Raw genomic sequence first — 57,671 nt, 5'->3', positions numbered from 1 at the left:
GCTCGGCGACGAAGCGGTAGGGGTCGCGTTGACGTGCCTGAACTCGTGGGGCCGGGCGATGACGCAGGTCGCCGAGCCCGGCGACATGCGCATCATCATCCGCGACGAGTGCTGGAAGCAGATGCGCCTGGGCACCGACGCGGTGAAGTCCCTCGACGCGGACCTGCGGCTCTCACGTCGCGACGGCTGCATCCAGGCCGTCATCGCCCACAAACCCAGCGACATGCTCACCGTCGGCGACGCCGGCAGCCAGGCCGTGGCGATCGCCAAGGACCTCATGCACCTGTGCGCGACGAAGGTGCTGCTCGGCCAGGACGACCAGATCGGCGACGAGCTGTCCGACCTGCTCGGACTCACGCCAATGGCCGAACGGATCGTCACCGACTGGGCCACCGCCGCGAAGGGCCGTGCGTTGTGGCTGATCGGCTCCCACGTGGCAAAAGTTCAGACGGTGCGGACGTCGATCGACATTGCGCTGACCAATACCAACGACGCGATCACCGCGGTCGCCGAATCGGCGCTTCTTGACGCCGATAAGCCCGGCTGCGCGGGCAACCCGGACGCGGGCGAGGCTTCGGCGGCGACATCGCAGCAGGGTGAGCCGGCGCTGTCGGGGACGGTCTGAGATGAGTGACCAGGGCGGCGGGGCGAAGCTCGCTATCGGGGTGGCGGTTCTGCCGATCATCGCGATGTCGGCGGTGCTGATGGTGATGGCCGGTGGCGGCGCGAACGCCTCGCCCAACTCGAGCGCGTGCGCGGGCGGGGGGACCGCGCAGACCATCGGAACCGTCAACCTCGACGCCGAGCAGATGGCCAACGCCCAGACCATCGTGTCCGTGACCGCTGGCCGTCACCTGCCCGCGTTCGCGGCCGTCGTGGCCGAAGCAACCGCCTACACCGAGTCGACGCTGCACAACTCCCCGACCCAGTCCGACCACGACTCCGAGGGGCTGTTCCAGCAGCGGGTGTCGGTCTACACCGAGGCCGTGGCCATGGACCCGGTCAAGGCGACGGGCGCGTTCCTGGACCGGCTGGTGAAGGTCTCGAACTGGCAGACCAACACCGTCGGCGTCGACGCGCAGACAGTCCAGATCTCCAAGCACCCCGAGCGGTACCAGCCAAATGCGGTTCTGGCCCAGCAGCTCGTCGGTCAGTTCTGGTCCGCCGGGGTCGCGGCGGCCGGGCCTGCGCCGGCCGGTTCACCGAGCCGCGGCAGCGCATCGACCGCGTCGACGCCGGCGACCGGGTCCGGTCCGGCGATCTGTGCGGGCGGCGGGGGAGCGATCCCCGGCGGTGACCTAGCGGGCAAGATCGTCGGCCCACACAGCAATAACGTCGCTGGTACGACCACGATCCCCGCCGGTTTAGTGATCAGCGGATCGGCCAAGGGCTACCTGGCCGTGAAGTTCGCACTGCAGCAGCTCGGCAAGCCCTACGTATTCGGCGCCGCAGGACCGAACGCCTTTGACTGCAGCGGGTTGACGATGGCCGCCTGGGCGGCGGCCGGTGTCGCCTTGCCGCACTTGGCGGCCGGGCAGACCGCCAACGGCGCCGCCGAGCCCACCGACCTGAGCCAGGCCGTCGGAGGCGACCTGGTGATGATCCCCGGCTCGGACGGCACCGCTGCGAACCCCGGACATGTGGGCATGGTCGCCGGCTACGTCGACGAGAAGGACGGCCGGCACCTGTTCATCATCCAAGCCCCGATGACCGGCGTTCCGGTCGAGCTCACCGAAGCCACCGAGTGGTCCGGCGAGATCACCAACGTCCGCCACATCGCCTGAGCACCTCGCACGCACACGACTGGAGAGACCATGCGCACCAGAACCACCCCCGAGGAAGACACCCGGCCGCTAGTTATCCCGCGGGAATTGTGGGCGCGGCCGGTCGAGATACCCCACGAGTGGATCGCCACCCCACCGACGGTGTCACTCCTGGACAAGCTGCTGCCGCTGCTGGCTCTGATCTGCGGATACTCCGTGGCGCTGGCGGCCAGCCGACACAGCGACGCCATGGCCTCGCTGCTGCTGTTCGCGGCGTTCGTGTGCGTCCTGCGGCTGGGTTGGGCGGCTGCTCGCCACATCCAGCAGGCGGTCCGCTATCGCCGATCGGGGCCGCCGCGATGACCGCGCCCTACCAACGACGCCGAGACCCGCAGCCGGTCAGCCAAGGCTGGGAGATCGCCGCCGCGGCGATCGGAGGCGCGCTGCTGGGACTGGGTCTGGCCGCCCTCGCCGGGCTCGGCTTAGCGTCGGCCCTGTTTGGCGGCGGCTGGGTCTGGCCGCACGGCTCCGACACGATCGGACACGTAATCGGCGGGGTGTTGGCCGGGCATCCGGGCCAGGGCTTGCCGCTGACACAGCTCGAGCTGGTCGCCTCACCCGGTGCGGTCTATGGCTGCATCGCTGGCTGCGAGCTGATCGTGATCATGCTCGCCGTCGCTATCGGAGTGTTGGTCAGCCGCTACCGGCGCCCGAACGACGCTCGCAGCGGGATGGCAACCCGCAGTGAGGCCGACCTGGTGCTGGGCGTCAGCCAACTGCGCGCCGCCCAAGAGATCATCCGACCCGACCGCTACCCCAGAGCGGGTTTGCAGCCGAGCCCATCACGTGTCTGGCGCCGTCCACATCTTGGTCCGAAACGAGACGCATGACCAGCGAGCAGGCGCACGATTCCACGCACATCCCAATCCAGAATCGAGGAGCACCTCATGAGCCACGGACCGTTCGACCCGCCCGCGGACCCGGTGACGTCAGCCTGCGCCCGCGCCGCTGGTCTGCTTCTGCTCGCCGTGCACACCCTGGACGACACCGACATCCTTATAGCATCCAGCACGGCTGGAGCCCAGCTGGCGTGTCTCGCTGCGGTCGAAGTTCTCGCCGAACCACCGGTCACCGCGCAGCCCGCGGCGGGCCACGACGCCGAGACGCTGATCCGCGCCGCGCTCACCGTCCTCGCGGACTTGCCCCAGCACGCGTTCGCTGATCATCGTGTCCTGACCGGGTGCGCGCACGCCCGCCGCGCTCTTCTTCAGGCCACGTGATGGCAACGTCGATTGGCGACCTGCTCGACATGGTCAATGCCCGGGCCGCCGACGCCAGCCGAGCTGAGCGCGGCGCCGCCCTCGCGCGGCTCGGACGCACCCTGTCCGCACTACGAGTGGACGGGCTCACCGAGGCCGTCGGCTCGCTGCACGAGGATCACGTGAGCATGCTCGCCGTCGCGTGTCAGGCGCTGCGCCCAGCCGCCCGCGCTGCGGACAGCCGACTGGCCGAGCTGTCCGGTGCGGCCGGCGACGCCGTGACCACGCTGCGGGAATCGCTGACCCGCCAATCACGATGGGCCCTGGCCGTGGCCTACGCCGACACCGCATTGACGCTGGCGAAGGTCGATCAATTCAACCCACCGACCCATCCGGCCGACCAGGAAAGCCTGCGGCTTATCCACTCCGCGGCGCAGCAAATCGCACGCGACGCAGCCCTGGATCCACCGACCGGGAGTGGCAGCGTCATCTTGGACGCCCCCATTCCAGGCCAAGCAGTAGCCGAACCGATATGGGCAGAAGGTGTGCTGAACGCCGTCGCCGACCTGGTGCGGGCCACGCGACCCGAGAGCGAGCCACTCACGATTGGGCAGACGCTCGCGGTCACTCTCGCAGCGGAACAGCTGGCGGTTCGAGCAGCCGAATTGGTGGGGTCGACAACCCCGGTGGCCGGCGCGCGCGCGCTCGACGCCGCAAAGGCGTGGCGTGCCGTCCGAGTCGAACTCCGACCCTTCAACGACGGCACCCGCCGACCCCAGGACTACATGCCCCCCGTCGTCCAAGTAGCCGAACGCGTGCACGCAATGACCACGATCGGATTCCACGCCAGCGGCCTGCCCGGGCGTCAACAGGCCGAGATCGCAGCGGCCGCGCAACACCTGCCGACCTTGGCCATAAATCTGTCGCGCACGGTGCAGCAGTGGGCCGACGGCGGCATGTTGCTGGCCTCCGATCGCGACCTGCCCCCGCGAGAAGATCGCGCAGACATGCACCTGCATCGGTATCGGCAAGGTGGCATCGTCCGCATGACCCACCTTGTGCGAGCCGACGGTGCCGACCTCGCCGAGACGATAGCCGCACTGACCGACGTCCACACGCTCGCTGTCGTGGCCGCGGCCGACGTCTCACGTGCTACTGCGCGCGGACCGGTCACGCCGCCGAGGCGGCTGGTCGCCGTCCATCAAGCCAAACTCGCTGACCACGCACACGGAAATACTGTGCTCGCCGCTCAGCACGACACCTACCGGCGCTTGCGTGCCGTTGCCAGTGAACCTCCGTCTCCGTCACGTGGGCGGTGAACGGCCATGACTCGCAAACGTTTCAACCCCACCGATGTCGGCTGGCGCGTCGGCCGATCCCAGTCGCCGCGCGGGATCGAGCTGTGGTCGCGCTACGACCGCACCACCGGCGTCTACGGCGAGCAGGGCTCCGGTAAGACACTCGACGTGCTAGCGCCGGCGCTACTCGCGCACCGCGGCGCGGGCATGGCGACGTTGACGAAGGTGGACGACCTGCTGCTGACCGCTGGGCGGCGGCAACGGCCGCTGACGGAGGGTGGGTTACCGCGCCCGATCGCCGTGCTAGACCCGTTTGGCGCGGCCCCGGGGATGCCGGAGTTCGTGTGGGACCCGATCGCCGGGTGCGTCGACCCCAAGGTCGCCGAGAAGCGGGCGAAGGCCTTCGCCGCCGGGACAGTCACCGGCGCGGTCACCGGTGGACGTCAGGACGGCGCTGCCCGGTTCTACGCCGCCGAGACGGCAAAGGTGGTGCAGGGGTTTTTGCACGCGGCTGCGTTGACCGGCCGCAATCTCGACCACATCCTGGAGTGGATCGCCAACCCGGTCGCGGCCGAACAACCGGCCGAGATCCTGCGCCAGCACCCGCACGCGGCGAAGTTCTGGGACGGGTTGCTCGCCGGCGCGCTGCATGGCTCGGCCGACACCGTCGGCAACACCGTCACTACGGTTCAACAGGCAATGGCACTGTTCTTCCAGCCCGAAATCCGCGCCCGCTGCATCCCGTCGCGGGGTCGTCCGGCGACCGACATCGCCGACCTGATGGCCAAGCAAGGCACCATCTATTTGCTCGGCCGAGAAGATCCCTACGCCTCTGCGGCACCGTTGATGACGGCGATCGCCGAACACGTGCTCGACACGGCGCTGTGCATCGCAACTAACGCGCCGCACGGGCGAATGACGCCGTGCTTCCTCGCGTGCCTGGACGAGCTGCCCTCGACCACTCCGTTGCCGACGCTGCGGGTGCGAATGGCCAACGAACGCGCGCTAGGACTGAGCTTCATTTACGCCAGCCAGACGTGGAAACAGATGGTCGTGGCCTACGGTGAGGACGAGGCACTCAGCTTGTTTGGCTTGACAAACAACCTGGTGATCTTCGGCGGCGGCAAGGACGTCCAGTTCTACCGGGAGTTGTCCGAGCTGATCGACGACGTGCGCATCAGCCGCCAGACAGTCTCCGACGGCCCGGGCGGCATCGGCACGTCCCGCTCCGGTGAGGACGTGCGGGTATTGCGCCCGGGCGACATCCGCCGCATCCAGGAAAAGCATGCGTTGGTGATCGCGGGCAACGCCCCGCCGATCATCGCCAAGCTGCGCCGCTGCTTCGACGGTAAAGACGGCCAGCAGCTAAAAGCCGACCTCGAGACGGCTCGGGCCCGTGTCACCGGCGCCCGGACGAAGGTCTTCGACGTCGATCAACGCACTGCCGCCGCGCTTGCCTACGCCCGCGACAACCGGCTCGCTCCGTCAGCCACCTACGGCCAACTCGATGACGACACGGCCGACGACCCCACGTCGACGAGGGGGTGGTCCTGGTGACCATCATTTCGACCCGGTTCCCGGCACCGCCCGGCTCAGTGACCCGTGTCTTGGACATGCTAGCGATCTTGCGTCGCGGCGACCCCGGAGAGATCGAGGAAGCCGGGATCGCTTACGACGTGCCGCGCCCGTGGATTCCGGCCACGTGCCCGGCCGACCTGCGCGAAGATGTATGGGGCTGGTGCGACGACGTCGCCGCATGGATCAACCACGAGTACGCCTGGCGTCCGGCGCAGATGATCCCGCCGTGCTGGCCGCACCACGCCCACATCGCTCGCGAGCTCGCGGTGCTCGCCTTCCTGCGCTGGACCGCCGAGGCATCCACCGGCCCGGAGGCCGTCGAGGACTGGCACCGCTACACATTCCCAATGTTCTGCGATCGGATGACCGGTCGTCTCGGCGAGAGCAAGTGCCGCACCGGGGAGCACGTTCAGTGGCCGGCTGAGTCCCGCTACCACTCCTACATCGCAGCGATGGCCAATGACGATCGGCAACGCGCGTTCCACGCCGACACCCATCGACCTAACGCCCCTACCCCGATCCTCGCTGGCCGGCGCGGCTGATTCAAAGAACCATCATGATCGCACTGCAACGTGCTGTGCTCTTGTCGCGACGACGCGACGAGCGCCCACTGGCTACCGCATCGCCGAGTCCGGAGTGCTCGACGTGCCGTCGAGGTACTGGGTGCTGGTCGGCCACGGCCGGGACGAGCAGTTCATCGGCTACGTGTGTTACACCCGAGAGACTGGGAATGCGTTCGCGTCTGCCGCCTCGAAGCATCACGCTGACACGATGAGCGCCACGACCACCCTTTGGCGACCCGTCGGTCCGGCCGAACTGGCGTTGCTGCGCGCGGCCTATTGGACGCGGTGGCCGCCGCGGCTGCCCGAGCAGCCGATCTTCTACCCCGTGCTGAACCGGGACTATGCCGTGCGGATCGCCAGCGACTGGAACGTCAAGGCCGACGGTGCGGGCTACGTCACCGAGTTCGAGGTCCGCCGGGACTACTTGGATGGGTTCGACGTACACCAGGTTGGCGGCGCGACGATCCTCGAGTACTGGATTCCTGCCGAGGAACTGGAGACATTCAACGACAACATCGTCGGTCTGATCCGTGTAGTCGACGAGTACGTCGCGGCGCCTTGACTGCTCGAGTCACGTCCAGGGTGCTCCCGTGAATGGATCCGTGTCCGGACGCGCGCTCATCGCGGCTATGAGCGCGACAGGGCGGAGACGAGTGTTGGTGTGTCGAACGTCCCGTGCGCGGCGGCGTGACGAGCAAGTCGCGATTCGGATTGCGACTACGCCTCCCATGGCTTGAGCACCCGCGCGCTAATTTCCCAGCAGTTCTTTGCGTATATAGCGTTCGTTTCGCACACCGGACAGTCGAGCGTCTCGCGATCCTTCCATCCATCGATTGTTGTGACGGTGACGACGAGCCGCTTGCCACACGCGGGACATGAAAGACGTGCGATTCCTTCGCTGATCTTGTCCGCATTTTCGCGGCCGGCGAGCTTAGCCATTGAATCAGCCTCACTCCGGAATGGGTCGAGATTAAGAATGCTTCGTCCGTCGCTGAAGACCGACACCGCTCCGTCAGCACTGACGACGAAGGCCAAAGCTTCTGGGACGTCGAAGGATAGCCGGGCTGCTGAGTGGTGCCGAGCGCCTCGCTTGGGAAGGTTGATTGCTTTCTTCGCCTTGTCAGTCGGCATGAACATGGCCTCAATACCGGACACCGCGCCATCCGTCTCGATAAGACAAGCACCGTCGACTGCAGCGAGAGCGGTGGCCAGGAGTTGTGCGTGTTCTACGTTGGTAACGTTCAGGTCGACCGGCAGCGCGCGCGGTGCGCTACTCAGTCGCGGGCCGAGATCGGAAGTGGTGCCGCGGAGCATCAACACCAATGTGGCGCCGACTTGCTGGGCCGACAGGACGTGCATTGCGAGATCTACGACCGCCCCGGCTGTTCGGGAGTCGGCGGCGACAGACTCACCGAGCGAAAGCCAGCGGGTGTGCCCATACGGGGCGCGGCGCCAAGTGTCGAACTCGTGGATCAACAACCGTTCTCGCCCGAAAACCCGGACGGCTCCCGACGGGTGCCGCTGCACGACATCACAGTTGAGGTTGATCGCGAGATCCACAAGCGTCTGTTCGCGAGCAGGGGCTGGGACCAGACCAATGCCGAGGGTGGTGTCAAGCGTACGCACGACAAATGACGTCATGCCGTTGGCCAATGAACGCAAATCCTCGAGGGCAGCACCAGGGCCAAGGGGAACGAGGTGGAGCGTGTCGGCCATGTCTTCCGGCGGGCCGCTCTCGAACACTATTGCACCGTAGGTGGACCGGCGTCGCTCGTGAACCGGCGTATACCGCGCGTAGAGCACTTCCTCCAGCAAGACCTCTTCGAGGCGGTCGCGGATGGCTAGGTGAGCGGAAATGGCTGCATTGCTCCGATCGCCGCCGGTGCGAACGTGTTCCAGTTCGAGCAGCGCAGCGTTCGCCTCGCGAAGCTCATCGCGCAGGCGATCCCGTCTGTCCGAAACCTTGCCGGCTTTATATATCGTCACTACGCGAGCATGCCACCGGGGCCGAGTTCACGTTAACACCGCAGGTAGTGAGGCGGCAGCGCGCGGGTGGGGAAAGCCCGCGCTTATCGGCATAGTCGCGCGCGGTGCGCATACATCGGAGCCAGAAGAGCGCGCTTGAGCTTGACGTGAAGGGATGGTGCAGTCCGTCAATGTGCCCGCGAGGGGGCTGCGCACCGGGCACAGGCCAGCCAGGGTTGGCCCCGCGTCGATCTTGTGGTGCCGGCAGTTCACGGTCAGAGTGGACCCTCAACGCGACAGCAGTATTCCTTCCGAAGGCTGCCTCACCCCACCATCTGCACGAGTACATCGTTGCTTAGCCGGTCACCGATCTCGGTACGCCTGCCACCACTCGACGGGCGACTTCTCCCGCAGGGCAAACCGCATCTTCTCGATGGCCTTCTGCGAGTAGCACCAAGTGTGGATGATCCGCTTGCAGCAGTCCTCGTCGGTCTTGATGTCGAGCAGCGCGATGAGGGCCGTGACTTGGTTTGTCGTGATCCCAAGTTTGTCGCCAAGGTCGGCGTATCGCAAGTTGTAGAAGTCCAACTCGTTTACTCGCTTGACGCCCACGACGCTGGCGTCCGCGGTGCCCTCTTGAACCAGATTGACGGGAACGCCCTCCCGCTTGGTGATGCGGAGCGCAACGTCGGTTCCCACTCCCTGGCTGTCGAAGGCCACCCCGGCAATTCCGGGAAACAGCGAGTCGATATTCGTGTCTCCGTCAGAGATCTTCGTGCCGAGCTTCCGCAGGTCGGTTTCGCTTGGCTGAAGTCGCTGACCCTGCAGCGCGCCGTCGACGATGGACAGGGCCCGCAGGCGAGCCAGCGCTTCAGTGTGCCGCCGTTTGAGAGGGCTGAGCAGCCGTGCGACCTCGTCGATCTCCTCCGTGAACAGGCTGATGGGGTCCGCGGGCGCCACCGTGGCGATTGGCATGACCCGCGCAGGCAGCAACTCGTGCAGATCTTCACCGAAGACCGACTTGAGCAGGTCACGGTGCAGCGTGACGCCGGACTGCGCCTGCAGGTAAAGGTGGCCCTCGCTGATGTCGACCAGGTGGTGCTGCGCGGCGTCCCGGAGTCCGTTGATCGCTTGGAGCGTCAGCGCCTGCTCCTCCGTCAGGAACCTCACCCCTGATGTCGAGAGTGCCCGTCGGACGCAAGCGTCAAAGCCAATCGTGTTCTTCTCGCCGCGCTCGCGAATCTTGCCGTTGCGGTGGAGGATTGCTGCTTTGAGGAACATTTCGAACGAGTGGTCCATGAACATCAGGACTGCGTCTGTGCGGCCCTGGTCCCACGGCCGGTTAAAGTGCTCGATGCTGAGGGTGAGCGAGTTTAGCGACTTGTCTTTGAGTAGGCGAGTCTCCTTCTTCACCGCTGCAGTCTAAGAAGTCAGGCTTGCATTCGCCCGTCAGCGGACCCTCCTTCGGACCCGGCCAACACGCCGCCCTTCGTCTTCTCATGAGGGTGTCGGCCCCCCGTAGGACCCGCCCCGTGTAAAGCCCCGCGCGCGTGCGCCATACGGCGTCCGCCGGGGGTGCTTCACCAGTCCGGGTTCGCCTGCTTTCTTCGGCGCCTGTTAGAGGTTTGGGCTGCGTCGCGGATCGGGTGCCGGTTGAGGCCGCTGTGTGGTGCGGGAGGTGTCTGCGGCGGGCCTTGCCGGGTCCGGCGTCGCCTCAGATGTGCTCGGAGTCGAGGAAGAGGCGGGCCTCGTGTGAAGGTCGACTTCGGTCCGGCGGACGCGAGTCGCAGCGTCGGCGTCTCGTTGCGCGGCGCGTCGGGTCGCCGCGCTGAGCGGGGTGATCGAGTCCGGGTGGGCGTTGGCCAGGCGCAGCTCAAGGCTGCGGGCGGTGTGGTCTTTGGGCAGCGGCCGGTCGCCGATGAGCACGGGCAGTTGGACGGTGATGTCGTATCCGGTCTGCGCAGCCCGGTCGAGGCTGGCGGCAAGCGCGGGCCAGCCGGGGTCGCTGCTGAGGTCGGGAACGAGGCTGTCGGCCAGTGCCGCCCACCGCTGCGCTGCAGGCGGCGGCGCCGGCGGGGTCGAAGTCGCGGAGGTGCTGACGGTGTCGGTCGGGGTGGTCGTGGGGTCTAGGCGTTCGGCCAGGTGCCGCTTGGCTGCGGTGGGTGGGTCGGCCGACCAGGCGGTGTGGGCGTCGAACAGTTCCTCGATCGCGGTCTGGTGGGCGATGTCGGTGCGCGCGACAATGCAGGTCAGGTACGCGGGCCAGGTGGAGGCGGGCAGCGCGGCGACGACCTGGGCGGCGGCGCGGGCGGTGTAGACGCGGCCTTCGACGGTGTCCAGGCGGTCGGCCCACGGGGCGGTGCGGGCGTCGATGACGGTGTCGGCCAGCGGGCCGGCCGCCTCGAGGCCGGTCCTGAGCGCGTCGGGGCCGTGGGTCTGCAGCATCTCGGCGGGGTCCTTGCCGTCGTCGACGCGCAGGTGGCGTGGGGTGTCGCCGCGGGCGGTGAGCTGCCAGAACGCGCGGTGCGCGGCGTGCTGTCCGGCCCGGTCGGCGTCGGTGGCCACGATGACGCCGGGCCGGTCGGTGCCGATGTAGGGGCGCAGCGCGTCGGCTTGAATGTCGGTGAACGCGGTGCCCAAGGGAGCGACGCCGACGTACGCGCCGTTGCCGGCCAGGGTGACGGCGAGGGCGTCTATCGGTCCCTCGACCAGCACCGGGGTGGCGCCGGCGGCGAGGGCCTCGGTGTTCTCCGCGAGCCCGTAGAGCTCGTGGCCCTTGGTGAACAGGTCTGTCTCGGAGGTGTTGAGGTACTTCGGTCCGGCGTTGTCGTCGTCGGTCTTGGCGGGGTTGCGGCGACCGATGAAGCCGTGGATCTCGGTCTCGCCGTCGGGGCCGGCTGCTTGAATCGGGACGACGAGCCGGTCGCGGAAGCGGTCGATGACGCGGCCGGTGGAGGCGTAGCTGCCCAGTCCGGTGCCGACGATCTCCTCATCCGTCGCGCCGTGGCGGCGCAGGTGGGTGGTGAGCGCGGTCCAGCTGTCGGGGGCGTAGCCGACGCGGAACCGGTCGTCGTCGGCAAGGTCGGTGCCGAGCCGGTCTGTGAGGTAGTCCGATGCCCACGAGTCGGGGTAGCGGGCAGTGAAGAACTCGACGGCTTGGGTGTTGAGCTCGACGATGCGGGCGCGGGGGACGACCGCGGTGTCCCACGTGTAGGCCTCGTCGAGCGCGGCGTTGATGTGCTCGTCGGTGGGGTAGTCGTGTGCGGGTAGCCAGCCGAAGGGGTCGCTGCGATCGGTTGCAGCACCGCCTTCGGCGGTCTGTGGCGTCGCGACGGGGGTCGGCCGTTCGTCGTGCTCGTCGGCGAGCGGGTCGACGTCGGGTTCGACGAGGCTGGCCAGCCAGTCCTCGTCGAGGGCGACGTCGGGGGTACCGAGCAGCTCGAGGTCGGTGTCGGCGACGGGCGGCATCGGGGCGCCGGCCTCGGATTGCAGGTAGTCCTCGGGTGCGGCGGGTGCGGTGTCAGTGAGCATGCCGATCCTCCAAACCAGGGCGGTCGCCAGTTCGTCGGGGCGCAGTGGTTCGTCGTCGGGTTGGCCGCTGCGCAGTAGGTCGTGGGCGGTGGTGAGTAGCTGCTCGGGCTGCCAGCCGTCGCGTCCGGCGTGGGTGACGGCGGCGACCAGCGCGGGCCAGGCGGGGTCGGCCTGGATGCGGTCGGCGGCGGGCGCGCCGACCACGTCGGCGAGCAGCGGTGTCCACTCCGGGCGCAGCGTTTCGGACACGGAGTGGTCGGTGGCGGTCATCGCGGCGGGGGTGAGGTGGCGCGACAGTCGCCACCACAGGGCGGCGGCGGGCTGCTCGTCGGGCAGCGGGGATTCGGCGCCGACGGCGCGGACGAGCTTGGTGATGTCGATGCCGGCGCGGTCGGCGACGGTGAGGCGGTCGGCGAGGGTGGGCCAGTACGGGTCGGCGGTGATGCGTTCGTCGACGCTGTGCGCGAGGGTGGTCCAGCGTCCGGTGGCCGTTGTCGGGTCGCCGAGCAGGCGGGTGACGCATTCGTCGAGGCGGCGTTGTGCGCGGGCGTCGGCGGCCGCGGGTAGGGGTTGTCCGGTGGGTCGGCGGTCCGCGTCGTCGACGTTGTTGGCGGCGCGCCAGACGGCGAGCTCGGCGACCAGGTCGGGGTCCGAGATTCGGAGTCTGTCGATGATCGGCGCGGCCCACTGCGGGGCGCTGGTCGGTGTCCACTCGCTGGCCCGGGTGGCGACCGCCGCGGCGGTGGCGGTCACGGTGTCGGCGTTGTGGGTGAGGTAGCGGCCCCACTCGGGGCTGTCGTGCAGGGCGGCGGGCACGGCGGGCAGCCACGGCAGCGGGCCCGCGCCGGTGGAGCGGCACCCGGTCGGATCGAGTCGCCAGTCGAGCACCGCGGCGATATCGCGGGCGTCGTCCAGGCCTCGTCCGTTGCGTTGGCCGGTGGCGATCGCGTCACGCAGAACGGTGGCGGGGTTGTGCCCGTCGACGGCCATCAGCGCGAGGTGGGAGCGCAGCGCGGGGTAGGCCTCGAGCTGGGTCAGGCCGGGCAGCACGGTGTCGGCGGCGGTGTCGATCGCGGCCATCCGGGCCGGGCCGAGGTGGTCGGCGGCGGCGAAGCCGAGCGCGTCGTAGTACTGGTCGGCGGCGACTCCGAGTCGGGTTGCGGGGTCAGTCGCGGCGCGTTGCGCGCTGCTGGCCGACACCGGCGCGCCGTCGCGGATCAGGACGCGGGTGAGGATGTCGACGGCGGTCGGGGGCAGCAGGGCGTCGCGGGTGATGACCGAGTGCTCGTCGCCGTCGCCAGCGGTGGTGAGGAAGACGTGGTTGCTATGCCGGCCGCGGGTCATGGCCACGTAGAGCAGTTGGCGGGACTCATCGCCGGTGGCCACGGTGTAGCTGGCGTCTGCGGTGATGCCCTGGGCGCCGTGCACGGTGGAGGCGTAGCCGAGGCTGACGTTCTCGGCGACGTAGTCGGCGGGCAGGGTGATGTGTCGTCCGGTGCGCAGGTGGGTGACGTCTAACGCGCCGGTGCCGCAAACGCCGTCGACGCTCCACCGGTCGCCGTTCTTGACCCAGTCGGTGGCGGTGATGGCGAGCTTGCGGTTGTTCCGGCGGGTGATGATCGCGTCGCCGGCCGAGGCGTGTGAGCCGTCGACCAGGCGCACCTCGCGCCCGGGCGGGGCGTCGGCGACGTCGAGACGGTCGCGCCGAGCGCGGTCGTTGAGTTCGGCGACCAGGTCACGGGTGGGGGCCAGCATGATGGCGTCGTGGCCGGCGGCCCGGTCGGATGACCAGGCGGCATAGGCGTCGTCGGTGACGGTGGTGATGTCGCCGACGTGCACTCGGCCGTTGTCGATGTAGTAGGAGATCGCGGCGGTGTCGCCGTCGCGCAGCGCGAGCGAGGCGGCTCCTTCGGCGTGGTTCGGGGCGCCGGTGTCGGGGTGGGTGAACCGCATGACCTGCGAGAGCGTGACCGCTCCGTGCGTGGTCGCGACGTCACGCAGCACGCCGCCGGCGCCGATCGCGGCGAGCTGCTGATCGTCGCCGATCAGGCGTATTGAGCCGCCGCGGTCGATGACGTAGTCGATAGCCTTGGCCAGGTCGATGGTGCCGGCCATACCGGCCTCGTCGATGACCACGAGGGTTTGCAGTCCGATCGCATTGACCCACTCGGGGACGTTGATGCCGGTCTCCAACGCGTGGATCAGCTTGGCCAGGGTGTCGGTGTCGGTACCGATCTCCTCGCGCAGCACCGCGGCCGCGGCTGCGGAGGGGGCCAGGCCGACGACGTTGCCGGCGTTGGTGCCGCCCGGTGTGCCGTCGGATTGGGTGCTGGTCCAGGCCCGCGACAGGACCCGCATGGCGGTGGTCTTGCCGGTGCCGGCGGGAGCGAGCGCGAGCTGCACGCGGGCTCCGGAGGTCGCGAGCTCGCGGACCATCTGCACCTGGCCGGGGTTCAGTTCGACGCCGTTCGCCGCCGATTCCAGCAGCGCTATGTCCACGATCTCGGCGGTGACGGTCCGTCCGTCGCGGCGCGCAGCGGCGGCCACGATCGCTTCCTCGGCGGCGATGACCTGGGCTGAGGTGTACATCCGGGACCCGGCGACGGTGTAGACCGAACTGCCGTCGCTGCGCCGCAGTTTCGCCGGCACTGCCACCTCGTCGGCGCGCTGCTCGGTGTGCCCGAGCGGTAGTGAACGGCCTGGGTCGAGCGCCGCGGTGACGACCGCGTCGATGGCCCGGTCGAGGTCGGCGAGGCGGACACCGGCGCTGCGGGCCTGCCGTTCGGCTTCGGCGCGGACATGATTGGCCTGCCAGGTCGCCCGCCCGCTCTGCACGACGGTCAGGACCTTCTCCGCGGTCTGCTCGACCCAGGCGGGGCTGAGGCGTTGGGCGTCGCGGCGGGTGTTGCGGCGCTCCAGCGCGCTGCGGACGTAGTCCCGCAGACCGGTCTCACCGCCTAACACCGCCACCGCTTCGGTGCGCCAGGTGGCGCGCTGTTCGGCGTAGGAGCGGGGTTCGTGCTTGGCCGGGCGGGTCTCCTTGTTCGCCCGCCCGGCCAGCGCGATCGCCTCTTGCGGGGTCGGTGGTCGACCGTGGTCGGCCTGGAATGTCGCCGCCAGCACCGCGCGCCGCACGTCGATCGCGGCCCGCCGCGAGGACCAGTGCCGGGGCAGTGGGCCGTCGACGCCGACGATCTCCCGGACTGGCCGCTTCGTCGGGTTGTCGCCGGGCCGGTCGGCGAACTGCACCCCGAGCCGGTGGATCAGCAGTGCCTCGAGGCGTGTGTTGTACCGCTCGGAGGCGGCGACGCCGTTCTTGAAGATGGGCCGCCCGTCCAGGGCGAGCCACTTGCCGTCGAGGGCCTGGACCTTGTTGCTGATGGCGACGTGGGTGTGCAGGTCGGGGTCGCCGGCGCGGGAGTCGCGGTGGGTGAACGCCGCGGCGATGAGGCCGTGGACCTCGACTTGGGCGACGCCGTTCTTGCCTCGGCGGGTATAGGTGGCGTTGTCCTCGAGCCACGTCACGGTGTCTTTGACCGCGTCGTGATGAGCCTGCTCGATGACCTGCGCAACCTCACGCGGAGCGACGGCCCACAGCGTCGACACGCTCTTGACCGGCGAGAAGGACAGGTCGTACCCGGCGACCGCGGTCGTGGCCTGCCGGGAGATCCGGGCCAAGTGCCCCGACAGTTCACGGGCATCGACCGGGGGGCGGCCAAACGTCTCGACGAACATCTGAGCGGCCAGCTCGGTCCGCATCCGGGACCGTTCCTCGGCCGGGACCGGGGTGTCAGTGTGCAGCCCAAGGGCGGTGTTGTAGTCGCGATAGGCCCCCGCCGAGCGGCGGTTGAACATGTTCGCCTGCTCGTGGATCCGATAGGGCGATCCGAGCATGCTGGACTGCTTGACCTGCCACGGGTTCTTGCGGGCCGCGAGCGCCGCGCGCTCGATTTCGACGGCGTTGGGGTGCCGTCCCTCGCCGAACAGCGCGACCATCTGCGCCTCGGTCACCCCGTCTTGTGGGTGAAAGTTTGGCACGGTGACCAAGCCCGTTCCCATCCACACGCCCGGGCTTTCGCCCTTGGCCTCGTAGTAGGCGCCGAGGTTGTCGTAGCCGCGATTCGTAGCGTCGTTCGCAGCCACCTGGCGCGTCAGATACGTGTATCCGTCGCCGGCGGTGAGCTTGTGAACGGTCATCACGGATCGACTGTCGCGTCGCCCTCTGCCACCGCTCCCGCATGAAACAGACAACTCGGGCATTTCCGACCTAGGTGCAAGAGGTGTGTCATGTCTTGGGGTCGATGTGAGCTGTCAACGGTTCGTGAGTGGGCTGGCTGGCGGCGGCCTGGACGGTGGGAACGTGACTGCGGGCTCGGCGGTGACGTCGGCTGGTCGAGCGAGCGGGACGACGAGGCCCGGTCAGGGGTCGAGCGACGAGATCCGTCGAGTCGCGCGGTGACCGGAGGCGCGGTCGGACTGGGAACGACGTGTCATAAGGCGGTGTGACGATCGGGCCTCCAAGTCAGACCAACTAAGGAGTGAAGGCATGGCGGGCAGGAACGTGTTGACCAAGCAGAGCGCGCTGAAGCTGGCGAGTGACCGGCGCCGGGAGTTGGACCGGGCGCGCGGGGAGCAGGACAAGCGGATCGAGGAGGCGACGGCCTCGACGCTGGTCGCGCTGCAGGTGCGCGAGGACGCCGAGCGGGCGCTGGAGGCCGCGCAGGCCGAGGTCGGGGAGTCGCTGCGCAAGATGCTGGCCGAGGACGTGAGCGTCGAGCGTGCGGCCGCACTGCTCGATCTCGACGTCACCGAGGTGCGCCGGTTGATGAAGGCGGCGCCGACGGAGTCCGAGACCGCCGGCGGGTCGAAGCAGGTCGGGTCGGTGACCGCGCTCCCGGACGCGAGCGGGAGCGACAGTGCGGCGCGCCAGACTGGCTGAGTCGACCCTACGGCTCGTGCGTGCGGCGGTGACCGTCGAGGAACCGTCGCCCGCTACCGGTCCAAGATCCGGGCGGTCGCCAGGTCCTTCTGGGCGAGTTGGACTTCGGCGTGAGTGGGCGTGGCCATGGGCGTCACTTGGTTCGGATCATCGACAGCGCGATCTCGTGATGATCGCGCGTCGATTCGGCCAAGCCGTCTGCCATGGGGTGGATGCCTCGATCAGTTGCCGGTGCTCGGGTATCAATGTGACAACCCGCTGTAACAGCGGATCGGGTCCGGGCACGTGGACACGTCCAGTCCGTGGCGCTACCGGCAGCAGTAAGGTGATGCGACGCCACACGATCGACGCCCCGCTGCGCGGCGCTCGAGGCCCTTCGCGGGCGCCGCGCGACGAGGTGCGGCGCGAACAGAGCGCTGTGGGTCTCGACGAGGAAATCGACGCAAGTTGGTCGACCGCAGTGGCTCGGGACGTCAGCGAAGACGCGCTGCGTGTCGCTGCTGCGAACGGCGACGGTATCGACGTCTGCCGGTCGCGCGTGTCTGCAAGTGTGCATCGGCTCTCGCTTACGTGTTGCCGCCATCCAGATCAGGGCCGCTGTAGTGAATGCGGCTGATGGCCGCCTGTGCCAAGTCGAGCTCGGCGTACAACCTCGATAGTGCGGTCCGAGCGTGACTCAGCGCTCCGCAGGCTGCGGCGATGGCCGCCTCGGGTTGGCCGTCGTACTGCGAGCCTGAGTCGGCACCGACGTGACCGGTCTCGAGTTGAGCTTGCATGGCTTCGGTCATGTGCCAGATCGCCTGGCGCAAACCGCCCGTGAGGTACGTCAGTTCCCCCAGGCATCGATAAACATCTGGCACGTGGTTCCAGCCGTTGCGGGAGTCGGAGAACCTTGTGTTGGTTCGGTGATTGAAAGAACGAACGGCCTGCCCGGCGATATCGAGCGCCGAGGACGGTGTCATCGCAGTGGCGGTCAGGTCAATGCGGTCGAGACTGCTGCTCATAGGACGGTGCTTCCTTGGTTGGGGCGTCGCGTGTCGGCGCCAAATGGCTTAGGCCGCGCTGGCAGCGGATCTGCGCCGGCGCGAGACGGTGCGTTTGGTGGTGCTGAGCTGACCGGCGATGTGGCGGATCGACTTGCCTCGTTCGGTCAGTTGGCGCACGACTTCCTCCTGCTCGGCGGGGGTGAGCTGTTCGAGGCGGATGCCGTCGCCGATGACGGCGCGTTCGATCGCAATCTCGTCGAGGTCGTCGACGCCGGCGGGTAGCGGGTCGGGGTGCTGCGGGTCGGGGTCGGGGTCGTTGTCGATGTCGTCCCAAGCCAGCGGCGGAAGCCACCCGTTCTGCACGGCCAGGGCTCGGGCCGCGCCGGCCGCGGCGCGGGCAGCGCTGTTGTCCTGTGGGGGGCGAAGGTCCCACAGGCAGTCGTAGAGCGCGCGGACCTGCTCGGCGGTGCGGATGGTGACCCGAATCCCGCCCAATGTGCGGGCCAAATGGGCGGGTGTGCGGTCCAGGTGCGCGGCGAGCTGCGGCAGGCTCCAGCCGATTGCGATGAGGGCCTGCAGGCGGCGGCGGGTGCCGATCGGATCAACGGTGGCGTACCCGGCTCTGGAGGCCCGCTCGGTGCTGACTGCCAGGATCGCCTCGGCGGTCTCGGGGCGGATCTTGTCGCGGGGCATGCGGCCATCGGGGCTGGTGTCGATTATCGCGCGCAGCGTGGTGGTGGAGACGTTGGCGAGCTTGGCGATGCGCCGTAGACCGAACCCGGCCTCGCGCAGCGCAAGGATGCGTTCACGGGCGGGCCCAGCGTCGACATAGGGCTCCCACCGGCCGTAGGTCCTCTCCCGATGCGAGGTGCGGCTCTCGGCGGTGTTGGCGCGAGTGCAGCGCCTGCAGCGGCAGCGGTCCTTGACATAGGCGGCTCGGGTGCCATGGATGTGGTGGGTGCGCTTGTGGCGGCAGTTGCGCCGGGTCCCGCTGGCGGCTCGTTCGGCGCGACGCCGCGCGAGCTCGGCCAGGTGGAGGTGCCGCGTGCAGGAGTGCGTGCTGTGGTGGTAATCGGCGACGCCGTCGGTGGCGTAGGTGCCGGTGAATCCGCAGGTGGGGCAGGTCCGGGGGACGCTCACCGGACCTGCTCCGTCTCGGTGTCAGTGCGGCCGCACAGGTCGTAGCCGCCGAAGCCGGCGTAAGCGGGGACGTGGCGAGTGCCGTACCGGCCGCGGATGGTGAGGATCGGACCGCCGCTTTCCAGCCAGCCCTCCGGGTAGACGGCGTTGACCTTCTCGATCCAGCGCTGCATCGCCTCGGCGTGCTTCTTGCTGGGGCCGGACTGAGGTCGGTGCGGTACGCAGGGCAGGTCGCGCCAGCCGGGCCAGGCGTGGTCGTGAGCGTCTTCAACGGCGGCGTTATGGTCGTCGCGCACCTCGCCCTCCCATGCGCAGTGCAGGCATGCGCCCCGATAGACCAGGTCGCCAACGCAGCTGCATTCGTGGTCGTAGTGCTCGCAGCGCAGGTCGGCGATCAGCGATGCGGGTCGGCACACGGCGCTGCGGGCGATGCGGCCACGACCGAAGCCCGCGCCACCGTTTTCCTCGCGCCAGGCGTGGGAGTGGCGCAGACAGTCGAAGTGGCCGTGCTGCTCGTCCCAGGCGGCGGCCGCGCGGACGCGGGTGAAGAAGCCCCGGGCGAGGTCGCCGAAGATCGACGGAGCGGTGTTGAACGCTTCCCGGCGGGCGGTCTCGGCCTCACGCTCAGCGGCGGCGTCAAGGTCGGCGAACAGATCCAGTGGGTTGGCGGGCGTCGAGGTGGCCATGTCAACCCGCCTGCCTCAGGACGTCCTGCTCACGCTCTACACGCTGGCGCAGGTACCGGGTCGACAGCTGGCGGCCTGCGTCGCTCTGCTTGGGGTCCAGGACGTCGTCGAGGGCGCGCAGCACCTTCTCGGCCGAGCGGACGTGTTCGGCGGCGACATCGAGCGCGGCTCGGCACAGGCGACTGTGCGGGTAGCCGGCGAGGTTGGCGAGCTGTGACGATGCCTGGTGCAGCAGTGTCTGCCAAACCATCTGCTCGCCGCGCAGCTCGGCGATCTCCTCGGCGCTGGCCAGGTCATCGGTGACGCTCGCGACGCCCAGGTTGACGGCCGGGTGGTTGCTGGGATCGGTCATGAGAGCACCTGAACGGTAATCGGGCCGACCCACTGGCTGACGGCGCTGCTGACCGCGTTGACGGCCTGTATCTGGCGTTCGCCGTAATTGCCGGTGAGGGCGGGGACCACGAGCTGGCCCGGTTCGTCGCCGAGGGTGTCGATCAGGGCGCTCATTCCTTCGCCCCGTCGGCTGCCTCGGTTTCGTCGGCGGTGTAGCCGTAGCCGGGTACCCCGGCCTTGTCCAGGACGACCTCGACCCATGCGGTGCGCCAGGTGCCCTGCTCGCCGACGTAGTCGTCGAAGTCCAGCGCGGTGAACTGGCCGCTGACTGCTGCCCACTCGGTACTGGTCAGGGTGCGTTCGACGTGCGCCTCGACGGTGGCCCGGTCGACGTAGGCCAGGCTGAGGTTGAGATGGTCACCCAGGTCGCGCAGGAGCCGGTGGACGTTGCCGTCGTAGGCCTCGACCAACTCGATGAGGGTGCGCCCGCGGCGGGCGAGTTGGACCAGGCTGCGGGCGAACAGGACGGCTTCGTCGGCGGCTTGGGTAACGGCAGCGTCCTCGTCGACGCCCTGGGCGATCAAAGCCCGCGCGCGCTGCTCGCTGCGGTCGGTGGCGGCGGTACGGATCTCGTCGGTGATCTCGGCTGCGTCGGTGATAACGGGCGCGGCGCTCGTGTCGGTGGCGGTCATCAGCGGACCACCTCGCCGGTAGCCGCGAGCTGGAACACGACGTCGGCGATCAGCTCGTGAGACTCGGTCGCGCTGTAGTCGGCGTCGGCGGTGTCCAGGTCGACCACGCGGCGCAGTTCCTGCTGGCGGGCGGCGGCAAGGGAGGCTGCGACGTACGGCAGCGTGCGGCCGTCGCTGATGGCGCCGGGCGCGGCGACCAGGTCGGGGTGCTCGATCAGTTCGGTGACCGCGTCGGTGATGTCGGCGAGGTTGATGGTCCAGACCGAACGGTCCTGGATGTGGATGCCCTCGGCGCGGATCTCCTCGGGGAGGCCTTCGGCGATGTAGCCGTGCACGCGGGCCCAGCACAGGCTTGCGCCGCTCAGTGAGGTGACAAGCAGGTCTCGGGCCAGCGCCTGATCGGGGCTGTAGCCGGTGGGTTCGGTCATGTGTGGCTCCTTCGGGCGTGGTGGGTCGGCGTCGGTCGCGGTGGGGCGCGCTCAGGCGACGCGGGACTGGTGGGTGGTGGCAGGGGGGTGGGGAAGCTCGACGAGCACGTGGATCGCCTCGGCGTCGAGGTCCAGGACGTAGCTGCGTCCACCTCGGGTGTCCTGCAGGCCGATCAGCTGGCGGCCGCCGTTGAGCTGCGCGACGCCGACCAGTTCGATCAGGTCGCGGCGCCGGTGGAAGATCGCGGCGACGATCGCCTTCACGGCGGCCCCGTCGAGGTAGGTCGGGTGGGCCGGGGCGTAGGTCCAGGACATGTACTCGATCGCGGCGAGGAGCTCCTCGCGCTGCTGCCGCTCGCTGGTGAACCCCATCCGCACACCGAGCGGGGTCCAGATGAGGTGCTCTGGGTCGGTCGTGATCGTCATCGCTGCGTACCGCCCTGAACCGGCTCGGGCGCCAGGCGCAGGGCCATCGGGCTGTCCGACGTCGTCCAGAGGTTGACGACACCGCCCATCCCGCCGTCGCTGGCCTCGGTGCGAACGACGAACTCGGTGCCGTTGCTGCGGCGGTGGATGGAGCTGATGCGCCCGTGCTTGGTCTGGCCCTGGTGCTGCACGAGCACCCGGGAGCCGACCTCGTAGTGCGGGCTGTGGCTGATGGGTGCGGTCATCTCACTGGCCTCCGGAATCAGAGTGGCTAGGCATGTGCCTAGCCTAGTAGGCACATGCCTACTAGGCAAGTGCCTAATAGGCATCCGCCTACAATCCGCGGGGTGGAGACCGAATTGGTGGGAGCTGCGGAGATCGCGGAACTGCTGGGCGGCCTCAGTCGTCAGAGGGTGTCGCAGCTGACGGCGGCCGAGGACTTCCCGGCGCCGCTGCAGAAGCTGCGGATGGGCGCCGTGTGGCGCCGCAGCGACTTCCTTGCGTGGGCCGAGCGCACCGGCCGGACCGTGCACCCACTCCCTGATCGGTGAGCAGTTGACTCGGTACGGCTGCCGGACTGCAAGCGTCGCGGGTGTTAGGTGTGCTGGGTCCCTGATCGTCGGGTGAACCATGTCTGCTCCTGCTCGTGAAGTCGTCCCTTCACGGGGAGTAGGCGCAAAGATGGGCTCATTACTGACAGGCGAGCGCCAACGTTTCTGACGAATTTCGCCGGGGTGGTGCTTCGTGCCAGATTTTCTTGCTGGCGGGCGGGTTCATCGCCGTGGTCCCTGCCGGTATCCGGGGTCTCTCGGTGGTGCAGGCGGCGGTGGGGTGAGTCCGTGGAAGCGCTTGTCGACGTCGAAGTGCACCCGGTCGGCGGCGGTGCGATCGAGTGCCACGTTGGCCAGTCGGTAGTCCAGGCTGCGCGCCGGGTGATCGGAAGGCAGGCGCGCTCGGCGGTGACGACTCAAGCGGACCCGAGGTGTGTCACTACGTGGTGTCACTCTGACCAGACGGAGACAGCAGCTGAGGAGGTCGGTCAGAATGACGACGATGTGCGCCTACGCGGCACCACACGCCGGTCGACGCCGGGAGGGCCATTTCGGCGCCTGGCGATCGGTGGCTGCGCTGCCGGCGATGATCGGCAGCCTGCTGACCTTGCTGGTGCTGTTCAGCTGGCTCGGCGCATGGGAGAGGCTGGTGCTGCTGGGCTGGCTGGCCTCCGGGGCGGCCGGATTCACGGGCCGAGGAGAGCGGATCGCGGTCCGCATCGGGTGCGGTTTCCGCCGTCCCCCCGCTCAGCAGACCGCGGTGTTGGCGCCGCTGTGGGCCCAGGCTCTCGGCTACGCCCAGCTACGCCCGGACCAGGTCGATCTCTACGTGCAGCGCTCCCGCGACCCGAATGCCTACGCAGCGGGTGGGCGCAGCGTCGCCGTCACGACCGGGGTTGTAGGTGAATTTCAAGCACGGAGACTCGGGGTGGCACATATGGTCTCGATCCTGACCCACGAAATCGGGCACGTCGAGACGAGGGCGACCCAGTTCGCGCTGGTGACGATGTGGCTGTCGGCGCCGTGGCGGTTCCTGTCCCGACTGATCACCGCGCTCGCGTTGACCTTCGCCCACCGGCAGCCTCGCCGGCTGCTCGCGCTCGTGGTCGTCGCCGGCGTGGTGGTCGCCATCGTGCAGGCCATGCAGCAGCAGCACTGGGCGGTCGCGATGGTGCTCGGTGGTCTCGGGCTCGCCGCGGTGGTCTGCCCTTTGGCTGATGCTGCGGTGAGTCGACGCAGCGAGTATGCGGCCGACCGTTACGCGGCACGTATCGGTCTGGGTCCGCACCTTGCGCTCGCGCTCGAGGTCCTCGACGGTGGCCGCGGTCGGCGGCCGGGGTGGTCGACGCGGATCGTGTCGCGGCACCCGGACGTGGGCAGTCGCATCGACCGGCTCAACATGACACTGCCCGGCTGAGCGTCCTGCTGGTTCGCTAGATCCGGCGTCCGCTCGAAGGCGGACGGTAGCAGCCGGTGGCGGCCGCATCTCCCCGGGCGGGGGCGGCGTCGGTGTGTCTGTAGGGCCAGGCGTCGGGGTGCGCGGGCCAGCGGCATCTGGCTGGCTGGTCGGCATCTGGGGGTCGCGGACGGCCAGTCGAGGAAGCTTGTGGGCGACATCAATGCCGACCGCGGCGCCCTGGTCGAGTTGGCCGCGAACGTCGACCAGTTGTCGGCTTGGACAAGCGCCGTCAGGAACGGGCTTACCAGTCGTTGCCACCGGTCCTCGACGGGCCGCTCGGTGTTGGTGAGTCGGCCGGGTTGCATCGAGGTGGTGCGCAAGACACCGATGCGGGTCAGTCTGTGACGGCACGACCGTGAGCTCCTCCTGCTCGGTGCCGAACACCTCACCGGGGATCAGCACAGTGCCTGCGGGAAGGTTTGTCGCGGCTCAGGTCGAGGGGCGCGAGATCAGTCGGCAGCAAGGCCCTTCACCAGGCCGCCCGAGATCGCAGCAGGCCGTCCAGCACGAGACTGCGTCTCGACCCTGGCCGCGGCTGAACTACGCAGCCCCTACGCGCGGCTCTGCTTACGGACGCGGCGACGGAACGTCCGTGCGCGGTACTGGTTGAGCAGGTAGTTGGTCAGTAACTGGATGTCGCGTGGTGTGTTCTGCAGGTCGTTCCATTTACGGTGATGGTCAGTGTCGAACTGCCAGGTGCCCTCAGTCCACTGGCAGAGATCTGCGATCTCCCACAGGTCGTATTCGAAGTCCTCTACAGACGGGACTCGAAGGTGTGCGTAGCGGTCGACGATGGCATCCATGAGGAAGCCTGTACTTGTGATGCCGACTCCGTGCATGAGCCTCGAGCGTCGCGGCGTTTGTCCCCAGGCAGCGGGGAAGGTGTTGCGGACGGCGACCCAGAAGTCCTTGAGAAGTGAAAGCATGGCTTCGGCGTCGCCGCGTTCAGCTCCGGGGTGTCGGTACTGGTAGAGGGCGCCGTCGCTGAGGCTGTTCTCGAGCATCCGTAGGATCGAGTTGTCCTTGATGACGCCTTGAGGGTTGGTGGGCGTCTGGACCAGCAATTGCAGCGGTGAGTCTTCGTCATAGTTTAAGCGGTCAAGCAGCGCGGCCGGAAATCGACGTAACTGCAGGGTCGCGGGTAAGGCCCCGACCGTGGAGGGCAGCAGTTCGTAGATCAATCCTTTCGGCAGCGGCTTGGTGGAGTTGACCAATATGAACTGGGACCGTTGCTCCGCGTCTGACTCGGTAATGAACGCGGTCACGCAGATCGGAAATGCGTTCAGCCGGGATTCGCGGATGGCCGCGCAACGTTGTTGCCCGTCAACGATCCATCCTGGCTTGTCCTCGTCAAGCACCGCCGAGTCAACAGGGATCACAAGCGTGCCTCCCTGGGTGTATCCATCACTGACACCGCCGGGTTCGAAGACCACGCGCTTGTCGAAAGCGATCACGATCGCGTTCGGGATCATTGGGTCGTCGGACTCGAGATACTTGCGGATCGCGGCAATATGAGACAGGACTTCGGGCCGTTGGTAACCCTGAACGCCCGAGTGGCCGTCGCGGTGAATTCGGGAGATCGTTGTGAAGCGAGGCAGTTGCTTTCCATCGACGGCGAAGCTGTATAGCACGCGATTGGGGCCCTGTCTCACCTGCAAGGCGGGGACCCGAATCTCTGAGAGCGGTTCGGTGTCCTTTGCTCGAGTCGACGTAGATCGTGCGGTGTGGGTTCGTGTCATGCTGCAGTGCCCTCCAGTTCGCGATCAAGTCGTTGCCGGAACACGTGAAGGTTGTGGAATCCGCGACGCTTGTTGCGCTCGGCTCCGCGGAATACAGCGATCTCAATGCTCAGTTCTCGGCAAAGGCCGCAAGCGCACGTCTTCCAGGGTTGATTCTCGAGCGTGTCCCGATAGGCGGCGGTGCGGTCTTTTCTGCCGTCGCATAACTGGTCGTACTCACCGAGTGCTTGAAGGACGGTGTCAATCGATGTGGTGCCTTGCGCGTAGCCGCGTAACGAGGTCAAGCAGTGCTGTTCGAGGCGGATGGCTTCCGCTTGCGGTACTTGACCGGCGCGGATGCGGGCTTTTAGCTTGGGGTTGGCGTCGACCTGGGGAACACGTAACGCGGTGTAGGTGCGGTTCAGCGCGTAATAGTTGTCGGTGTCGTCTTTGAAGGATTGCCGGAACGGCGAGGTGGAGTCGAAACTCGTCACCCCGGCGGCAGCGAACGCCTCGACGTTCTCGCATCGCGTGATGCCCAGCAGGTGGAGTTGCGTCCGGGGTCGTCGGACTGCTCTGACTGCCTGCAGGCAGGTCAGGATGTCGCGGGTCTTGAGAGGGACCATTCCGCCAAGCGCGATGCGCGTGTAGCCAATGCGTTGAAGGGCCTGAACTGCGCTCGCATAGGAGCTGGGGCTCCACCCGTGGGCAACTCCGATTGGCTGGAAATGTACCTTGCGGGTGCGCGCTCGGCTGCGGAACTCAGCGGCGAGCTCGATCGTGAGATCTTGTCGGCGCTGCCATTCCCGGCGCAGTGGGTGGGCGGGGTCTTGGTCCGCGTTGATGTCATAGCCGAGGACGACGTGGTCGATGGAGATCCCGAGGTTGAAGCCGGCGCCGTCATAGAAGTCGATCACCTCGTCGACGGTGTAGGGCGGGACGTCGTCGCGGACGTACGTGAAGGCGCCGCAGTCGCCGAGGGTGTCTATGGGCGTCCCGTCGGTACGGTCGAGTCGGAAGAACTTCTGCACTCCCGCACGGTAGAAGCGTTGCCGTTGGGCAACGGTGTACTTGCCGGTCGCACCAGGCAACCCGTCGACGATCGCTTTGGAGACCAGAATACCGTCGAAAGGGGCAGAACAGAGTGCCTCGTGGGCATAGTGATCATCGCGTTGCCGAACACGGTAGATCGAGCGTTCTTCGGTGATGAAGTTGAAAGAGGGATCGATCTGGTCCTGACTGTCGGGGAAGTAGAACTTCATCGGCGTGCTGTCCGGGCGTGGGTGTATAGGCGGAGAAGGTGGTTCGACAACTCGCTGATGTGGCGGCTGTTGTTTTGAATCGCGTTCCACTTCAGGCCGAGCCCGTCCCAGATGCCGTCGGTCCAGCGGCAGTGGGGAGCAACAAGGGCCAATTCGTCCATAACCTGCTTCGGAGTGGACTCGTCCTCGAGGTCGAGCGAGCGCATGATCCAATCCATCAGCTTGCCCATCGCGCGAATGCCGGCGCCATGCATGAGACGGCTCTCTTCCGGCGGTCGCCCCCAGGCGTCGGGGAAGGTGTCGCGGACGCACGTCCAGTAGAGCGTGACTGCTTTGATCACGCTCAAGTAGTCGGTCTCACCGCTGCTCATGTCGCGATACACGAACAGGGAGCCTCCCGCGAGGCTTTCCTGGAGCATGGCAACAACACTGCTATCGGTGATCACAGCGCTCGTGCGTTCGTCGCCCGGAGTCGAGGGACGACGAATGAGGCCTTCGAAGGGCTCCTGCTTGTTCAGGAGATCGCACAGTTCAGAGGGTGCTTGTTTGATGGCGAGCCGGGGAGAGAGTGGGCTGCTGATAGTGGGCAGCAACTCAGTAACCAAGCCTCGCGGCAGAGGTTTGGTGTTGTTGATGCGTACAAACTGGTCGCGCTGCACTTCGACGTTGTCGGCGACAAAGGCGGTGACCAGTACGGACAGGTCCTGCCTCTGGGCCTTGTCCAGCGCGACCGTGCGCTGCTGACCATCAACGATCCAGCCGGGCTTCGCCTCGTTGCCGACCGGTAGCGGGATCTGGAGGATGCCGGTGCAGCCGGCGTCGTCGTCGCTGACCTTCCCGGACTGGGGGCCACGGCTCGCGGAGAAGTGCACCGTCGAGGGCAGCGCGATGATAATCGCATTAGGGAAGATCACCTCGTCGCTATCCAGGTAGTCCACGATCTCCTGGACGTGCTGGCGTACTTCAGGGCGTTGGTAGCCGATCAGGTCACCACGTTCGTCTCGGCTCACTCGAGAGATGTCGGTCAGTCGCGAGATCTCCGGAGCCGTAAGACTGAAGACATACAACTGCGATCCGGGTGCCTGGTTCAGGCGCAGCGCTCGCTTGGCCAGCATCGGTCTTAAAGCGGCGCGGGTCACGACAGGCTCCTTGTCGCGGTGGCGAACAGGCCCTTGAAGCGGGCTTGTTCGCAGGCCAGGCCGGCATCGCGCAGGACGCGCAGCAGGCGGCTGTGGGTCAGCGTCGTGTCCGCCGTCAGTCGTGTGCGGATGAACGCCAGGACGTCCTCGTCGCTGAGGCGCCGCCGACCGTAAGACACCAGCATGGGTGCTTCCGCGAGTTGTCGGCGTAGCTGCTCACTCATGGCCGCGTGATCGCTCAGGCCCGCCATGAGCACGTGTTTGGCGATGCGAACGTTGAGTGATCCGCGCGTTCCCCCGATGTGGTGCTGCAGGCGGGCGTCGGCCGGCAGCAGCACGTCGGCAAGAGCGGCGTGGCCGCCGGCGCCAGTGGCGCCGGCGGCGATAACGCTGACTTGCCCTGCCGCCGCCCGCTGGAGCGCGCCGTGCAAGTCGGTGCTGCAGGCGGCCAGGTAGGGCTGGGACAGGACCAGCAGCACACGGTCGCGAGGATGCTCGCTGATCAGGGCGGTCACCGAGCGGGCGGCACCCTTGGTGGGGCCTTCCCAGGTGGCCAGTGCCTCCCACCAGGCTTGGGTTCCAATTATGTCGGACGCGACCGAGTCCAGGTGTCGGGGACTGAAGGTGGCGGAGTAAGGCCGAATTGGCGCTTCGGCCGGGATGAGCCCCCAGCCGGCCGAAGCCACCCACAGCGTCGGATGCACGAAACCACTGGCTGCGGCCGGAAGGTTGCGGGCGATGTCCCAATGCTCGCCGGCATACAAGTCGCGCGCCGACACGGTGTCGACGGTATTCGCGCTAACGATGCGCTCGATCCACCTCAGAGCCCGCTGACCGGTGCGCGTCCCGTGGGTGCGCCGCAGGTGCAGGGCCGCGGGTACGGTGACGCGTTTGCGGTTGGCGCAGGTGACCACGATGTGGAGGCGCCGGCGTCGAGTCGTCACGACGGCGATGCCTGCTGACCGCTGGTCAACGTGGAGGTGTGCGCCAGTCGGGCGAAGGCGGCGTGGTTGTGAATGCTCTCGTCGTTGACCGCCTCCACGGTGAACCTGGCGACCCGTTCATCGGCACGCAGTTGAGAGGCGACTTCGCGGACCATGTCTTCGACGAAGACGGGGTGGTCGAAGCCGGCCATGGTGACGTGCCGCTCGTCGGCCCGCTTGAGCAGCGGATACACCGGGCTGGACGCGGCGGCCTCGGCCACGGCGATGAGTTCTTCGATCCAGACCAACTCCAACTTGCCGTCATGCTGCTGGGGTGTGACGGCGATAGTGATGGTGCCGCGCTGATTGTGAGCGCCGTAGTCGCTGATCGCTTTGGAGCACGGGCACACGCTGGTCACCGGCACTGCGACCTGCAGCGTGAACTGCAGTCCTGCAGTGGTGAGGCGGGCGTGGAACTGGCAGGCGTAGTCCATCAGGGCGGTCGCGCCGGTGACCGGCGCCGAGCGCGGCAGAAAGTACGGGAACGCGATCGTGATCTGCGCGTCGTCGGTGTCTAGCCGTTGGTGGATCTGGCGCAGTAGGTCGGGCAGAGTGCGTTGGGTCAGTTCGCCGGAGTGCTCGTCGAGGATCTCAAGGAACCGGCTCATGTGAGTCCCCTTGACCTCGGCCGGCAGCGCGACGGCCAGTGAGATCTCGGCGATGGTGTCCTGTTTGGCACGCGCCCGGTCCCACACGGCGATCGGGTAGCGCAGTCCGCAGATCCCGACCTCGTCGATCGCGATGCCCCGCGTGTCTGGGCGGCCCTGGACGTCCTCCAGCACCCCGATTGCACCTGTCGGCGGGGTGGTGTGGCGGGTGGTCAAGATTGGTCTCCGGCGTAGGAGGCGCCGGAGGTGCAGGTCTCGCGGACCACGATCCGCGCCAGCGGCAGCACGCCCTCGAGGTGCTTCCAGGCCCAGCGGGCCAGGTTCTCACTGGTCGGGTTTTCGAGGCCCTCGACCTCGTTGAGGTAATAGTGATCCAGCTTGTCTACGAGGGGCTTGAACGCTGCTTTGATGTCGGCGAAGTCCATGACCATGCCGCTGACCGGGTCTACATCCCCGCGTACGTGCACCTCCAGGCGGTAAGAGTGTCCATGTAGGCGGGCGCACTTGTGTCCTTCGGGGACGTGGGGCAGGCTGTGGGCTGCTTCGAAGGTGAACTCGCGGAAGATGTCCATTACGGGATCCCCAGATACTTGTGGGTCTGCAGGCTCAGACGCCATTGCGGGTGGGCGAGGCAATACTCGACGGCTAAGCGGGCGTTTTTGTCGCGATCCGGGCCGTCCATTGGCTGGAGCAGGAACCGCTCGAACGCCAGGTGTTCGAACGCCTCCGGTGGCGCGCCATCTTGCGGGAACACCAACTTCAGGTCGTGACCAGCGGTCAGGGCCAGGGGTGCGCCTGCCTTCGGGCTGACGCAGATCCAGTCCAACCCGGCCGGGGCGGGTTGAGTGCCGTTGGTTTCGACCGCCACGGTGAAGCCGCGCGCGTGCATTGCCTCGACCGCGGCCGTGTCCAGTTGCAGGAGCGGTTCGCCGCCTGTGCACACCACATATGGCTCCGCTGCCGGGTGCGCCTGCCCGCCCCAAGCTGCAGAGATCGCGTCTGCCAGCGAATCGGCCGTGTCGAACCGGCCGCCACCGGGTCCATCTGTGCCGACGAAGTCGGTGTCGCAGAATTGGCAGATTGCTCGGTGCCGATCCGATTCGCGGCCGGTCCACAGGTTGCAGCTGGTGAAACGGGCGAATACTGAGGGGCGGCCGACGTGGCTGCCCTCACCTTGAAGGGTGTAGAAGATTTCCTTCAGCCGGTAAGTCACGATCGGCTAGCCGACCGGTTCCAGTGCCGGGTCGGTCAGGCCGAGTTCGGCGAACCCGCGACCCCGCAGCAGGCACGAGTCGCAGGTGCCGCAGGCCTGCCCGTCCGGACTCGGGTCGTAACAGCTGTGCGTCAGCGCATAGTCGACCCCCAACTCGAGGCCGCGCGCGATCGTCTCCGACTTCGTCAGGTCAATCAGCGGCGTGTGGATCTTCAGCTTCTGGGTGCCCTCAACGCCGGCCTTCGTGGCGAGGTTGGCCATCGCCTCGTATGCGGCGATGTACTCCGGGCGGCAGTCCGGGTAGCCGGAGTAATCCAGCGCATTCACACCGATGAAAACATCGCTCGCACCCAGGGTCTCGGCCCAGGCCAGGGCGAAGGACAAGAACACCGTGTTACGAGCTGGCACGTAAGTGATCGGGATGCCGTCCGAGTCCAGGTCATCGACGCTGTCGTGGTGCGGCACATCCAGGTCGTCGGTCAGGGCGGAGCCGCCGAAGGTCCGCAGATCGATGTCGGCGATCACGTGCCGGGCGACGCCGGCAGTCTCGGCGACCCGCTTCGCGGCGTCCAACTCCACGGAGTGGCGCTGCCCGTATCGGAAGCTCAGCGCGTACGGCTCGTACCCCTCATGCTGGGCGATCGCCAGCACGGTGGATGAGTCCAGGCCCCCACTGAGCAGGACCACGGCTGGTCTGTGATCGTTCATCCTGTTGGCACCTGTCCTTCCGTCCGGGCATCGCCGGACAACTGCGGCTGTGCGAAGAGGGTCTTCCTGCAGTTATTGACCCCGGTCGACTCCATGGAAATCACATTACTGTAATTCCTACGCGGGCCCTCTGACAACGCGCCGGGAGCCGTCCCGGATGGTGCGCCGCCCATGGAGGTCCCGGCCCGGCTTAGCACCGGGTCAGGCACACTGCAGCCCTCACCGGACGCGCACGCCGAGCGGTGCCGCGACCCTGCAGCCGCCCCCGCGAGCCTTGCTTCGACCTCATCCGCGTCCCCCAGACTCGTCACAGGTGCGCGCACCGTTGATCTCCGACAGACTTCGCAGGTACGCGAGGGAGGGCACACGAAGTCATGGACAAGTCGACACGTCAGGCTGTCGGAAGACTTGTCGCGCAGTCGGGTGCTCCCGGATTCGCCCGTGTGGGCGAGGTCGTGGATGACCGGGTGCGGCTTGACTACTTCGAGTCCGCCGCCCGACCGATCGCCGAGTCGCGGTGGGTAAGGCTGCAAGAGGTCCAACGGGTTCGGCTCAGCCCGCAGACGCGCGTCTTTTTCCAGGACGGGTGGGGACGGTGGCGCGCGGGCCGAATCCTCGGCGGCGGTCCAGACAGTTACCACGTGAGAATTCCCAACATGAACGTGGACCTCCAGGTCACAGAGGACCGACTTCGAGTGCGCTGGGAGCGGCCCCCGGAGGACCCGTTGCAGGTCCTACTGACTGGAGCGAACGAGACGCCGCGCTATCGCGACGCCCGCGAACCAGTCCGGCAACTGCTGCTGGCCGAGCGCGCCGCCACCGCCTCCGCGACCGGGATTGTGTCAACCGGGGTCCGACTCCACGCGCATCAGATCAGTGCCGCCCTGCGGATCATCCGAGACCCGGTACAGCGGTACCTGCTAGCCGACGAGGTCGGGATGGGCAAGACGATCCAGGCCGGCTTCGTCATGCGACAGTTGCTGATCGACGTCCCCGGCCGGCGCATCGGCGTCATCGTTCCCGACGCGCTCAAAGCCCAATGGCGCGCCGAACTGCTCGAGAAGTTCTACCTAGATGATTTCCCTTCGCCCGCCGGCGGGCTGCCGTTCGAGGTTCTCGGTCACGACGAGGTCAATAACTGGGGGGAGTTGACCGGTGCAGACCTCCTGGTAGTCGACGAGGCACACCTGCTGGCGCGCACCCAAGGCCCGCAGGACTCGCCGTACCGTGAACTGACCGATTTGGCGCATGCCGTGCCACGACTGCTGATGCTCTCAGCGACGCCGTTTTCGCGTCACAGCACCACACACCTCGCGCTGCTTCACCTGCTCGACCCGCATCTGTTTCGGTGGGACCGCCGGACGGAATTCGATCACTTGCTGGAGGCGCGGCAAGAGCTGGCGCTGGCCATCTTCGGCCTCGATGATGATCCAGATCCAGACAACCCTGAATTACTTCAGTTCGAGTTCGACGAGATCCGCAGGATCGTGCCCGACGACAGCACTCTCGCTGAGACAATCGAACAGACGATGCTCCTGTTCGGGCCAACGGGCACCGATCCGGCGCAAGTCGACAGGGCTGGACTGCGCCGAGCCGTGGCCGCGGTACGCACCCACGTCTCGGAGACCTATCGCCTGCACCACCGCGTCATCCGCAACCGGCGACATGTCGTGGAGATTCAACGCCTAGACGATCAAGGACTGCTCACGCCATTTGAGTTCGCCGGGCGCAGTCGGCCGGGTGTCATCCGGATGGAGTCCGACGAAGTCAACGCGGCAGCTACCTTCCTGGCCGAGTGGGCAGCAAGGAGCGCTGCGGCCGTGCTGGATGACGGACTCGAGCCCGGCCCATTAGGTCAAGTCCTTGGCGTGCTCGCTTCGCGGGCCGGTGGTCCGCTAAACGACCTGCTGGCGGCAGTTAACTACCGCCTTAGCGGCGTAGATACCGAGGTGCTGTCTCCACCAGAGAAGGCGCTGCTGGACGCGCAGCCTGCACTAGCGTTTGAAGCCGACCTCGCGGAGACGCTGTGTTCCGCGCGGGGCTCGGACGGACTGCAGGCGCTGGCCACGGCGCTGCAGGCCCGCGATACGGCAGCACGAAGCGTCGTCTTCACCGGCCGAGGAACACTCGCCGGTCAGTTGGTACGCGAACTGTCACGAGGTAGTTCAGCGCAAGCCCGGGCCCACTTGAGCACGCAGACCGAGCAGCAGCGCGAAGAAGCAGAGCAGGCCTGGCGTACGGACGGCGGCATGCTCATCGTGGATGACAGCGGCGAGGTCGGACGCAACTTCCAAGGCGCTGACGCCGTGTACCACATACGCATCCCGTGGAACCCGAACGCGCTGGAGCAGAGGATCGGCCGCGTAGACCGTTACAGCACCCGCAGGGCAGGAAGGCAGTTCGTGGTGGTCGACCCAGACCCCCACGGCATCGTTACCACGTGGCTTAAAGTGCTCGCCGACGGCTTTGTGATCTTCACCGAGTCGCTGTCGGCGATGCAGGAGATCGTCGGCGACTTGGCGGGTCTGGCATGGACACAACTCGTCGAGCAGGGAGTCGAAGGCTTCCTCGCAGAATCCGAGGCCATCCACTCGCAGTTGATACAGGAGAAGCGCCGAATCAATGAGGTCGACGCCCTCGAGGCCAGCTACGGAACCTACGCGGATGGCGACGCGATGACCCTGGCAATCGCCGAATACGAGGCGCACTCTGAGGAGATCGAACGGGCGTACCGGAGCTTCGTGGAGGGGCCTGAGGGGCTACGTCTGGCTGCCAAGACCAATCTCGACGGGAGCATCCAGTTCGGGCGCCATCCGGACGCAGATCCGCTCGTCAGCGGACGACTGCTGACACGGTTGATGACCGTCGAGGCTGCCCGGACCGGCTACTTCGACCGTTGGAAGCTAGCTGGCCGGCGGCGACTGTTTCGACGGGGCAACCCCTTCATCAGCGGACTCGAATCACTGCTCAGCCTGGACGACCGCGGCCAAGCCGTAGCCATGTGGCGAGTGGAGCCCCGCTGGCACCACGAGCCGACGGTGTTCTTCGGCTTCGACTTCCTCATCGAAGCCGACATCGCACCAGTTCTCGCGGTGCTGGCGGGGAACATCGAACTCGAACCCATCTGTCGCCGGCGCGCCGACGCGGCGTTCCGTCCGCAGCACCACCGCATCTGGATTCCCACGAACACCGCCCAGACCGTTGGAAGCCCGGCCCTTATTGAACTTCTGTCTCGGTCCTACAGCGCCAGCAGCGACAAGAACCTCAACTCGCAACGGATCGCTGCCCTCCACGCCGTCCTGGGGGGCGAGGAAAACCTGGCGCCCTTTGCCACCGCCTGCCACGAGACAGCGCTTCAACGGGTCACTGACATCGCCGACGTCGTGGAGGCATCCCGTCGCGCCGGCGACCAAGTCCGCCGACAAACGGACTCCTTGCTCGCACAGAGCCGCGCCCGATCACACGCAGGCGGCCTGGTCACCGATCCATCAGCGCTCGACACCGACGTAGCACTCGGACGGGCTTTGGAGGCGGCCGTCACCACACCGGCCATTCGACTTAGCACTGTCAGTTGCGTCGTCCTCGCCTCCCAGCCGTGGGGTGTCTATGTCTAGGGACGATCTGGCGCTCGCGCAAGCGGCGCTGTCCGCGTGGCCCGTCTCGGTCGAGGTCGCGGCCGATCGCATCTGCAGCGACGCGTGTCGACGTCTGCTGGATGCCATGACAGGCCTGACCGTCGGACAGACGGGATGGCGCGACGTTGCAGCCCTCATACGCCAGGTGCTGCTCATCTCCCAGACGACCTATGGCGGTGATGGCCGCCTGTCGGTTCCCGTCACGCCGGAGTGGCCCACCATTGAGCAGTGGCATGAGGTGCGCTGTGCGGCCAGCGCCTTAGTTGGGGGAGGCATAACTGTCAGGGCTGTGGACTGGGAGCCTCCGACCCCTGGTGATGAACCGGCCGCGGCAGGGTTGGCGCGCCAACAAGTCCGGGCGGCTTATCGCGATGTCGAACCGGAAGGTACGACCCTGCTGCCCGCGGACCCATTCTGGAAGTTCACCCACGGCTACCCGACCTACCGCGGCGAATCGCAGCGGCAGGCCGCGCGTGCCGCTGTCCTCAACGACGGCGGAGCCCTTGTTGTGGCCCTGCCTACCGGCCGCGGGAAGACAGCGGTCGCATGGTCGAAAGTGCTGCTGTCCAGCCATGGTGTGACCATCGTCGTGGTGCCCACCGTGGTACTTGCGCTGGACATGGAACGCCGCACAGCCGAACTTGCCAGGAACCTGAATAAGGAACTCAGCCCAAACGGCTGTTACGCCTACGTTGGATCCCTGGACAACGACACCAAGAAGGAACTTCGCGACCAAGTCCGCTCCGGTCAGCAGCGACTGCTCTACACCTCGCCCGAGGCGTTCGTCTCCGGACTGGCCAGTGCGGTTCTGGACTGTGCCCGGGCCGGCCATCTACAGCAGATCGTCATTGACGAAGCGCACCTCGTCGACCAATGGGGCGCGAACTTCCGTCCCGAGTTCCAGACCATGCCCGGGCTCATCCGCGAAGCGCACGATAGCGCCCCTCAGTCGAGCAAGCCCGCTGTCCTCATGCTGAGCGCAACAGTGTCCCAACAACCGCTACGCCTGCTGACCAACCTCTTCGCTATGGGCGGACACGAAGTCGACCTTGTCTGGGGATCCGAACTGCGCACCGAACCGGCGTATTTTCTCGACTCGTACCCCGACGAGGAGAGCCGCGCCGCAGCGATCGTGACCGCTGTCAGTTGCCTCCCGAGACCGCTGCTGCTTTACACCACCAAGGTCAACGACGCGCATACCTGGGCGGCGACGTTGCGCACGAAAGGACTGCTGCGAGTCGGATGTGTCACCGGCGACTCCAGCGACGAGCAGCGCCGCACAGTCATGGAGCAATGGCGCGGGTTGACGACTGCAGGCCTGCCAACCGCCACCGGCCTAGATGTTGTGGTTGGCACTTCCGCGTTCGGCTTGGGACTGGACATGCCCAACGTCCGTACGGTGCTTCACGCGTGCCTGCCGGAAACCATCGATCGGTACTACCAGGAGGTCGGTCGCGCCGGTCGCGACGGTCGGCCGTCGGTCGCGTACCTATGCAGTTGTCCGCCAGACGAACAGATCGCCGACAGCCTCAGCCGTGTCGTGCTGATCGGCGACGATCTCGGATGGAAACGGTGGCAGAGCATGATGCACAGCGCTGACCACCTCACGGGGTTTCGCTACCGCGTGCGGAAGAGCACGCTGCCCAACTACCTCGCCGACGGCTATGGGCGCAGTGCGCAGTGGAACGTACGCACTCTGACCCTGATGGCGCAGGCCGGGGTCATCGGCTTGCGGGCCCCGCGATGGACGCCAGATTCGGGCGCTTCGGAAGAGGCCAAGGCAAAGGGCCGCGACGATTTCTATGCCAACGTCGAAGATTTCTTGGAGTTCGACCTGCTCAACGGTGAACTACTCGGAGAGCACGGCTGGAAGACAGCGCTGGCGGCGATACGCAATGACGTGAGCACCGCTCAACGTCGCGCGCTCCAGGCGGTGCTTTCTCTCGTGCGGGGCCAGGAGTGCGTTGGGCGTGTCATCGCCCGACACTTCCAGGTCTCCTTCGGCGGAGGCACGCTGCGAACGGCGCCGGCCTGTCGTGGATGTCCGTCGTGCCGGCGAGCGCCCGACCGATCCCCTGGCACGCACCCACTTGAAGCGGCCCCTGACCTGCCAGCACCGCGTGGGAGCGATCCGCTGGAGGCCTGGCGCGGTGACAGGCCCGGACTGTTCATCTGGTTTGCCGAAGGGCAGCAAGCAGATCCGCTGCTACGGCGTTTGGCTCAGCGGGGCGTCCACGTCTTCGCCGGTATGACCGACGCCGCCGCCGACCAATTACAACGCTCTGTTCCGAACACCGCCGTTCTGACGGACCGCAGTTCCGCGCACCAACTGTCCGACTACTACCCCGGGCCGATCGCCTTCGTGCTTCCGCAAGCGCGCCTAACATCCGAGGCCGACGAACGCCTGGCCCTGGACCTGATCAGCTACGTCGTCGGCCCGGACTCCACTCCCGACCCGCACAAGCCGGGCAACCTACTGCGCGACGTCACGGGTGACACGACCCGTATCTCGCTCGACGCTCTGCTGAGGAGTCTGTGAATGGACGTGCTGAACCCGAGCCCGGCGTACTGCGTCCCGCAGACCATGTGGCTCACCTACCGCGTGATCATGGAACATCCAGATCTCTCGCAGACCCAGATCCTCGACTTCGTGACACCCGAGACGATGCGGCCCCGCACACCCAGCAACGGTGCGCACGCAACACGAGCCTTGGCAGCGCTGCGCGAGTTCGGCCTCGTCCACGTGGGCGGCGACGGGCTGTATCAGGCCGAAAAACTGGCTGACTCTGTGGAGTTCCTGCGAACTCTGCGATACCGACTGCTCGCGCCGCCGGAGACCTTCGGCACTGATTTCGAGGGCGCGCCGTCGTTGCGCCTTGGGCTGACGTGGCTGATGCGGCAGGCACCGTTCACGCCGTTGGACTGGGGCTACGTGCAAACCGCCAACCGCACGCAGTTGTTCACCAACGACACCCGCTTCAACGCCTTCCGCCCATGGAGCATCGCCCTCGGCATGGGGATGCCGGCGCTGAGCGCCATGGTGGAAGGGGCTAAACAGAAGACAACCGGAGAGAAAATCGTGCCCGATCCCACCCAGGCCGTCATCGACGTGATCCTGCACCCCCTCACCGGTCAGATTCCACGAGGCGAACAGATCTCGATCCAGCAACTGCTCGAATTCCTCCGCGCCGAACTCCCCGTCCTGCCCGGCCATCCCAGCGCGACCTACGACGGGATCGCAGATGACCCCGACAACGGACTGCGCGCTTTGGGCCTCGCGCTGACCAGCGCCGAAGCACGCGGCATCCTGACCATGACCTACCAGTCCGATCCCTCCGGCGTGATTGCCCTACCCGATGCCCAGGAAACTGGGCACGATCGGTTCGTCTCTGCCGTGACAGTCAAGGAGGTGACACGGTGACCGCACAGGTCAACGTCGTCTGCTGGTCCACCGAGGAGGTCACCTCAACGATTCCCACAGAGGCCGCGACACCGTCTCGGGCGGTGCTACTCGCGACGCACTCTCCGCTGCGCATCACCCGCCAGCGAGGTGAAGTCGGCGGGAGGGCCACCACCGATTCGGTGTCCGAGCAGGAAGTGCTCGAGGAGTTCCTAAGTGCGCCGCCGTCCGAGGGATATCTCGCGGCGACGGTCCTCGGCGAGTCCGGTGCAGGTAAGTCCCATCTGATCCGCTGGATCGAAGCGAACATCGAAGAGCACCCCCACCGCCACGTCATCTACCTGCAGAAGACCGAGACGAGCCTGAAGGACGTCATCGAGAAACTGCTGCTCGATCAAACCGAACCGGAATTCGAGGAGATCCGGCGCAAACTGTCCAGCCTGGGCAGCGGCATGACACCCGATGAGATGGAACAGCGCATTCTGGACGGACTAGCCGAGGCGCTCCGCACTCGATCCGGCGACAACCCTTTCGCCAAGAAGCTCGTGGGAGAGAACGGGCTGCGGCTAATCTTTCTCGATCCGCTGCTGCGAAGCCACCTGTTGCGCCCCAACTCGTTCGTCAAGCGCTACGCGCACTACGCGCTCAACGGCCGCGCAGAGTCCGAACCCGACATGCCTCTCGAGTTCACACTCGAGGACTTGCCAACCGACATTGGCTCCTACTCCAGTATTAACGATGCCGCTTTGGCCACCCGGACAGTCGTCCGGGATTTGATCTCCAAGCCGACGATGCAAGTCGAGGCCGTACGACTGCTAAATCACGTACTTGAGGCGGCCACGATCAAGGCGGCGAGCCTGAACGCAGGCGACGTGAGCCAGGCGTTTAAACGGATCCGAGAGAAGTTCGTCGGGCACGAAATCGTGCTGCTGATCGAGGACGTGGCCCTGATCCAGGGCGTTCGACGGGACCTGCTCGACGCCATCGTGGAGGTTGGCATCGTGCAGGGGCAAGAAAAATACGCAACAGTTCGCACGATGCTCGCTGTCACATCCGGCTACTACCGCGAGCTGCTGCCAGACACCTTCAGGACCCGCGCTGAGGCTTCTTCACCGGTGTACACGGTGGAAGTGGAGTTCGACACGCCGGGCGCAGACGAGCAGGTATTCGCCGATTTCATGGGCCGCTATCTCAACGCGGCACGGGTGGGTAAGGCACGCCTGGAGCAGGCCAGCCCCGAAGTGTCGAATGCCTGCCTGAACTGCGAGTATCAGTCGTCTTGCCATGAAGCCTTCGGAGCGTCGCAGCAGGGTTACGGTCTCTACCCATACAACAAGGCTGCCCTGATGCGTGCGGTTCGTGCTTGCGCCGATAAGGGCAGCGACAGAGCAGTTTTCAACCCCCGCCGTGTGTTATCCCGTGCTGTGCGTGACATGCTTAACGACAACGTCCAGACACTCAAGGCCGGAAAGTTCCCACCACCCGGATTCCTCGGTCAAGAATCGTCCGCCATGGGCCTGCCCTTCCTCCCGGTCCATGTGCAGGAGGAAATCCAGAAGGCATTCAGCGGCGATGACGGCGGCCGGGCCGATACGTTATTGACGTTCTGGGGCGATGTCGGACGAGAGGCGATAAGCGACGAGATCCTCGCCGCGTTCTCGCATCCACCGCTTCCTTCCGATCTGACTCGAGCACATCCCACCGACCGGACACCCGACCCTGTCACCGCGGCGCCGGGTGATCTTCCACCGTCGGTACGCAGTCAACTCGACGGCATCGATATTTGGCTCAACGGCAAAGACCTGCGGCAGGGCCTAGCCGCCGACATGCGCACCATGATTCGTGACCGCCTGCTGGCTAGAATCGACTGGTTCGACCCCGCGATCAAAGAGCCCGATACGGCGACCTTGGCCAAGGCAGTTCCCGATAAGGTTCGCATCTCTCATACCGTCTCGATCGAGGGTGCAAGCGAAAACCTTCCGCCCTCAATCGCGCCGATCATCCGACTGCCGCGAGACGCCCGCACCGCGATGATGTTCCGCGGCCTCATCTTGATCAAAGCCGGCTTCTGGCAACGTGCCGGCGATGCCTTGCCTCGCCTCGACGCGACCGTCGCTGGCCGCGTCGATGAAGCCAAGCGTCGTATCCAGCGAGCAATGGCCGTCGATGACGCGTCCCTGGCGCACGTCGCGGCATCGCTGATCCGGGGAGCAGGCGCTAGCGGCGGTCTACCGTCCAAGCCCAAAGAACTCGACTTCGCTAACGCGATCTTCTGGCTGCCACCGGCTGATCTCCGCAGCGATGAAGCCTCACGCGCCCCACAGTGGCTGGCCGCGTATCGGGAATACACGGTCGAACGCAGTGCAGTCATTGACCACTTCGCGCGCGGGATCGGTGTTGCTCAGGGGACTGGTGCCGTGCACGCCGTGGACTACCAACGGCTCAGCGGCATCGTTCGCATGGCGAGAAAGCTTCTCACCGACGGCACCGAACTCGACGTGCCCGACTGGGGCACCAAGGCACATCGACGTCTCGCCTTCCTCGAGCAAGCATGCCAAGCGCAACTTGCCTACTGGCAGGACCTGATCGATCGCATCCGAGTCGATGTCCCACAGGGCACCACCGTGAACGAGACAACCGCGGCGATACTGGACGCGGTCAAGGCCGGTCACAGCTACGGGTTCGTGAAGGTCTCATCGCTGGCGGATCTTCAAGTGCGCAACGAGGCTGCCGCTCAATGGGATCAGTCCGTCATCTCGTCCGTCGAGAGACTGTTAGACACTGCTGAGACCGAAAGCGGTCTGGCGTTACTTTCCGTCGTCGGTGCGCCTGCGGGCGCCGACCTACAGGCGGTGGCCGACTACCTCGCGTACAGCAGGCAGTGGATCGAGGCGGGAGTCGCAGATGCTGAGAGCGACAGCGGCACCGTATCCGACCTCGACAACCAGATCGGCGATGTCGTTCAGAACTGGTTCCGCATCGTGGAGGAGGGTGCCGCGAATGATTGAGGCAACGGACGTGCAAAGCCTGCTCATGCGAGCCAAGCGACTGACGGCGCTATCACGAGCCAAGGGCGAGAACGCGAAAGAAACCCAGGAACAAGGACAAGCCGAGACGGCTCTGAACAACCTCAAGGCTGAACTCGCCAAGCTCGACAACGTCCTAGCTGCTCACCGCAAACTGCGCGAGGCCGGCGCCCCCGTGGCAGATCTGCCAGATTTGACCGCGTCTGCCCAACGATTACGCGACCATGTCGAGTCGACCGGACGGCCCACGCACCAATTCCTGAACGCCCGCAAGGCGGACGTGAGCAAAGCCGCCACCGACATTGCCGCTGCAAACCAGCAGGCATGGAGGTCCTGGGCCAGCGACGAGATCGCCAATCTCCCACTGGCTGCCCTGCCCAAGCTGAACCCCTCCGACCGCCAGCAAGCCACAAACACGCTCGACACGATGAGGAGGTCCGCCAGCGCGTCGCAGGTCAGCAGCGGCGACGTGACAACCTTCCGTCTTGCGCTGGCCAACGTCGCCGAACTGCTGGCCGGCGTCGGAGCCTCTGAATCCGACGGCGTGCTCAGCAGATTCGAGACCCGCCGGATCCTGCTCAGCCAGCTCAGCGACGAGGAACTCACAACCCTCAGAAGCGACGAGGCGCTTAAGGACCAGTTGTACGTGGTCATCTCGTGAGCCCAGATCCGTGGGCCAGCATCGCCGACCTACTCAGCAGGCTGGAAGACCTCGAACTGCCACTGCTGTCGTGGGGCGTCGTCGACGGATTCCTCAGCCACGCCGATGTCGAACGAGCGGTCGACGACCAGCGCCTCGTGGACGCAGGTCGGACCACAGCAGCCCTGCCCAGCGGCGACGAGTACCTGCAGCACCTCCTCGACACCGGACTGCTACATAAGTTGCCAGACCCCACCCCGCGCTACCGCACCAGGCTCGGCGAGACGCTGCGACTGCTCCGCACGCTGCGCCAACTGTGGCCTCCTAACGACCGCACAGCGGCGGGGTGGTGGCGCAACTCCAGCGCCCTCGTCGCCGACTATCGACTCCGCGTGGCGCCCCGGCGGTATCCACGCCGCTCGATCGCCGCGGCCGAGGCGGCCAGCAACCTTGCGGGCACACCCGACTGGAGTGCTTTGCACGCCGACGTACTGACCCGCCTCGTCGACGGATCGATGCTGGCCAAGTTCCAACTAGACGCCGCCTCGTCGATCCTGGCCGCCATCGCGGGACCAGCGATGTCGGCCCGCATCATCACTGCCGGGACGGGCTCAGGCAAAACCCTTGCGTTTTACCTGCCGGCTCTACTGGACATTGCGGCCAACGCTGATAAGGCCCGAACCGGCCCACACACCTTGGCGCTTTACCCCCGCAACGAATTACTGCGTGACCAAGCACGCGAAGCGCTGCGGACCGTTGACCAACTCGGGCCGCTCAACGGGCCTGGCTCGAGATCGGCGCGCATAGCGTTGCTCTACGGAGACACGCCATGGAATTCGGAGGTGCGTGTCGGAAATTCTTGGAGTAGGTGGAAGCGGCACGGGCAAGGCAGGATCTGTCCTTACTTCGACTGTCCTGTCGAAGGCTGCCGAGGCTCTCTCATCTGGTCGGACGCGGACCGTACGGGCAAGGTTGAGCGACTTGTTTGTTCGACCGGGGACTACACGACCGGCCCAGGCACGGTGGCATTGACGCGCGAATCGATGATCGCCCACCCGCCCGACATCCTGTTCAGTTCCACCGAGATGCTGAGCCAGCAGTCCACCACCGCTGGTTTGGGGCGACTGTTGGGGTGGAGGGGAGCTAACGGCACCCGACTGGTGCTCCTGGACGAAGTGCACACCTACTCCGGAGCGCACGGCGCCCAAGTGGGCCTGATGTTGCGGCGCTGGCGCCATGCGAACCGTCAATGGGGCGCGGCGGCCCCGGTAATGGTCGGCCTATCAGCAACGCTGCGCGATGCCGGCGAGTTCTTCGCCACTCTGACCGGCACTGAGCGCAGCAACGTCGAAGTCATCGGGCCCGCCGCCGACGACATGCTGCCCACCAGTCGCGAATACGGCATTGTCCTGCGCGGCGACCCGATTTCCGGCGCCTCTCTGCTCTCCACCACCATTCAGACGGCGATGCTGCTGGGTCGCACCTTGGATATAACCCCCGGCACCTATGGTTCGGTTACCTTCGCCTTCACCGACAATCTGGACGTCATCAACCGCTTATATGACAACCTGCGCGACGCCGAAGGCATCCTGTTCAACGGCCGAGCAGGTGGCGCCATCCTCGCCAACCTACGCAGCCCGCAAGACCCCCAAGCCGCAGATCGATACCTCGACGGCCAATCCTGGGATCTGCCCGCACACCTGCAACGCATGGACCGCGCCCTACGTGTGGCCAGAACGTCATCCCAAGACGTTGGGACCGACTCCAACGCCGACATCATCACCGCTACCTCCTCGCTCGAGGTCGGATTCAATGACCCCCGCGTGGGCGCGGTCATCCAACACAAAGCCCCCCGCGACCTCGCCTCCTTCCTGCAACGCCGAGGCCGCGCCGGCCGTCGGCTGGAGATGCGGCCCATCACGGCCGTCGTCCTGTCCGACTATGGTCGCGACCGAATTGCCTACCAAACCTACGAAAAGCTGCTGGATCCTGAAATCGATGCCCGATTGCTACCGATCAACAACCGTTACGTCATCAAGATGCAGGCCACTCACGCGCTGCTTGACTGGCTGACACGCAAGACCACCGCGGACGTGCGGTCGATTCTGACTCCGCCACGACCCGGGTGGTCCGATCCGAAGACGGCCCAAGTTCTCACACTTCTGCGCGAACTACTGGCCAACGCCGAACGTCAACAGGACCTGGGCGAGTACCTGCGCCGCAGTTTGACGGTGAGCACGGACGAGGTTCAAGCAGCGTTGTGGGAAGAACCCCGATCCTTGCTGCTGTCGGTCGTGCCCACCGCGCTGCGCCGACTGGAAGCAGGCTGGCGAACTCTGCCTGGCGACGCCGATCCGGGCGCCCAAGAAAGAGCACCCTTACCGGAGTTCATGACCACTTCTCTGTTTGCGTCGCTCAACACTCCCGACGTGCAATTCGACCTGCCCGCAGGATTTGCCGACCAACACGCAACAATGCCGATCGCCCAGGCGCTGCGTGACGCTGTCCCCGGTAGAGTCAGTCGCCGGTTCGGCTACGCCAACGCTCAAGCCCGCACCTGGCTGCCCGTTCCGCCACCGGGACAGAACCTTGAACTGCAGGACATTGTCGCCCGCGGCCACGGACTGGGAACGTGGACTACCATCGACGGGCTGAGCTACGAGGTGGTTCGACCCCTTGCGCTGCGACTGGCCAGCCCCCCAGCGACCATCGGGGATACATCCAACGCGATGCCGATGTGGAGGTCGACCTTCGCTTACGACCAGGCTTCCCTGCGTCACGCTGACGTGCCGACGCCCTCGGCGTGGGCCGACCTGATTGATACCTGCGCCTTCGCCCTCCATGTCGCCGGTGGCCCACTCGCCGTCCGCCGAATGACTATCGGGTCCGATGGCGAACTGCTCCTGCAGAACGGCACCCGCGCCCCAGTTCACGTCCGCTACGCGCACAATGGACAAGCTGCGGCAATGGGCTTTGAACTCGACGTCGACGCCATGATTCTCACCGGACGATTCGCCGTTGCGGACAGCAGCCTGCTAAGCACGTTCGCGGCGTCCGCCCAGTGGCGAAACCTGGCTTTTCGGCGGCGTGTCCTGGAGGACCCCCGCCTCGACGACATCGCCAACGTCTTCCAGCGACAGTGGCTCGCCGAAATCTACCTGAACGCTTTCATTGCTCGAGGGCTCGGCGGAGAAGACCTCGGTGCAATACCCGCCAGCCTGACAAATGGACGTTGGAGCGACGATTTAGCGCAGTTCCTTGCGATCGCATACCGCGCTGATCCCAACGGCGTTGTGGGCCAAGCGCGCACCCTCACCGATCTAGCGGCGCTGTCCACGGACCCAAATGTTCACACAGTCCTCGAGGAACACGGCAACCTCTTGATCACCCCGGACCTGCATAGTCGCACCAGCGACCTACTGGAGCGCGTGTTCCTCGACACGTTGGCCAACGCCATCCTTACTGCCACCGAGGAGACTCTCCCCGACGCCCAAGAAGCCGACCTTGCTGTCGATATTCAACGCGACTCCTCAACCGGCAGTTACACGATCATCGTCTCCGAAACGGCCATCGGTGGGCTCGGTCTCATCGAATCCCTGCACCGCGACTACACCGAAGATCCACGCAAATTTTGGGACGCTGTCGCTCGCGCCTGCGCATCCACGGAGGCCGAAGACGTCGACCAGGCTATGCAGGATGTCCTTGCCGACCTCCTCAACCCGGCACACCCTCTCACCCGATCCGTCGCTACCTTCCGCAACGCCAGCGGGATCACCCAGATGGACAGCGCCCTCGACAGCCTGCTGAACACCTGGACCGAGTCCGAGGGTCCCCCCGGGCACCTGCTGGTCTCAACATTCGCCGCCCGACTCTTGCGTCCGGGATCGACCCCCACGATTGACCGCCTCGTCGCCGATCTCGCCACGGCATGGACCCAGCAGGAAGCCCGACTCGGCGTCGAGATCGACGCACGCACCCTCGTCTTCCACGCCGCGCAAGGAGACCTTGGCTTTCCCCTTGCGCCACTGACATCCGACGCCGCGTTCTCTCTGCTCTGGCTGCGAGGACCGCAGGCCCGCGTGCAGCGACTCGAACACTGGCACCCCTATCGCGACAACCTTGTGATCGAGCGCCTAACCCTCGAGAGCGTCATCGTCGGCCGCACAACGACGATCGACGTGACGCAACCTCACTGGCTCGAGGACTATGTCAAAGCCATCGAGAACAACGGACGAGTCGTCCTCACCGCGCCCTACTCCCAGCGGGCAGCACTGTCCGAGAGTGTCCGACAAGCCACAGTCACAGCCGCCGAACGCAACGGCCTACGGGTCTACGGCCGCGTCACTGGCATCCAGCAACGGCACGGCACGCTGCAAGCAAGCCTGTCGTTGGCCGAGGAAGTACAGTGACCGGCACGCGCACCGTGCGGACTCGTCCGCGCAACGGTCTGGCCATCGGCGACGTGCTCACCGCCGCTTTGTTGTCGGAGCTCTGTGCACCTAGTCCGGAGTTTTGGCTCGTCACCGGATGGGTGACCGACATCCCCGTTATCGACAACTCCATCCGTCAATTCGACGCTGTCTTAGGACCCGACTCGCGATCCACCCTCAGCCTGAGCGAAGTCTTCGCGCTGCTGACCCAGCACGGGACCCACCTTTATGTTGCCGTTCGTCAGGACCCGCACAACCTGTCCTTCGTCGACCGTTTGCGCCGCTCCTGCGCCAGCGATCGTCTCCACGTGTACTCCAGCAGCGAGTTACACGAGAAGATCATGATCGGCTGGACCTGGGTCCTGAAGGGATCGATGAACTTCACCTGGAACGGCACGCAACTCAACGAAGAAGCCCTCGACTTCGAGGTCGATCCGGCTAACGCGGCGCGTCAAAGGCTCGAGGTCCGGACACGGTGGATCGGCGCACACTCATGACCGTCGCGCCCGCCGAATCGTTCCTGTCGCGGTTCTTCGCGCCGCCGAACACGACCTGGCCGAACACCGATCCGCAGCATCCAGCGGCCAAGACCTTGGCCCCGTTTCTCGACGCACTGTCCAAGAGGGGCGAGTGCCCCCTGGTGCTGCCCCGACGCGAGGCATCCGGGCCGGCGGCCGCGTACTACGTGATCTGCTGGGACACCGCGCACGCCGGCCGAATGCGCCCGATGTTGGAGGCGGCGGTCGCCCATCACTGGTGCCCCTTCGACGGACGCGTGGCCACGCTCAAAGCCAAAGATCCCATCGACGCGGCAATCCTGGACCTGTTCGGTCCGGGCACGACTTACCTCCTTAGGCCCACCCCACAGACAGCGGGACCGGCCTACGCCGCAATCAGACGCCTCGTCGAAAGCCTCGGTGACCAGCCACTACGCCGACCAAATTTGGCGCGCCCGATCGGCCGAATGCTGCGGGAATTTGACCTCGCTCTTGCCAACGGTTCAGCCGAGACGTCCGCAGACCTCCTGCGTGAAATCGAGGGGTTTGGCGGCATCTCACACGAAAACCTCGCCTACCTTCAGATCCGACGACTCGCACGGCTTGGACAGGACCGTGCTCTGCTCACTCACGGATCGTTGCCGACGATCGTCTATTCGGAACCACCCCTACTAGTTCGCGAAGCCGTCCTCGCGGCCTGGGCTCGAGCGAATCTCATCCTCCCGTTGCGCGCCGCAGATCTACCGAACGCAGTCGCGGCCCTGAGCGCAGCGCAGCCCGATGTCGCCATGCTGGTTGATGCTCGACTCACCAACGCCAGCGACCCTGACGCGCTTGCTGTCGGCGCAGTCGCCGCTGTTGCTCGCGGTGATGCAGACCTCGCCACCGCGATCGCGGCAACCGGCACGATCAGTCCGGACGTGTTTAGTGAACGACACCAGCATGTAGCCGCCCCGCTGTCCGACGAGCAATCGGCAACGGTGGAGTCGGAATCCGACGTCACGGCCGATGTCGAGCCCAGCGACACCGATGCAGAAGCCGGCGTCATCACTGTCGAGCAGCCACCCTCACCCGACTCCTGGCTCACCTGGACCGAGCAACTCAACACGCCCCATGCGAGCGAGATCACTCTCGATCAAGCACAGGAGTGGGCTCCGGTGTGGACCGTGGACACCGAGTTTGCCGACGCAATCGACGCTCTGCCACAGATGGCTATAGACACACTCCTTTCGAGCGTCGCCACGTTCCTCGATGCTGACGACTTCAACCGCCCGGCAATGAAGACGGCCGCAGCGCTACTGAGTCACTACCTGATCGCCGAACGCTTCGGCCCCAACGACCTCGGCGCGATCTGTGCCCTACTGGAGATCGTTCTGCGTGCGGCGCCACCAGTCGCGCTGTACCGAGGAACGCTTGAAGATCTGCGCTCCTACGCCCCACAATGGGTTGCGGCCAGCACCGCCGCCCGTGTCCTTGACATTGCCGACGTCGTCGCCTCCGGCCCTCACAGCGACCACGACGCGCGGACCGCTTTTGTCGCTGCCCTGCTGTTCCCGCTCCACCATCTACGGCACAGGCTCTCGCCGGCCCTCAGACGCCTGGCATCACTCGTAGCGAGCGATGTCAATCTCGCTCTCGCATGGGATGAACCCGACGTAAGCGAAGGGAGCGAAAGCGGAACGAGCAACAAAGTCTTCTCTGGTCAGGTGTTGCTGTACAGCCTCGACGAGGGCTGTCTTGCACGCGCCGAGAAGACTGCCGGATTGCAATGGCCTTCCATGCGCGTGCACATCTCGTCTGACAAAGTCGGCAACGCTGCACTCCGTCAGCACTCTCGCAACGCGGACTTGATTGTCTTGGCTACTCGCCGGGCAGCACACGCGGCTACGGGCTTCATCACGGACGCCGCATCTGGCGCTTTAGTTCGCTACGCTGACGGGTCTGGGTCGGCTTCGATGATTCGCGCGATCGAGTCGGGGGTTGCTGAACTCGTCGATTAGCGTCGTGCGCATCCGGGTTTGCGCCTAGGCGAGCGACCGCGCCGCGTGCGCGTCACGCGGATCGCGCTGACTCTTGGTACAGACCCGTTCCCGACCACCCGCCTAGGCGCGTCGATCGTAGCGTCAGTCACTTAGTGTGGACGGCATGGACAGACTGTGTGCACAGGCCGCGGTGCCGGCCCGATGGACGCCCGTGCGGTTGATACACCCGTCACGGGTGATGATTTACGGCATCTCGCGGAAGTCGCAGCGGAGCCGGCGGATCCGGTCGCTATAGCGAGCGCCTAGGGCTGCGAGAGTCTAGCCGCGTTAGCTGGAGCCAGCACATACGGACAGGCTCGAACGCTTTCTCTGTGGTTCCAGATCGCAGTTTATTTCTCACGGGAGAACAAGTCTCGGCGCGACGAATCGGGCCGCGTCGTTCAACCCGTTGAAGAGTTCTTTGGCGCGCGCCGATAGACTTCGTGGTGAACTTGCGGGTCACTTACGAGCACGTCACTGGTTTGACCGCGCGCCGTTCAGGCACTCAGTCGCTTTCTTCCGCTGAAGGAGAGAGGGCTGAAAGGGAGGTGCGGGCCTGCTCTTGAATCGACATCAGGCGTTCTCGAAGTACGGATCGTGTTGAGCGCGTTCCACGGATCTCGTTGGCCATTGCGTCGATGCGCCGGAACTCTGGTCGGAAGACGTCGTCTAAGTCATTGCCTACGGTTCCGAGCGCATTGAGCACGATCGAGTCGGCCTGCGCCAGAATCTCCTGGGTGATACTGCGCCGTCGCTGCGCACGAGCCCTCTCGGCCTTTACCGCCGCGCGTTCTTCGGCAATGACGCTGTACGCTTCCAGCCCGATGGCGACAGCGCTTCCGCCCACTTTTGCTACTTTCCCGACCGTGTTCGCAGTTCGGACCGCCTCCCAAGGCTTGAAGTTCTTGCCGAACGCATGCCCGACCTTTAGCACGAGTTTGTGGCCGTTGCTTCCCGCGGCGGCTTTCACCCCGTCGCCTGCTCCCCAGTACTTCCTGAACTGCCCGAGGTATCTCGAAAGATCACCTGCCCAAGGTGGAACTGAAGGCGTCCGGACGTTGCCGGGCGTAACCATGACCTCGGGCTCGTCGAAGCTGGGTGTCCCTACTTCGCCGAGTCGGACAGCGAGGCGTCCGTACGGGGACGCCTCGATCTCGAGCACCTCCGAGGCAAGATCGTCGAACTGGACCTCCAGGACGGACGTAACAGCTCGCTCGAATCGTGTTAATGCTTCGCTGAGGTTCTCGTTGAGAGTCGTCATGAGGCCCGCAAGCCTGGCTTCTGAGAGCTCAGAACTTTGTTCGTGAAGTTCGATGCTGTCGGCGAACGACGTCGCTGCTCCGACTGCGTCTGAGCGGAACTGCGCGGAACGGGCCTCGAGCAAGTCGGCGAGATGAACTCGCTTCTTGGACAGAGCAGTGCGCTGCCGCGCGAGAATCTTGAGTGCGGCCTCCTCGCGCGGGTCTTCGGAGAGCGATGCTGACGCCTCAAGGGAGATTGCGATGAAGAGTTGCAACGGCTGGCTTAGTCTGCCGAACTCGCCCTGTTGGCTGGCGAAGTCATTGATGAGGGTAGCGACCTTGCTCAACCCGGATGCGTCGATGAACGCCTGTGAGTCTCCTGGAGCGGACTCCGCTAGATCGAGTCCGTCGAGGTAGTACTGGGCGTCGCATTCGACCCACGGGACCTGATCGAACGGTCCGAGTGCTTCCTCGACAGCCGCCCGACGGTGGCCCGGGACGGCATCCATCGTCCCTGCTTTTGTGATGACGATGAGTGTCTGACGTGATTTTCCTAGTCGCCCAAGTACATCACGAAGATGCGCGACGAGTGTGTCGTCGAAGAGTTCGACCGGAACGGCGAAGAGCACCAAGTCCGCAGTCTGGAGGGCTTGTTCTGCGCGCTGGTCGTGTTGGGGACGGTCCGCGTGGACACCAGGGGTGTCGACGAGTCGGACGTCGTGCTCCCAGTCATACTCCGTGACCTGGTCGGTCGTGACACCGGAGCCGATCGGGATGTTGAAGGCTCGGTTGGTGAGCGCCTCGATGAGCGTCGACTTGCCACTGCTGTGGTAGCCCGTGAATACCAACAGGGGAGTGGGGTGTGCTTCGACTGCCAGGCGCTCCAATAATGGCTGCGCTACTAATGGGTCGAGTTCGGCGAGCACTCCCCGAAGTTCCTCGCCGAGACTGCGCGCCGCGGCTGAAGCTTCTTTGAACAAGTTGATGGTCATCGACTTCCAGTCCTTCGGGTCGTCTCGATCTGAATGTTTCGGCCCGTGTGGGCCGTCAGTCCCTCGGCCCATACCGTGGTGATTGCTGGAGGAATGTCCTCATGGATCCTCAAAGTTGCAGATCCGCCGTCAGTCTTCACGAGGTGAACCTTTGCTGCTTCGACCAGTCCGAGCGCGTATCCGGAAGCACCAGCGGATTCGTAGTTGGACCACAATGATGTACCTCCAGCCAAGACTTCGCCGAGGTCGGGCGGGAACAGCCACGATTCCCAGAACGCTGAATCGTCGAACTCGGCGAGGATGCAGACTCCCGGCACTCGCGTGGCCCGCTTGACCGAACGCGCAAGGCGTTCTCGCCCGTTGACTCGGAGGAGCGTCGAGATTGTTTCTCGGTCCATGTCGCGTACCAAAGTTCGCAGATGCTTGGCTTGCACTGTCCAGTGCGAGGACAGGCGCTCGAGAGACGCGGACTGCTCGTCGCTACGCGCAAGCTCTCCTTCGAGTCCGGATCTTAGGCCGCCGAGGTAAGCAGTGATGGCTTTCTGATACTCGTGTTCAATATCATCAAGAATTGGCCCGACCTGCTTGGCCACCTGCTCTCGGCGCTTGCGCAGGACGCCGTCCTTGCCGAGAAAGATGTGGTCGACGAGAGACTTGATCTGTCCCGCGGCCAGTCCGGCGATGCCGCCGACGAAGAGGCCAGCGCCGGCGGTCAGGATCGCGAGGGGTCCTCCGGCCAGCCCAAGCGCTCCACCGATCTGCGCTCCTAGAACCGCTCCGCCGCTGAGGCCAAGCGTCGCCCCGGCGACGCCTACGCCAGCCCTCGCGATTCGATTCCCCCAAACGCCGTTGAAGTCTTTGAGGTCGCGCAGCGCGAAGTGGTCCGCAGAGACACTCGTCCACTCGGTGTCGGCGTCCGCGATCGTGGATTTCAAGTCGGCTATCAGGGCCGTCAGCCGTGAGCCGAGGGACCTTGTTAGCTCCTCTTGCATCAATCGAACCTCGTCAGCCCAGTCCGACTGCACTGTTTTCCCGAAATCGGTCACTATGAGGTGCCAGTCGCGACGCCGTCCCACCGCAGACTCGACGTCAGACGCCATCGATTCACCGGCCGTCAACACTAAACGCTTCATCCGCCTGTGTACGTCGTTGATCATCTCCCGGTCTCGCGCTGACCGCGCGATAAGGTTGATTGACCCCTGAAGCAGCGACTCTGTGAGTTCCTCTGCCGTCTGACGCTCGTTGTCGATCAGACGGATGGCCCGTCGGCTCGCGCTGTGAGCCGCGTGCTCTTTCTCGAGGGCATCCGTGAGGTCGTCGATTCGGCTCGCAGTGTGCAACTCGGTTTGGACCTCTCCCTGAGCCAAAGCTTGGGCAGCTGCGAGGGCGTGGATGTACACGACATCGAGTGGCTCAACTCCGGCGTCGGCCATGTGCCGCTTGATCTCGTCAAGGAGTCCCTCCCTGTTTCCGAACACGCGATCTGGAAAGCGCAGCAAGTTTAGTCGGCCGATGCCTTCGAGAGATTGGCGACAGTTGATGGCGACAATGATCGGCTTGCCTATCAGCCCGAGAAGCTTTAGCGCGGCGGCAGATTCCTGCTGAATCGAGTCGCTACTGTTCACCCAAACAACGACGTCGGCGTCGAGGGCGGCTTTGAGAGCAATTTCGGTGTCGTCGGCTCCGCCGTGTGCCCCGACGCCGGGGGTATCGACCACCTCTACGTGTTCGGACACCGACGAGACTGCACCAAAGATGTCCCGGGAAAACCGCTGCCGCCCGTCGCCGATTCGCTCAAGATGCGAGCCCGTCATTGCGGCGAGCAGCGATGACTTTCCGGCCATCGTGCGGCCCATCAGCACTACGCGCATCGGTGCGTTGAGATTCGCAGTGGCTGAGCGTGCCGATTTCTCCCCGCTGGCTGGTTGAGCTATCTCAATCCCCGCAACTGCGGTGCCCCCAGCGGCGGTCAATGCCTCTTCGCGGATCTGAGAAGTGCGACTCCCGAAGGTTGCTACGAACTCAAGCAACCCCGGCCACGGGTCTTTCGCTGGTGGCTCCTCTCCGAAAAGAACGGGAAGCGCAAAAGGCTGCCACTGGTAGCGGTTTCGCACGTCGCGCGTGGTCACGTGTCAATCTCCGCGGGCGTTCGACGTTGATGTCTAGGACGCCCGAATGACTCGGGCCAACCGCCGAGATCGCATGGCCCTGATTTCCCGACAACGTGAACCTATCGACCTAGTCAAGATCAACGCATATCAGTGACCACTCGCACGCGCCGTCTCGTCGAATCATGACCTCCAGTGCCGTCGGGCGATGCTCGAGTCGCTTGAGGCGACGGGCCAGGACGACTGTGTCATCGGACTCTGCCGCGGCCGTCGACCGACTCGTGAACACGCTCATCGACCTGCATCAGCCCTCGTCGCTGGACGGGCGGAGACATGACACGGGCCTGAGTCTCGACACTACTGTCACAACCCGGCAGTAAGGTCGAACGCATGAGCGATAGCGGCTGGAGTGAGGGCCTCGACGAGTCGCAACTCGAGGCGGTTACTCACGGTGCGGGTCCGTTGGTGGTGATGGCCGGCGCGGGCACAGGCAAGACACGCATGCTGACGGCTCGGGTCGCGCGCCTGTTGGAGTCTCGGGTGCCACCGGAGAGGGTGATGCTGTTGACTTTCACGCGGCGAGCAGCGGCAGCGATGACCTCGCGCGCTGCGGCAATGTGCGGCGATTCGCGAATCGGGCAGCGGGTGTGGGGCGGGACTTTCCATGCCGTGGCCCATCGGGTCGTAACGGAGTACGCAGGGGTGCTCGGGTTGTCGGCCGTGACATTACTCGACCCCGAGGACGTCATCGCTCTAATGGACCTGCTGCGCGCGGAGCACGGTCTGACGGGTACGGGGACCCGGTTTCCATCAAGCGCAAAGCTCGCGGAGTTGTTCTCCCGTGCCGTGAATACCCAGCGGCCGGCGCGGGAGGTGATCGGCGAGGAGATGCCCGACTTTGTCCATCAGAGCGATGAGATCATCGGGTTATTCCGAGCGTTCATGGCCCGCAAGCGCCAGCAGGGCCTTCTGGATTTCGATGATCTGCTGCTGTGCTGGGCGCAGCTACTTGCGGATCCGGTCATCGGCGCCAAGCTGCGTCGGCGATGGGATTGGGTCTTGGTTGATGAGTATCAGGACGTCAACCGAGCCCAGGTAGAAATCGTCACCGGGCTCCGTCCCGATGGGTCCGGGCTCACTGTGGTCGGTGACGACGCGCAAGCCATCTACAGTTTTCGCGGAGCCAGCGGCGCACATCTCGGTGATGTCCTGGATCGTCACCCAGAGGCAACGCTAGTGCGATTGCAACGCAATTTCCGCTCCGTCCAGCCTGTCTTGGATCTGGCCAACGTCATCCGCCCTGGCTACGGTGACAGTCGCCTGCAGTTGACCGCCGACCGCGCCTCAGTGCGCGTCGGCAAGCCGTTGCTGGTGCACTGCGAGGACGCCGACACCGAGGCCCGAATGATCGCCGACGCGGTGCTGGACTCCCAGCAAAACGGACTCCCGCTCAAGGAGCAGGCCGTGCTCATGCGCGCGGGCAGCCACGGTAGGGCCCTAGAGGTCGAACTTGCCGTCCGCAACGTCCCCTACGTCAAATACGGCGGCATCCGATTCGTGGACACCGCACACGTCCGTGATCTGATCGCCGCTCTACGGGTCGTGACCAACCCCCGTGACGAACTCTCCTGGTACCGACTGCTGTGCTTGCACCGCAACCTCGGACGAGCCTATTCCCGCGCGCTCACCCCCATGCTTCTCACCGCCGACCCCGATACCAACGCCGTCCTGGCTAGCAGCCCGGACAAGGCGCGAACGGCCTTGGCCGCCACCTTGGCCCATCTCGCGACCGCCCGCAGTACCGAAGTAGCCGCTGATCGTGCCGCCGCGTGTCTTAGCGCGGTCCGACCCCTGGTCCGCGCCCACTACACGGACTGGCAAGCCAGAGTGGAGGACGTCGACCGGATCGCAGAAGCCGCCGGGGCCCACGCCGACCTCGCGGCCTTCATCGCCGAACTCACTCTTGACCCCGGTTCGTCCAGCGCCGACTACGCCAAAGCCCCCCACAAGGACGAGGACTACTTGACGTTGTCGACCGTGCACTCAGCCAAAGGCCTTGAGTGGAGTTCCGTACACCTCATCCACGCCGTGGACGGAGCATTTCCATCAGACATGGCCGTGTCCGATGACCACGGCATCGAAGAGGAACAGCGAGTGTTTTACGTCGCTATCACCCGCGCTCGCGACACTCTGAGCATCTACACCCCCGCCCGCTTGCCGGTCGACTGGAATGGCTACCGCGCCCGGCAGATTCACGTCAAGGGCAGTCGCTTCCTTACCGACGAGGCGCTGGAAACCCTCGACATTCAAGAACAGGCCGCGGTCCTCACCGCTGCGGCAGTGGACACCGGCAATGCCCGCGTCTCGATCCCGACCTTGGATCACCTGTTCGGCTGAGCATGACAGTGCCCGTCGGGGCGAAATTCGACCCGCCTCGGCCCCGGCGTGTGACTGGGCGGCGAGCGAGTGGCGCCGGCGGACCCGCGCAGTGAGTTGGGGCCGGTTGTGCTTCCTGGGACTAAGATGTTTTCGATTCGACGCAGCAGTTTGAGTGCGGTGATCGTCAGGTCGCGTCGTGATTCGGTGTACATGCCCATCAGATCGATGTTGTGGCTGGTGTGGCGGGTCCAGCCAAGGCCGGCGGTCTGCTCGACGCCGAAGATCGGCGTGTTGTTGCGGGTGAGGAACCAGAACCGGTATTCGGGTTGGCCGAACAGGTCCTGTGGTTGCGGGCGCAGCAGTTCGGGAGTGATGTCAGGAAACGCAGCGAATGCGGACACGTTGGGTCCGCCCCCATACCCGGAGGTATCGATGTAGCCGGGCACGACTTCAAGGGGGCTGGGCGTCTTGATCGCGGTCGCGAGAATTGCCGCGAGGATTCGAGCGCTCAGTGTTCCGGGGCGTGGACGCGGGGAGGGTGGAGGGCGCGGGTAGCCCAGCGTCGCTCTCTAGGCCGTGCAGGAACTGGCGAGGGTCTGCCCGCAGGTAGTCATCCCACGTTGTCGGGGGGCGGGTCGGGGCGCGTCCGTCGAACCTTGCGGTGACCTGAATGGTGCCGTTGCGGTTGAGCCGGATGTCACCCTCCTCACCGCTTGTCGAGCGCAGTGACAGACAGTCGCTCTGGCCGCCGCCTGGGTGCCAGCGCAACAGACCCGTGGTGCTCGGGTGGCGGCGGTGCAACTCGCTGGCCAATCGCCAGGAGACCGCTTCGATGACGGTGGGGTCTTGCCAGTCGGGCAGCATGATCAGGACCGTAGCCGTAACACCGTGATTGGGTCGATCCGTCACACTGCGCAGTGCACGATGTTGTGGCTCGCGGCTCGAAGGCCGGGACATCACGGTCAATCGCGATCGGGCCGCGCGGTGGGGCGGGGGTGCTCCTTCAGTAGTCGTTCGAAGCGATTGGCAATGCGAACTGAGCCCTGCTCGCGTAGGGCAGCGATGGCATCGTGGGCGATAGCGGTGGTGCGAGCCAGTTCGTGTCGAAGCCTCTTCAGATTGTCGTAGTGCTGGGTGTTGTCGAAGCCGGCCCAGCTCCGGAGCAGGTTCCAGTAGGGCTCGTTGTGTGCCGCGCCGAGTTCTTGGACGAACCATTCGGCGGGGATGTGCACGGCGCGGTCTTGACCTCGGGGGTCGTGGTATTCGCCGTGCATCGTCTTGTTCCGGTAGTCGGCTTCGCGCGCCTGAGCATGGTGTAGCAGCGGGTCGGGGTTCGCTCGGGCGGCGGTCGTGGCGATGAGTTCAGTGATGGACCACGGCACCACCAGCGCACCGTCCTCGCAGAAAGCGAGTTTTTCGGCAAGTAGCAGTTGCGGGTCGAGTTCCAGAAATGCGGCCAGACCCGCCTGGTCGTGGATGAGGCTGACGCCGGCGGCGCCGCTGATGTCGGTCGTCGCGAGTGCGGAGTCGATGAGGGTAGTGAACACGTAACTGGTCGCGTAGTCAGCCGGCGTGCGAGCGGTCGGGGAGGTGGCGATGACCGCCTGCCACCTCGTCTCGCGGGCCGAGTATTCACCTGCGTTGGACCACGGCACCTTGAGTCGCGCTGGTGGCACCCAGTCCTGCCGACCTTCGAACTGCTCGTCGACGAACCGGATCAGTACTCGTGCTGGTGTGCGGACCCCGATCCGGGTGATGCCGACCTCGACGAGTGGGTCGGACGCGCTGGCCCGGTAGGCCCATGACTCACCAACCCTTGGAGCCGTGTGTGTGGTGCGCGGCGTCATTCTGGCGGCCGCGCCGGTCGTGCCGGCGTCCCGAGATCGGCGAGCAGTACCGCGTCCATGCGGTCGGCTGCGTGCTGGGCGAGCGCGGGCAGCACGTGGGAGTAGATATCGGTCGTGGTGCGCATCTGCGAGTGGCCGAGTAGCTCCATCACGACCCGGGCATGAACGCCCTCGGCGAAACCGGTAGGCGGCAATCTTCGAACCGTGCGAATTGGGGGTCCCCGTCG

At 65.9% G+C, this 57,671-nt stretch carries 47 protein-coding genes (1 of these 47 running past the window's edge); 21 read left to right on the top strand and 26 right to left on the bottom strand.

Translation table 11 applies throughout. The features are described 5' to 3' along the window. From ACFFC4_RS16155 to ACFFC4_RS16115, 9 genes are all read left to right on the top strand, one after another. On the top strand, positions 1–625 hold the end of the coding sequence (locus ACFFC4_RS16155; RefSeq protein ID WP_375502694.1) for an ATP-binding protein. It extends 998 nt beyond the left edge of the window; only the last 625 of its 1,623 coding nucleotides appear in the window; its start codon lies off the left edge, out of view; the stop codon is at positions 623–625. A gap of 1 nt (position 626) precedes the next feature. Beyond that, positions 627–1,784, top strand: a complete 1,158-nt coding sequence (locus tag ACFFC4_RS16150; protein ID WP_375502692.1) for a C40 family peptidase — start codon at positions 627–629, stop codon at positions 1,782–1,784. A gap of 30 nt (positions 1,785–1,814) precedes the next feature. Then, entirely contained in the window at positions 1,815–2,126 is a 312-nt protein-coding gene (locus ACFFC4_RS16145; RefSeq protein ID WP_375502690.1) for a hypothetical protein, read from the top strand. After that, a complete protein-coding gene (locus ACFFC4_RS16140) occupies positions 2,123–2,653 on the top strand; it encodes a conjugal transfer protein (protein ID WP_375502688.1) in 531 nt (176 codons plus the stop codon). The genes ACFFC4_RS16145 and ACFFC4_RS16140 overlap by 4 nt, the downstream gene beginning before the upstream one ends. A gap of 57 nt (positions 2,654–2,710) precedes the next feature. After that, positions 2,711–3,043 carry a hypothetical protein gene (locus tag ACFFC4_RS16135; RefSeq protein ID WP_375502686.1) on the top strand — a complete coding sequence of 111 codons (333 nt, stop codon included), beginning with the start codon at positions 2,711–2,713 and terminating at the stop codon, positions 3,041–3,043. Next, positions 3,043–4,341 (top strand): hypothetical protein, encoded by a 1,299-nt coding sequence (locus tag ACFFC4_RS16130; RefSeq protein ID WP_375502684.1) that lies wholly within the window; start codon positions 3,043–3,045, stop codon positions 4,339–4,341. Before ACFFC4_RS16135 ends, ACFFC4_RS16130 begins: the two co-directional genes overlap by 1 nt. Before the next feature lie 6 nt (positions 4,342–4,347). Next, positions 4,348–5,877, top strand: coding sequence for a type IV secretory system conjugative DNA transfer family protein (locus ACFFC4_RS16125; RefSeq protein ID WP_375502682.1), 1,530 nt, complete (start codon positions 4,348–4,350; stop codon positions 5,875–5,877). Continuing rightward, a complete protein-coding gene (locus ACFFC4_RS16120; protein WP_375502680.1) occupies positions 5,874–6,440 on the top strand; it encodes a hypothetical protein in 567 nt (188 codons plus the stop codon). Before ACFFC4_RS16125 ends, ACFFC4_RS16120 begins: the two co-directional genes overlap by 4 nt. 229 nt (positions 6,441–6,669) lie before the next feature. Beyond that, positions 6,670–7,023: a hypothetical protein gene (locus ACFFC4_RS16115; protein WP_375502678.1), complete on the top strand. Its 354-nt coding sequence runs from the start codon at positions 6,670–6,672 to the stop codon at positions 7,021–7,023. Positions 7,024–7,178: 155 nt separating this feature from the next. Here the strand turns inward: ACFFC4_RS16115 and ACFFC4_RS16110 are convergent, their stop codons facing one another. From ACFFC4_RS16110 to mobF, 3 genes are all read right to left on the bottom strand, one after another. Then, entirely contained in the window at positions 7,179–8,447 is a 1,269-nt protein-coding gene (locus ACFFC4_RS16110) for a diadenylate cyclase (RefSeq protein WP_375502676.1), read from the bottom strand. 342 nt (positions 8,448–8,789) lie between these two features. Beyond that, positions 8,790–9,839: a DUF3644 domain-containing protein gene (locus ACFFC4_RS16105; RefSeq protein WP_375502674.1), complete on the bottom strand. Its 1,050-nt coding sequence runs from the start codon at positions 9,837–9,839 to the stop codon at positions 8,790–8,792. A gap of 204 nt (positions 9,840–10,043) precedes the next feature. Then, positions 10,044–16,154 carry a MobF family relaxase gene (gene mobF / locus ACFFC4_RS16100; RefSeq protein ID WP_375502726.1) on the bottom strand — a complete coding sequence of 2,037 codons (6,111 nt, stop codon included), beginning with the start codon at positions 16,152–16,154 and terminating at the stop codon, positions 10,044–10,046. Positions 16,155–16,503: 349 nt separating this feature from the next. Between mobF and ACFFC4_RS16095 the strand changes: the two genes are divergently transcribed. Next, on the top strand, positions 16,504–16,896 hold the full coding sequence (locus tag ACFFC4_RS16095) for a hypothetical protein (RefSeq protein ID WP_375502672.1): 393 nt from the start codon (positions 16,504–16,506) through the stop codon (positions 16,894–16,896). 566 nt (positions 16,897–17,462) lie between these two features. Here ACFFC4_RS16095 and ACFFC4_RS16090 read toward each other — a convergent pair. From ACFFC4_RS16090 to ACFFC4_RS16050, 9 genes are read right to left on the bottom strand one after another with little or no spacing between them, the layout of a single operon-like run. Then, positions 17,463–17,900 (bottom strand): hypothetical protein, encoded by a 438-nt coding sequence (locus ACFFC4_RS16090; RefSeq protein WP_375502670.1) that lies wholly within the window; start codon positions 17,898–17,900, stop codon positions 17,463–17,465. A gap of 48 nt (positions 17,901–17,948) precedes the next feature. Then, positions 17,949–19,022 carry a helix-turn-helix domain containing protein gene (locus ACFFC4_RS16085; RefSeq protein ID WP_375502668.1) on the bottom strand — a complete coding sequence of 358 codons (1,074 nt, stop codon included), beginning with the start codon at positions 19,020–19,022 and terminating at the stop codon, positions 17,949–17,951. After that, the gene (locus tag ACFFC4_RS16080) at positions 19,019–19,708 is read right to left on the bottom strand and encodes a DUF6349 family protein (protein ID WP_375502666.1); all 690 of its coding nucleotides are present in this window, start codon (positions 19,706–19,708) and stop codon (positions 19,019–19,021) included. The genes ACFFC4_RS16085 and ACFFC4_RS16080 overlap by 4 nt, the downstream gene beginning before the upstream one ends. A gap of 1 nt (position 19,709) precedes the next feature. Continuing rightward, positions 19,710–20,060: a hypothetical protein gene (locus tag ACFFC4_RS16075; protein ID WP_375502664.1), complete on the bottom strand. Its 351-nt coding sequence runs from the start codon at positions 20,058–20,060 to the stop codon at positions 19,710–19,712. Beyond that, positions 20,057–20,215 (bottom strand): hypothetical protein, encoded by a 159-nt coding sequence (locus ACFFC4_RS16070; protein ID WP_375502662.1) that lies wholly within the window; start codon positions 20,213–20,215, stop codon positions 20,057–20,059. Before ACFFC4_RS16070 ends, ACFFC4_RS16075 begins: the two co-directional genes overlap by 4 nt. Then, positions 20,212–20,733 carry a hypothetical protein gene (locus ACFFC4_RS16065; RefSeq protein ID WP_375502660.1) on the bottom strand — a complete coding sequence of 174 codons (522 nt, stop codon included), beginning with the start codon at positions 20,731–20,733 and terminating at the stop codon, positions 20,212–20,214. The genes ACFFC4_RS16070 and ACFFC4_RS16065 overlap by 4 nt, the downstream gene beginning before the upstream one ends. Beyond that, positions 20,733–21,161, bottom strand: a complete 429-nt coding sequence (locus tag ACFFC4_RS16060) for a hypothetical protein (protein WP_375502658.1) — start codon at positions 21,159–21,161, stop codon at positions 20,733–20,735. The genes ACFFC4_RS16065 and ACFFC4_RS16060 overlap by 1 nt, the downstream gene beginning before the upstream one ends. A 51-nt stretch (positions 21,162–21,212) precedes the next feature. Further along, the gene (locus ACFFC4_RS16055; RefSeq protein WP_375502656.1) at positions 21,213–21,587 is read right to left on the bottom strand and encodes a hypothetical protein; all 375 of its coding nucleotides are present in this window, start codon (positions 21,585–21,587) and stop codon (positions 21,213–21,215) included. Next, positions 21,584–21,832 carry a hypothetical protein gene (locus tag ACFFC4_RS16050; RefSeq protein WP_375502654.1) on the bottom strand — a complete coding sequence of 83 codons (249 nt, stop codon included), beginning with the start codon at positions 21,830–21,832 and terminating at the stop codon, positions 21,584–21,586. Before ACFFC4_RS16050 ends, ACFFC4_RS16055 begins: the two co-directional genes overlap by 4 nt. 102 nt (positions 21,833–21,934) lie before the next feature. Between ACFFC4_RS16050 and ACFFC4_RS16045 the strand changes: the two genes are divergently transcribed. Together ACFFC4_RS16045 and ACFFC4_RS16040 are read left to right on the top strand one after the other, a co-directional pair. Further along, positions 21,935–22,138 (top strand): helix-turn-helix transcriptional regulator, encoded by a 204-nt coding sequence (locus ACFFC4_RS16045; protein ID WP_375502652.1) that lies wholly within the window; start codon positions 21,935–21,937, stop codon positions 22,136–22,138. 493 nt (positions 22,139–22,631) lie between these two features. Then, positions 22,632–23,555 carry a M48 family metalloprotease gene (locus ACFFC4_RS16040; protein ID WP_375502650.1) on the top strand — a complete coding sequence of 308 codons (924 nt, stop codon included), beginning with the start codon at positions 22,632–22,634 and terminating at the stop codon, positions 23,553–23,555. A 593-nt stretch (positions 23,556–24,148) separates the two neighbouring features. Here the strand turns inward: ACFFC4_RS16040 and dbpB (ACFFC4_RS16035) are convergent. The 8 genes from dbpB (ACFFC4_RS16035) to queC are packed head-to-tail and all read right to left on the bottom strand — an operon-like array spanning position 24,149 to position 31,228. After that, the gene (dbpB, locus tag ACFFC4_RS16035) at positions 24,149–25,336 is read right to left on the bottom strand and encodes a DGQHR domain-containing protein DpdB (protein ID WP_375502648.1); all 1,188 of its coding nucleotides are present in this window, start codon (positions 25,334–25,336) and stop codon (positions 24,149–24,151) included. Beyond that, entirely contained in the window at positions 25,333–26,577 is a 1,245-nt protein-coding gene (gene dpdA / locus ACFFC4_RS16030) for a tRNA-guanine transglycosylase DpdA (protein ID WP_375502646.1), read from the bottom strand. Before dpdA ends, dbpB (ACFFC4_RS16035) begins: the two co-directional genes overlap by 4 nt. Then, positions 26,574–27,716, bottom strand: coding sequence for a DGQHR domain-containing protein DpdB (gene dbpB, locus ACFFC4_RS16025; protein ID WP_375502644.1), 1,143 nt, complete (start codon positions 27,714–27,716; stop codon positions 26,574–26,576). Before dbpB (ACFFC4_RS16025) ends, dpdA begins: the two co-directional genes overlap by 4 nt. Beyond that, positions 27,713–28,660, bottom strand: a complete 948-nt coding sequence (locus ACFFC4_RS16020) for a hypothetical protein (RefSeq protein WP_375502642.1) — start codon at positions 28,658–28,660, stop codon at positions 27,713–27,715. The genes dbpB (ACFFC4_RS16025) and ACFFC4_RS16020 overlap by 4 nt, the downstream gene beginning before the upstream one ends. After that, positions 28,657–29,523, bottom strand: a complete 867-nt coding sequence (gene folE2, locus ACFFC4_RS16015; protein ID WP_375502640.1) for a GTP cyclohydrolase FolE2 — start codon at positions 29,521–29,523, stop codon at positions 28,657–28,659. Before folE2 ends, ACFFC4_RS16020 begins: the two co-directional genes overlap by 4 nt. Then, positions 29,520–29,879: a 6-carboxytetrahydropterin synthase QueD gene (gene queD, locus ACFFC4_RS16010; protein WP_375502638.1), complete on the bottom strand. Its 360-nt coding sequence runs from the start codon at positions 29,877–29,879 to the stop codon at positions 29,520–29,522. Before queD ends, folE2 begins: the two co-directional genes overlap by 4 nt. Continuing rightward, on the bottom strand, positions 29,879–30,520 hold the full coding sequence (gene queE / locus ACFFC4_RS16005; RefSeq protein ID WP_375502636.1) for a 7-carboxy-7-deazaguanine synthase: 642 nt from the start codon (positions 30,518–30,520) through the stop codon (positions 29,879–29,881). The genes queD and queE overlap by 1 nt, the downstream gene beginning before the upstream one ends. Positions 30,521–30,526: 6 nt before the next feature. Further along, entirely contained in the window at positions 30,527–31,228 is a 702-nt protein-coding gene (gene queC, locus ACFFC4_RS16000) for a 7-cyano-7-deazaguanine synthase QueC (protein WP_375502634.1), read from the bottom strand. 374 nt (positions 31,229–31,602) lie between these two features. Between queC and dpdE the strand changes: the two genes are divergently transcribed. The 8 genes from dpdE to dpdD are packed head-to-tail and all read left to right on the top strand — an operon-like array spanning position 31,603 to position 48,856. Next, a complete protein-coding gene (dpdE, locus tag ACFFC4_RS15995; protein WP_375502632.1) occupies positions 31,603–34,842 on the top strand; it encodes a protein DpdE in 3,240 nt (1,079 codons plus the stop codon). Beyond that, positions 34,835–37,402, top strand: coding sequence for a protein DpdF (gene dpdF / locus ACFFC4_RS15990; RefSeq protein WP_375502630.1), 2,568 nt, complete (start codon positions 34,835–34,837; stop codon positions 37,400–37,402). The genes dpdE and dpdF overlap by 8 nt, the downstream gene beginning before the upstream one ends. Next, complete coding sequence (locus tag ACFFC4_RS15985) at positions 37,403–38,284, top strand: hypothetical protein (RefSeq protein ID WP_375502628.1); 882 nt, start codon at positions 37,403–37,405, stop codon at positions 38,282–38,284. After that, positions 38,281–41,271, top strand: coding sequence for a protein DpdH (gene dpdH / locus ACFFC4_RS15980; RefSeq protein ID WP_375502626.1), 2,991 nt, complete (start codon positions 38,281–38,283; stop codon positions 41,269–41,271). The genes ACFFC4_RS15985 and dpdH overlap by 4 nt, the downstream gene beginning before the upstream one ends. Next, positions 41,264–41,950, top strand: coding sequence for a hypothetical protein (locus tag ACFFC4_RS15975; RefSeq protein ID WP_375502624.1), 687 nt, complete (start codon positions 41,264–41,266; stop codon positions 41,948–41,950). The genes dpdH and ACFFC4_RS15975 overlap by 8 nt, the downstream gene beginning before the upstream one ends. Further along, on the top strand, positions 41,947–46,338 hold the full coding sequence (dpdJ, locus tag ACFFC4_RS15970; RefSeq protein WP_375502622.1) for a protein DpdJ: 4,392 nt from the start codon (positions 41,947–41,949) through the stop codon (positions 46,336–46,338). The genes ACFFC4_RS15975 and dpdJ overlap by 4 nt, the downstream gene beginning before the upstream one ends. Then, the gene (gene dpdK, locus ACFFC4_RS15965; RefSeq protein WP_375502620.1) at positions 46,335–46,856 is read left to right on the top strand and encodes a phospholipase D-like domain-containing protein DpdK; all 522 of its coding nucleotides are present in this window, start codon (positions 46,335–46,337) and stop codon (positions 46,854–46,856) included. Before dpdJ ends, dpdK begins: the two co-directional genes overlap by 4 nt. Continuing rightward, positions 46,853–48,856 (top strand): protein DpdD, encoded by a 2,004-nt coding sequence (dpdD, locus tag ACFFC4_RS15960; RefSeq protein ID WP_375502618.1) that lies wholly within the window; start codon positions 46,853–46,855, stop codon positions 48,854–48,856. The genes dpdK and dpdD overlap by 4 nt, the downstream gene beginning before the upstream one ends. Before the next feature lie 526 nt (positions 48,857–49,382). On the opposite strand, the gene ACFFC4_RS15955 is transcribed toward dpdD, so the two are convergent. Together ACFFC4_RS15955 and ACFFC4_RS15950 are read right to left on the bottom strand one after the other, a co-directional pair. Next, on the bottom strand, positions 49,383–51,110 hold the full coding sequence (locus ACFFC4_RS15955; protein ID WP_375502616.1) for a GTPase: 1,728 nt from the start codon (positions 51,108–51,110) through the stop codon (positions 49,383–49,385). After that, complete coding sequence (locus ACFFC4_RS15950) at positions 51,107–53,239, bottom strand: GTPase domain-containing protein (protein WP_375502614.1); 2,133 nt, start codon at positions 53,237–53,239, stop codon at positions 51,107–51,109. Before ACFFC4_RS15950 ends, ACFFC4_RS15955 begins: the two co-directional genes overlap by 4 nt. Before the next feature lie 369 nt (positions 53,240–53,608). On the opposite strand from ACFFC4_RS15950, the gene ACFFC4_RS15945 reads away from it, so the two are divergent. Beyond that, positions 53,609–55,615, top strand: a complete 2,007-nt coding sequence (locus tag ACFFC4_RS15945; protein ID WP_375502612.1) for an ATP-dependent helicase — start codon at positions 53,609–53,611, stop codon at positions 55,613–55,615. On the opposite strand, the gene ACFFC4_RS15940 is transcribed toward ACFFC4_RS15945, so the two are convergent. The 4 genes from ACFFC4_RS15940 to ACFFC4_RS15925 form a co-directional block, all read right to left on the bottom strand. Continuing rightward, positions 55,600–56,157: a hypothetical protein gene (locus ACFFC4_RS15940; protein WP_375502724.1), complete on the bottom strand. Its 558-nt coding sequence runs from the start codon at positions 56,155–56,157 to the stop codon at positions 55,600–55,602. The genes ACFFC4_RS15945 and ACFFC4_RS15940 overlap by 16 nt on opposite strands. Beyond that, on the bottom strand, positions 56,048–56,461 hold the full coding sequence (locus ACFFC4_RS15935) for a hypothetical protein (RefSeq protein WP_375502610.1): 414 nt from the start codon (positions 56,459–56,461) through the stop codon (positions 56,048–56,050). Before ACFFC4_RS15935 ends, ACFFC4_RS15940 begins: the two co-directional genes overlap by 110 nt. 98 nt (positions 56,462–56,559) lie before the next feature. Beyond that, positions 56,560–57,444: a hypothetical protein gene (locus tag ACFFC4_RS15930; RefSeq protein ID WP_375502608.1), complete on the bottom strand. Its 885-nt coding sequence runs from the start codon at positions 57,442–57,444 to the stop codon at positions 56,560–56,562. Further along, positions 57,441–57,638: a hypothetical protein gene (locus ACFFC4_RS15925; RefSeq protein WP_375502606.1), complete on the bottom strand. Its 198-nt coding sequence runs from the start codon at positions 57,636–57,638 to the stop codon at positions 57,441–57,443. Before ACFFC4_RS15925 ends, ACFFC4_RS15930 begins: the two co-directional genes overlap by 4 nt. Positions 57,639–57,671: the final 33 nt, after the last annotated feature.

Origin of the sequence: uncultured Jatrophihabitans sp., from assembly GCF_964244045.1 — a bacterium.
Lineage (GTDB): Bacteria > Actinomycetota > Actinomycetes > Mycobacteriales > Jatrophihabitantaceae > Jatrophihabitans.
The sequence above is the reverse complement of the archived record's forward strand: the minus strand, read 5'-3'. Positions and strand labels throughout refer to the sequence as shown.

Bases quoted from the DNA above. Each gene is read 5' to 3' on its own strand.
- ACFFC4_RS16130 (WP_375502684.1), top strand. From the start codon at position 3,043: ATGGCAACGTCGATTGGCGACCTGCTCGACATGGTCAATGCCCGGGCC.
- ACFFC4_RS16055 (WP_375502656.1), bottom strand. From the start codon at position 21,587: ATGACGATCACGACCGACCCAGAGCACCTCATCTGGACCCCGCTCGGT.
- dpdF (WP_375502630.1), top strand. From the start codon at position 34,835: ATGTCTAGGGACGATCTGGCGCTCGCGCAAGCGGCGCTGTCCGCGTGG.
- dpdA (WP_375502646.1), bottom strand. From the start codon at position 26,577: ATGAAGTTCTACTTCCCCGACAGTCAGGACCAGATCGATCCCTCTTTC.
- ACFFC4_RS16090 (WP_375502670.1), bottom strand. From the start codon at position 17,900: ATGAGCAGCAGTCTCGACCGCATTGACCTGACCGCCACTGCGATGACA.
- ACFFC4_RS16075 (WP_375502664.1), bottom strand. From the start codon at position 20,060: ATGACCGATCCCAGCAACCACCCGGCCGTCAACCTGGGCGTCGCGAGC.
- queC (WP_375502634.1), bottom strand. From the start codon at position 31,228: ATGAACGATCACAGACCAGCCGTGGTCCTGCTCAGTGGGGGCCTGGAC.
- ACFFC4_RS15945 (WP_375502612.1), top strand. From the start codon at position 53,609: ATGAGCGATAGCGGCTGGAGTGAGGGCCTCGACGAGTCGCAACTCGAG.
- ACFFC4_RS16040 (WP_375502650.1), top strand. From the start codon at position 22,632: ATGACGACGATGTGCGCCTACGCGGCACCACACGCCGGTCGACGCCGG.
- ACFFC4_RS15975 (WP_375502624.1), top strand. From the start codon at position 41,264: ATGATTGAGGCAACGGACGTGCAAAGCCTGCTCATGCGAGCCAAGCGA.
- ACFFC4_RS15930 (WP_375502608.1), bottom strand. From the start codon at position 57,444: ATGACGCCGCGCACCACACACACGGCTCCAAGGGTTGGTGAGTCATGG.
- ACFFC4_RS16060 (WP_375502658.1), bottom strand. From the start codon at position 21,161: ATGACCGAACCCACCGGCTACAGCCCCGATCAGGCGCTGGCCCGAGAC.
- ACFFC4_RS15985 (WP_375502628.1), top strand. From the start codon at position 37,403: ATGGACGTGCTGAACCCGAGCCCGGCGTACTGCGTCCCGCAGACCATG.
- dbpB (WP_375502648.1), bottom strand. From the start codon at position 25,336: ATGACACGAACCCACACCGCACGATCTACGTCGACTCGAGCAAAGGAC.
- ACFFC4_RS16140 (WP_375502688.1), top strand. From the start codon at position 2,123: ATGACCGCGCCCTACCAACGACGCCGAGACCCGCAGCCGGTCAGCCAA.
- ACFFC4_RS16095 (WP_375502672.1), top strand. From the start codon at position 16,504: ATGGCGGGCAGGAACGTGTTGACCAAGCAGAGCGCGCTGAAGCTGGCG.
- dpdD (WP_375502618.1), top strand. From the start codon at position 46,853: ATGACCGTCGCGCCCGCCGAATCGTTCCTGTCGCGGTTCTTCGCGCCG.
- ACFFC4_RS16070 (WP_375502662.1), bottom strand. From the start codon at position 20,215: ATGAGCGCCCTGATCGACACCCTCGGCGACGAACCGGGCCAGCTCGTG.
- ACFFC4_RS15935 (WP_375502610.1), bottom strand. From the start codon at position 56,461: ATGCTGCCCGACTGGCAAGACCCCACCGTCATCGAAGCGGTCTCCTGG.
- mobF (WP_375502726.1), bottom strand. From the start codon at position 16,154: ATGACCGTTCACAAGCTCACCGCCGGCGACGGATACACGTATCTGACG.
- ACFFC4_RS16125 (WP_375502682.1), top strand. From the start codon at position 4,348: ATGACTCGCAAACGTTTCAACCCCACCGATGTCGGCTGGCGCGTCGGC.
- ACFFC4_RS15955 (WP_375502616.1), bottom strand. From the start codon at position 51,110: ATGACCATCAACTTGTTCAAAGAAGCTTCAGCCGCGGCGCGCAGTCTC.
- ACFFC4_RS16135 (WP_375502686.1), top strand. From the start codon at position 2,711: ATGAGCCACGGACCGTTCGACCCGCCCGCGGACCCGGTGACGTCAGCC.
- ACFFC4_RS16145 (WP_375502690.1), top strand. From the start codon at position 1,815: ATGCGCACCAGAACCACCCCCGAGGAAGACACCCGGCCGCTAGTTATC.
- ACFFC4_RS16150 (WP_375502692.1), top strand. From the start codon at position 627: ATGAGTGACCAGGGCGGCGGGGCGAAGCTCGCTATCGGGGTGGCGGTT.
- ACFFC4_RS16065 (WP_375502660.1), bottom strand. From the start codon at position 20,733: ATGACCGCCACCGACACGAGCGCCGCGCCCGTTATCACCGACGCAGCC.
- dpdE (WP_375502632.1), top strand. From the start codon at position 31,603: ATGGACAAGTCGACACGTCAGGCTGTCGGAAGACTTGTCGCGCAGTCG.
- ACFFC4_RS16050 (WP_375502654.1), bottom strand. From the start codon at position 21,832: ATGACCGCACCCATCAGCCACAGCCCGCACTACGAGGTCGGCTCCCGG.
- queD (WP_375502638.1), bottom strand. From the start codon at position 29,879: ATGGACATCTTCCGCGAGTTCACCTTCGAAGCAGCCCACAGCCTGCCC.
- ACFFC4_RS16115 (WP_375502678.1), top strand. From the start codon at position 6,670: ATGAGCGCCACGACCACCCTTTGGCGACCCGTCGGTCCGGCCGAACTG.
- ACFFC4_RS16080 (WP_375502666.1), bottom strand. From the start codon at position 19,708: ATGGCCACCTCGACGCCCGCCAACCCACTGGATCTGTTCGCCGACCTT.